This is a genomic window from Paenibacillus sp. FSL M7-0896, from assembly GCF_037975415.1.
GTDB classification, from domain to species: domain Bacteria; phylum Bacillota; class Bacilli; order Paenibacillales; family Paenibacillaceae; genus Paenibacillus_AQ; species Paenibacillus_AQ silagei.
The window spans coordinates 6,342,309-6,399,979 of sequence record NZ_CP150250.1 but is presented as its reverse complement, the minus strand read 5'-3'; the positions used below and the strand labels follow the sequence as shown (position 1 = coordinate 6,399,979).

The 57,671-nt window shown below is 55.9% G+C and carries 43 protein-coding genes (2 of these 43 cut by a window edge); 37 read left to right on the top strand and 6 right to left on the bottom strand.

Translation table 11 applies throughout. The features are described 5' to 3' along the window. From MKY12_RS27535 to MKY12_RS27525, 3 genes are all read left to right on the top strand, one after another. Positions 1-836 carry the 3' end of a sensor histidine kinase gene (locus tag MKY12_RS27535; protein ID WP_339311658.1) on the top strand. The gene continues 991 nt to the left of window position 1, outside the view, so 836 of the gene's 1,827 nt are visible here — the last part of the coding sequence; its start codon lies beyond the left edge, outside the window; it ends in the stop codon at positions 834-836. A gap of 49 nt (positions 837-885) precedes the next feature. Next, positions 886-2,466 (top strand): response regulator, encoded by a 1,581-nt coding sequence (locus MKY12_RS27530; protein WP_339311657.1) that lies wholly within the window; start codon positions 886-888, stop codon positions 2,464-2,466. 107 nt (positions 2,467-2,573) lie between these two features. Then, entirely contained in the window at positions 2,574-3,578 is a 1,005-nt protein-coding gene (locus MKY12_RS27525) for an HD-GYP domain-containing protein (protein ID WP_036730433.1), read from the top strand. Between the two features lie 7 nt (positions 3,579-3,585). Here the strand turns inward: MKY12_RS27525 and MKY12_RS27520 are convergent, their stop codons facing one another. Beyond that, entirely contained in the window at positions 3,586-4,773 is a 1,188-nt protein-coding gene (locus tag MKY12_RS27520; RefSeq protein ID WP_339251446.1) for an N-acetylmuramoyl-L-alanine amidase, read from the bottom strand. A gap of 239 nt (positions 4,774-5,012) precedes the next feature. On the opposite strand from MKY12_RS27520, the gene MKY12_RS27515 reads away from it, so the two are divergent. The 3 genes from MKY12_RS27515 to MKY12_RS27505 all read left to right on the top strand — a co-directional run bounded on the left by MKY12_RS27515 (position 5,013) and on the right by MKY12_RS27505 (position 6,795). Then, a complete protein-coding gene (locus MKY12_RS27515) occupies positions 5,013-6,014 on the top strand; it encodes a TIR domain-containing protein (protein ID WP_339251444.1) in 1,002 nt (333 codons plus the stop codon). A gap of 4 nt (positions 6,015-6,018) precedes the next feature. Then, complete coding sequence (locus tag MKY12_RS27510) at positions 6,019-6,246, top strand: hypothetical protein (RefSeq protein ID WP_036730425.1); 228 nt, start codon at positions 6,019-6,021, stop codon at positions 6,244-6,246. A gap of 396 nt (positions 6,247-6,642) precedes the next feature. Next, on the top strand, positions 6,643-6,795 hold the full coding sequence (locus MKY12_RS27505) for a hypothetical protein (RefSeq protein WP_339311656.1): 153 nt from the start codon (positions 6,643-6,645) through the stop codon (positions 6,793-6,795). 295 nt (positions 6,796-7,090) lie between these two features. On the opposite strand, the gene MKY12_RS27500 is transcribed toward MKY12_RS27505, so the two are convergent. Then, positions 7,091-8,239: an LLM class flavin-dependent oxidoreductase gene (locus tag MKY12_RS27500; RefSeq protein ID WP_339311654.1), complete on the bottom strand. Its 1,149-nt coding sequence runs from the start codon at positions 8,237-8,239 to the stop codon at positions 7,091-7,093. Between the two features lie 393 nt (positions 8,240-8,632). Here MKY12_RS27500 and MKY12_RS27495 point away from each other — a divergent pair, with 393 nt between their 5' ends. From MKY12_RS27495 to deoC, 15 genes are all read left to right on the top strand, one after another. Further along, a complete protein-coding gene (locus MKY12_RS27495; protein WP_076084669.1) occupies positions 8,633-9,409 on the top strand; it encodes an ABC transporter ATP-binding protein in 777 nt (258 codons plus the stop codon). A gap of 102 nt (positions 9,410-9,511) precedes the next feature. After that, the gene (locus MKY12_RS27490; RefSeq protein ID WP_339251441.1) at positions 9,512-10,333 is read left to right on the top strand and encodes an ABC transporter permease; all 822 of its coding nucleotides are present in this window, start codon (positions 9,512-9,514) and stop codon (positions 10,331-10,333) included. A gap of 15 nt (positions 10,334-10,348) precedes the next feature. Then, a complete protein-coding gene (locus MKY12_RS27485; RefSeq protein ID WP_339251439.1) occupies positions 10,349-11,236 on the top strand; it encodes an ABC transporter permease in 888 nt (295 codons plus the stop codon). 49 nt (positions 11,237-11,285) lie between these two features. Beyond that, a complete protein-coding gene (locus MKY12_RS27480; protein WP_339251437.1) occupies positions 11,286-12,893 on the top strand; it encodes an FAD-binding protein in 1,608 nt (535 codons plus the stop codon). Further along, the gene (locus MKY12_RS27475) at positions 12,890-13,222 is read left to right on the top strand and encodes a ferredoxin family protein (RefSeq protein WP_339251435.1); all 333 of its coding nucleotides are present in this window, start codon (positions 12,890-12,892) and stop codon (positions 13,220-13,222) included. Before MKY12_RS27480 ends, MKY12_RS27475 begins: the two co-directional genes overlap by 4 nt. 53 nt (positions 13,223-13,275) lie before the next feature. Further along, a complete protein-coding gene (locus tag MKY12_RS27470) occupies positions 13,276-14,343 on the top strand; it encodes an ABC transporter substrate-binding protein (RefSeq protein WP_339251433.1) in 1,068 nt (355 codons plus the stop codon). A gap of 31 nt (positions 14,344-14,374) precedes the next feature. Beyond that, the gene (locus MKY12_RS27465; protein WP_339251431.1) at positions 14,375-15,982 is read left to right on the top strand and encodes an FAD-binding protein; all 1,608 of its coding nucleotides are present in this window, start codon (positions 14,375-14,377) and stop codon (positions 15,980-15,982) included. Further along, positions 15,979-16,341: a ferredoxin family protein gene (locus tag MKY12_RS27460; protein WP_209876726.1), complete on the top strand. Its 363-nt coding sequence runs from the start codon at positions 15,979-15,981 to the stop codon at positions 16,339-16,341. Before MKY12_RS27465 ends, MKY12_RS27460 begins: the two co-directional genes overlap by 4 nt. 311 nt (positions 16,342-16,652) lie before the next feature. Further along, on the top strand, positions 16,653-17,327 hold the full coding sequence (locus MKY12_RS27455) for a Na-translocating system protein MpsC family protein (RefSeq protein WP_036730423.1): 675 nt from the start codon (positions 16,653-16,655) through the stop codon (positions 17,325-17,327). A gap of 150 nt (positions 17,328-17,477) precedes the next feature. Further along, a complete protein-coding gene (locus tag MKY12_RS27450) occupies positions 17,478-17,879 on the top strand; it encodes a response regulator (RefSeq protein ID WP_339311652.1) in 402 nt (133 codons plus the stop codon). A 211-nt stretch (positions 17,880-18,090) separates the two neighbouring features. Further along, on the top strand, positions 18,091-20,367 hold the full coding sequence (locus MKY12_RS27445; RefSeq protein WP_339314986.1) for a PAS domain S-box protein: 2,277 nt from the start codon (positions 18,091-18,093) through the stop codon (positions 20,365-20,367). Positions 20,368-20,856: 489 nt separating this feature from the next. Then, the gene (locus MKY12_RS27440) at positions 20,857-21,933 is read left to right on the top strand and encodes a bifunctional 3-deoxy-7-phosphoheptulonate synthase/chorismate mutase (protein ID WP_036730419.1); all 1,077 of its coding nucleotides are present in this window, start codon (positions 20,857-20,859) and stop codon (positions 21,931-21,933) included. A gap of 38 nt (positions 21,934-21,971) precedes the next feature. Continuing rightward, positions 21,972-23,429, top strand: a complete 1,458-nt coding sequence (locus MKY12_RS27435) for a SulP family inorganic anion transporter (RefSeq protein ID WP_339314984.1) — start codon at positions 21,972-21,974, stop codon at positions 23,427-23,429. A 281-nt stretch (positions 23,430-23,710) separates the two neighbouring features. Beyond that, positions 23,711-25,420 carry a methyl-accepting chemotaxis protein gene (locus MKY12_RS27430; RefSeq protein WP_339311650.1) on the top strand — a complete coding sequence of 570 codons (1,710 nt, stop codon included), beginning with the start codon at positions 23,711-23,713 and terminating at the stop codon, positions 25,418-25,420. A 149-nt stretch (positions 25,421-25,569) separates the two neighbouring features. Further along, positions 25,570-26,247, top strand: coding sequence for a deoxyribose-phosphate aldolase (gene deoC / locus MKY12_RS27425; protein WP_339311648.1), 678 nt, complete (start codon positions 25,570-25,572; stop codon positions 26,245-26,247). A 1,141-nt stretch (positions 26,248-27,388) separates the two neighbouring features. Here the strand turns inward: deoC and MKY12_RS27420 are convergent. Both MKY12_RS27420 and MKY12_RS27415 read right to left on the bottom strand, forming a co-directional pair. Then, on the bottom strand, positions 27,389-28,669 hold the full coding sequence (locus MKY12_RS27420) for a glycoside hydrolase family 125 protein (protein ID WP_339311647.1): 1,281 nt from the start codon (positions 28,667-28,669) through the stop codon (positions 27,389-27,391). Between the two features lie 27 nt (positions 28,670-28,696). Further along, the gene (locus tag MKY12_RS27415; RefSeq protein ID WP_339311646.1) at positions 28,697-31,453 is read right to left on the bottom strand and encodes an alpha-mannosidase; all 2,757 of its coding nucleotides are present in this window, start codon (positions 31,451-31,453) and stop codon (positions 28,697-28,699) included. A 358-nt stretch (positions 31,454-31,811) separates the two neighbouring features. Here MKY12_RS27415 and MKY12_RS27410 point away from each other — a divergent pair, with 358 nt between their 5' ends. The 6 genes from MKY12_RS27410 to MKY12_RS27385 all read left to right on the top strand — a co-directional run bounded on the left by MKY12_RS27410 (position 31,812) and on the right by MKY12_RS27385 (position 42,111). Beyond that, positions 31,812-32,726: an ABC transporter permease subunit gene (locus tag MKY12_RS27410; RefSeq protein ID WP_235192024.1), complete on the top strand. Its 915-nt coding sequence runs from the start codon at positions 31,812-31,814 to the stop codon at positions 32,724-32,726. 16 nt (positions 32,727-32,742) lie between these two features. Next, positions 32,743-33,654, top strand: a complete 912-nt coding sequence (locus tag MKY12_RS27405; RefSeq protein WP_036694906.1) for a carbohydrate ABC transporter permease — start codon at positions 32,743-32,745, stop codon at positions 33,652-33,654. Between the two features lie 37 nt (positions 33,655-33,691). Continuing rightward, a complete protein-coding gene (locus MKY12_RS27400; protein WP_339311645.1) occupies positions 33,692-35,308 on the top strand; it encodes an extracellular solute-binding protein in 1,617 nt (538 codons plus the stop codon). A 29-nt stretch (positions 35,309-35,337) separates the two neighbouring features. Further along, positions 35,338-37,641: a glycoside hydrolase family 3 N-terminal domain-containing protein gene (locus MKY12_RS27395; protein WP_339311644.1), complete on the top strand. Its 2,304-nt coding sequence runs from the start codon at positions 35,338-35,340 to the stop codon at positions 37,639-37,641. A gap of 3 nt (positions 37,642-37,644) precedes the next feature. Further along, the gene (locus MKY12_RS27390) at positions 37,645-40,812 is read left to right on the top strand and encodes an alpha-mannosidase (RefSeq protein ID WP_339311643.1); all 3,168 of its coding nucleotides are present in this window, start codon (positions 37,645-37,647) and stop codon (positions 40,810-40,812) included. Between the two features lie 282 nt (positions 40,813-41,094). Continuing rightward, positions 41,095-42,111, top strand: coding sequence for a glycosidase (locus MKY12_RS27385; protein ID WP_339311641.1), 1,017 nt, complete (start codon positions 41,095-41,097; stop codon positions 42,109-42,111). Positions 42,112-42,538: 427 nt separating this feature from the next. Here the strand turns inward: MKY12_RS27385 and MKY12_RS27380 are convergent, their stop codons facing one another. After that, a complete protein-coding gene (locus MKY12_RS27380; RefSeq protein WP_339311640.1) occupies positions 42,539-44,875 on the bottom strand; it encodes a helix-turn-helix domain-containing protein in 2,337 nt (778 codons plus the stop codon). A gap of 269 nt (positions 44,876-45,144) precedes the next feature. Here MKY12_RS27380 and MKY12_RS27375 point away from each other — a divergent pair, with 269 nt between their 5' ends. From MKY12_RS27375 to MKY12_RS27340, 8 genes are all read left to right on the top strand, one after another. Continuing rightward, a complete protein-coding gene (locus MKY12_RS27375; protein WP_339311639.1) occupies positions 45,145-46,245 on the top strand; it encodes an amidohydrolase/deacetylase family metallohydrolase in 1,101 nt (366 codons plus the stop codon). Further along, entirely contained in the window at positions 46,223-47,329 is a 1,107-nt protein-coding gene (locus MKY12_RS27370) for a DgaE family pyridoxal phosphate-dependent ammonia lyase (protein ID WP_339311638.1), read from the top strand. The genes MKY12_RS27375 and MKY12_RS27370 overlap by 23 nt, the downstream gene beginning before the upstream one ends. Continuing rightward, positions 47,329-48,084: a KDGP aldolase family protein gene (locus MKY12_RS27365; RefSeq protein WP_339311637.1), complete on the top strand. Its 756-nt coding sequence runs from the start codon at positions 47,329-47,331 to the stop codon at positions 48,082-48,084. The genes MKY12_RS27370 and MKY12_RS27365 overlap by 1 nt, the downstream gene beginning before the upstream one ends. Continuing rightward, entirely contained in the window at positions 48,077-49,090 is a 1,014-nt protein-coding gene (locus tag MKY12_RS27360) for a sugar kinase (RefSeq protein ID WP_339311635.1), read from the top strand. Before MKY12_RS27365 ends, MKY12_RS27360 begins: the two co-directional genes overlap by 8 nt. Beyond that, the gene (locus MKY12_RS27355; RefSeq protein WP_209876752.1) at positions 49,077-49,823 is read left to right on the top strand and encodes a GntR family transcriptional regulator; all 747 of its coding nucleotides are present in this window, start codon (positions 49,077-49,079) and stop codon (positions 49,821-49,823) included. The genes MKY12_RS27360 and MKY12_RS27355 overlap by 14 nt, the downstream gene beginning before the upstream one ends. A 302-nt stretch (positions 49,824-50,125) precedes the next feature. Further along, complete coding sequence (locus MKY12_RS27350; RefSeq protein WP_339311634.1) at positions 50,126-51,100, top strand: alpha/beta hydrolase; 975 nt, start codon at positions 50,126-50,128, stop codon at positions 51,098-51,100. Positions 51,101-51,245: 145 nt separating this feature from the next. Beyond that, positions 51,246-52,541 carry a homocysteine synthase gene (locus MKY12_RS27345; RefSeq protein WP_076084569.1) on the top strand — a complete coding sequence of 432 codons (1,296 nt, stop codon included), beginning with the start codon at positions 51,246-51,248 and terminating at the stop codon, positions 52,539-52,541. Between the two features lie 805 nt (positions 52,542-53,346). After that, positions 53,347-54,411: a hypothetical protein gene (locus tag MKY12_RS27340; protein ID WP_339311633.1), complete on the top strand. Its 1,065-nt coding sequence runs from the start codon at positions 53,347-53,349 to the stop codon at positions 54,409-54,411. An 891-nt stretch (positions 54,412-55,302) separates the two neighbouring features. Here MKY12_RS27340 and MKY12_RS27335 read toward each other — a convergent pair. Next, positions 55,303-56,103 (bottom strand): polysaccharide deacetylase family protein, encoded by an 801-nt coding sequence (locus tag MKY12_RS27335; protein ID WP_339311631.1) that lies wholly within the window; start codon positions 56,101-56,103, stop codon positions 55,303-55,305. Between the two features lie 329 nt (positions 56,104-56,432). On the opposite strand from MKY12_RS27335, the gene MKY12_RS27330 reads away from it, so the two are divergent. Both MKY12_RS27330 and MKY12_RS27325 read left to right on the top strand, forming a co-directional pair. Further along, positions 56,433-57,497 carry a glycoside hydrolase family 88 protein gene (locus MKY12_RS27330; protein WP_339311630.1) on the top strand — a complete coding sequence of 355 codons (1,065 nt, stop codon included), beginning with the start codon at positions 56,433-56,435 and terminating at the stop codon, positions 57,495-57,497. Beyond that, positions 57,490-57,671, top strand: the beginning of a protein-coding gene (locus tag MKY12_RS27325; protein ID WP_339311629.1) for an SGNH/GDSL hydrolase family protein. Its footprint extends 886 nt past the window's final position; the window shows 182 of its 1,068 coding nt (coding positions 1-182); it begins with the start codon at positions 57,490-57,492; the stop codon falls past the right edge of the window. Before MKY12_RS27330 ends, MKY12_RS27325 begins: the two co-directional genes overlap by 8 nt.

Below are 57,671 nucleotides of genomic sequence, written 5' to 3'. Positions count from 1 at the left end.
TGATCTCGATCGGCTTCACCCGTCCGATCAAGAAGCTGATTCACTTCACGCAGAAGGTGCAGACCGGCCAGCTGGATGCGCATATGGATGCCGAGCGGGAGGACGAGTTCGGGCTCCTCACCCGCAAGATCACAGGCATGACCCGCACGATCAATGAGCTGATCGTTAAGGAATACCGGCTGGAGCTGGCGAACAAGACGAATCAGCTGAAGGCGCTCCAGGCCCAGGTGAACCCGCATTTTCTCTACAATGCGCTGCAATCCATCGCCAGCCTGTCCTTGCGCTATAACGCGCCTAAGGTGTATGATCTCATCTATTCCCTGGGCAGTATGATGCGTTATTCGATGAATACCGAGCGGACCCGGGTGCCGCTGCGGGATGAGATTGAGCATGTGCAGAACTATATGATTCTGCAGACGGAGCGGTTCGGCGAAGAGAATCTGCAGCTTGCGGTCGAGGCGGGGCCGGAGACTCTGGAGCTGATCCTGCCGAAGATGATCCTGCAGCCGATTGTAGAGAATATCTTCAAGCATGCCTTCGCTGACGGGATAAGCGGAGGGCTGATCCAGATAGAGTGCAGGCTGGAGAGGGCGGCCAGGCTGGTGCTTGCCGTGAAGGATAACGGCCGGGGCATGAGCCCGGAGCGGCTGGAGGAGATTACGGCCTGCCTCAGAGGCAGCAGCCAGCCGGACCAGGAGGAGATCGGCCTGTACAATGTGCTGGCCCGCCTGCGGCTGCAGTTCGGCAGCGCAGCGGAGATGCAGCTTAAGAATAATGAAGACGGCCAGGGGCTTACTGTTACGCTGATTATTCCGCTGGAGGAGATCGACGGTTAATTCCGGCGGCTTTTGCGAATAGAGACTATTTCTTGAAGGAGCGGCTGAGATGAAGGTGCTGATTGTAGATGATGAGAAGCATGTGCGGGAGGCCATCCGGTATTTTGTTCCGTGGGACAGCTATAACATCTCTGGGATCTATGAGGCAACCAACGGGCAGGAGGCGACACGGATTGTGCAGGAGCATCAGCCGGCTGTCGTCTTCACGGATATGCGGATGCCGCTGATGGACGGGGCGGAGCTGCTGGAATGGCTGCACCGTCATTATCCGCATACGAAGACGATTGTCATCAGCGGGTATCAGGATTTCAATTATGTGAAGCCTGCTATCGTATACGGCGGTACGGATTATCTGCTGAAGCCGCTGAACAGCAAGCAGCTGATTGCCTCTGCGGAGCATGCCTTCAAGCTGTGGATGGAGGAGGAGGCAGAGCGGAAGCGGCGCCAGCGCCAGAACATGCAGCTGAACGCGCTGCGTCCGCTCTACTGGGACAAGATGCTGTCCGATCTGGTGAGCGGACAGGCCTCGTTCCATGAGCTGAAGCTGGCCCTCTGTGAAGAGCTGGGAATGCCGATTGGGGCGCAGGAGTGCAGGATCGCCGTCATCCCGCTGCAAGGCGCAGATTGTCATCTGCTGCGGAGATTCCATGGAGATGTAGCCTTGACGGCCTTCGTGCTGGCCAATGTCTGCAATGAAGTGATGGCAGAGGGCCAGAGCGGCTACGCCTTCCGCAACTGGCAGGGCGGAGGCGAGCTTGTAGTTCTGCTGTGGAGTGCTGTAGCGCAGGCGGAGGAGATACTTACCCGCATGAATGAAGCCATCCGCCAGGCGTTCGGTGTTCAGCTGGATATCGGGCTTAGTCCGCTGAACCCGTTGCCGGAGGGGCTGCGGCCAGCTTTGAAACAGGCAGGCCAGGCGCTTGCGGAGCGGAATCTATTGCAGCGGGACGGGCGTATTCATCTCTTCAGGAAGCGTGGGGAAGGGAGTAGACCTGTAAACGACTACGGCCTGGAGGAACGGCTGGACAAGCTTAGAGTCGCCGTCTTGTCCGGCGATCTGGAGCGGATGGAGCGGGTGGCGGAGGAGTGGGCCGGACATCTGGCCGGGCTGCCGCTGCTCACGGAGAGCAGTCTGCTGCATCAGCAGACGGAGATGCTGGACGTTCTGAAGCGCTGGCGGCCGGAGGCAGAGATTAGCCTGGAGTGCTGTTATGACGCTGAAGGGCTGTTCTCGGTGGAGAACTGGCAGTGCCGGCTGAAAACGCTGCTGCACCACTTGTCCAAGGGCAGCCCGCAGACGCCGGACAGCCGGCTCGTCCAGGAGATCAGGGAGTACCTGGACCGGAACTATGCGCAGGAGATGACGCTGCAGCATATTGCGGAACGCTTTTTCATCAGCAGGGAGAATGTATCTCGCAAGTTCAAGCAGATCACCGGGGAGAATCTGTCGGATTATCTGACCGGCCTCCGGGTGGAGAAGGCGAAGACACTGCTCCAGAATACGAATCTGCGGCTGTCGCAGATCGCGGAGCTGGTGGGCTATGAGGATGAGAAGTATTTCAGCCGTGTCTTCAAAAAAAATGCCGGCATCACGCCAAGAGAATACCGCAAGCAGGAGGAAGAAGCCTGAGTATGTAAGGTTCACGGACTGCCTGTCAGCATTTCCCGGCCTGCAACCGATAATAGCTATATGGGCAATAAATACATAGCTGCGGTTATTGGGGAGGGCTGGATAGTATGGACAATGATCTGGGAAGAACGATTAAGAATGACCTGATTAATGCCTACGGAGTGACTGTAATTCCGGCAGGAAGCAGGCTAAATGCCGAGCATCTGGAGCTTATCCGCAAACAAAAAATCGACAGGTTCGACATTCTTTTTGCAGATGAGGCTGACCAGGCGCCCCCCTATCAGAAGATGGTCAACAGTACAGTGGACCTGTCCAAGGAATTATTCGAATCTTACCGAATCTCCCGCAAAATCCCGCTGGCGGATATCCGCAAGGAGGTGCTTCCGGTCATCCAGGAGATCTCGCGCAACCCGGATATCTTCGCCTTGTTCCATTCGGTGCAGGGCAAGGATGATTATACATATGAGCATAACATCGGCGTTGCAGTGCTCTCTACCCTGATCGGCAGATGGCTGGAGATGAGTGAAGCGGAGCTGTCCGTGCTCTCCATGGCTGCAACCCTGCATGACATCGGCAAGCTGAAGATACCCTCAGAGCTGCTGAATAAGCCCGGCAAGCTGACGGACGAGGAATACACCCAGGTGAAGAAGCACACGGTCTACGGCTACGAGATCCTCAAAGAAACCACCGGAGCCAATTCACGCATTGCCCTGGTGGCGCTTCAGCATCATGAGCGAAATGACGGGAAGGGGTATCCGCTGGGGCTGAAGGACGAACAGATCGATCCGTACAGCAAAATTGTGGCCGTGGCGGATATTTTTCATGCGATGTCCAGCAAGCGCCCATATCATGAACCGACGCCGTTCCATATGATTGTGGATCAGATGAGAAGAGGCAGCTTCGGCGCGCTGGACCCGCATATTGTAACCGTTTTTCTGGAAAATATCGTCAAGCGGTCTGTTGGGCGTGAAGTGGTCCTAACCGATGGCCGGGTCGGCGAGATTGTCTACTTGAACCCGCATGACATCGAGACTCCGCTGATCCGCATCGGGGATGAATATATTGACCTCAGCAAAAGAACGGAGCTTAACATCCGGGAGATCAGTCTCTGATTCCAATCTACTTGTTGAAATAATCGGCCACTCCCTCAGCGACCGCCTGAGCCGCCTTCCGCTGATAAGACGCCTTGCGTACAATTGCTTCGTCGTACGGGTTCGACAGGAAGCCCAGCTCTACCAGGGTGGCCGGCAGCGGGTTCTCCCGCAGAATATGATAGTCGCCAAAGGAGAGGCCGTTGCTGCGAAGGCCGATGCCCTCACCCAGCCGGGTCTCCACTGCCCGGGCCAGCCGCAGGTCGTTCTGCTGCGAATAGAAGAAGGTCAGCGTGCCGGAGACATTCTTCGGTGATGAATTATAATGAATGCTGACAAAAGCGTCTGCGCCGAGCGACCGCCCGAGCTGCACCCGCTGGGAGAGCGCAGGCTTCTGGTCCCCGCGGGTCCGGGTCATCTCCACTCTGGCTCCCTTGGCGGTCAGATAATCCCGCAGATACAGGGAGGTCTGGAGCGTCAGATCCTTCTCCATCGTGTTATAGGTTGTCCCGAGCATGCCCGGATCGGTGCCGCCGTGGCCAGGGTCCACTATGATCAGCTTGCCCCGGATACTGCCGGATTTCCGTACCACACTCGGAGTCTGGCTATTTGAGCTGATAGTGCTTGCGCTGCGGACGGTTCCGCCTGACAGATACCCGGAGGATACCCAGCCGACGGTTCCTCCGGCGGTGCGGACCCGCGACCATTCTCCCTGCCGGAGCAGGAGTGTCACTTTGTTGCCGGATTGCAGGGAGCCGACTACCTCATAGCCGGTTCCCGGCCCGCTGCGGATGCGCAGGGAAGACGCGGTCACGACAGCCGTTCCGCTGGAGGCCGATGTGGTCTTAACCGCCGTCTTGGCCGATGCCTTGGAGGCGGTGGAGCTGGAAGAAGTGCTGGCGGAAGAAGTGCTGGTGGACGAGCTTCCGCTGGTACGCTTCAGATAATAACCGGCTACCCAGCCGGAGACAGAGCCGGCCCGGACCTTGAGCCAGCCATGCTGCTCTTCAGTGACGGTAACGGTGGCTCCGGCAGCCAGAGAGCCTGTGACGGCAGCGTTTGCAGCAGGCTCACTGCGTACATTCAGGGAGCTGGCGAACACTTTGGCCGTGTAAGCAGTTGCAGCATAAGCGGTAGAAGACGGCAGGACAGGTGCGAGTATGGATGAAGTCAGCAGACAGGCTGACAGGACTGCAGTATGTAATTTTTGTCGCATACAAATAAATCCTCATTTCCCGGAGAGATAACAATCTATTACCCGTTTCATCGGCAGAAGAATACCGAAAATTTAAAATTGAAGATAAATACCTACTCCAACTACCGCTAACAACGATGATTATTACAGTACTCTCATCTTCCTATGCGGCTGCCCAATATCGCCTGAAGCCCTATTCGTTGGCAGGAAATGTCTGTATAATTATTACATATTGGGGAAACAGACAAAGGAGTGCCGCCGTGATCAGACCTAGATTATTCATTGGTTCTTCCAGAGAATCTATCCGCTATGCCAGGGCTATCCACGAACAGCTGAAGCGGACCGCTGAGGTCCATCCGTGGTATGCCGCTGCTTTCCGGCCGAATGAGTACACCATGGAAGCGCTGGAGCGGAATCTGGATATCAGCGATTTTGCCGTCTTTGTGTTCTCGCCGGATGATGTAGCCCGGATTAGGGGTAAATATTATTATGTGACCCGGGACAACACCCAGTTCGAAATGGGCCTGTTCTGGGCACGGCTGCGGCGCGGCCGGGTCTTCTGCCTGCTGCCGGATCAGGTACCCGCGCGCAGTGATCTGATTCCGGGTGAGAATGTGGAAGAGTATCATCTGCTGTCGGATCTGTTGGGACTAACCCCGCTGGAATATGAGTGGCAGCACGAGAATGTTACAGCAGCGGTGGATGTGAGCTGTGGCAAGATCATCGACAGTATTCAGGCGCAGGGGATGTACCACGACCCGGCTGTAGAGCTGTTGCAGCTTCGGGCAGAGCTTAGGCGAAAAGAAAGTATCCTTCACTTCTTTTGGCAATATAATAATAATGTAACGCCACCCCAGGCAGCCGAGAAATATCAGGCACTGAGCGAAGCCGTCCGCAATTCATTCCTGCCCCCGGAGGATTGCCGGGTCATCGGAGCCGCCATGTGGCGGGCCGAAGCGGAAGCGGGCCTGAAGCAGGTCGGCGGCAATGTGGGGCGCGGGCAGATGTATCCGTTCGCCGCCTTCGAGGACGGAAGCGTGAAGCCGGGGGTGCTGGATGCTTTTCTGGCAAAAGAATGGACTTTTTTACAGCGTACGGAAGTTGCGGAGGTATATATCCTATGCTATCCTTTAGGGGAGAACCATGTGCTGTCCGTGCACTTCTCGGGAAATCAGAGATTATCGGGAGAGGATATTACAGCAGTCGTGGCCTATAACCGGGATTTGTTCCGCACCGTCAATCATTTAGTGGGAGGGGACTAACAGGATGAAGAATATGAAGAATGCCGTTAGTGTATCCAGTACTGTCCGCCGGTCTGCAAGCGGTGACGGCAACAGCGCGGGAGGCAAAGGCCGCTCCAGACGCAAATCCGGCCCCAAGCTTACGCCCTCAGCGTCAAGCGTCTATTTGGCACCATCCGTGGAGGGTGGAGACGACGAGTACAAGAAGCTGGTCAGCGGTAAAGTGGATAATAACAAGCCATCATTTGCCTGAATATTGGCTAAATCATACTATTGAACAGGTCCCCAGCAATCGCTGGGGGCTTTTTTTGCTGTTTGAGGAACGGCGGCCAACGACTTAGGGAATGCGAAGTTATGCGCTCTCCTGATGGGCTTGCTCACTCACATCCGTGGCATCCTCCGTCAGCCGGGTCTTGAAATTAAACTAATAAGGGATAATTAAGGGGACTCCGTCGGAAGTGGGCTGGATGGGGAAATGAAAGGGATAAATCCCATTGATGGCGCTGAAAGCGGGCTGGATGGAGAAATGAAAGGGATAAATCCCATTGATGATGCTGAAAAGTGGGCTGGACGGGGGAATTAACGGGATAAATCCCATTGGTGGTGCTGAAAAGTGGGCTGGACGGGGAAATGAAAGGGATAAATCCCATTGATGACGCTGAAAAGTGGGCTGGACGGGGGAATTAAAGGGATAAATCCCTTTGGTGGTGCTGAAAGTGGGGCGGACGAGGAAATTAGAGGGATAAATCCCATTGGTGGCGCCGAAAGTGGGCTGGATGAGGAGTGCAAGTTAGCTAAATGAGCGAATGAGGAGCACAAGTGCACCTGAATCGAGCAAAAGTTGGCTAAATGAGCGAATCAGGAGCACAAGTGCCCCTGAATCGAGCAAAAGTTGGCTAAATGAGCGAATCAGGAGCACAAGTGCCCCTGAATCGAGCAAAAGTTGGCTAAATGAGCGAATCAGGAGCACAAGTGCACCTGAATCGAGCAAAAGTTAGCTAAATGAGCGAATCAGGAGCACAAGTGCCCCTGAATCCAACAGATGTTAGTTAAATGAGCCAATCAGTTAGGCGGCGCCCCATCCAGCGCAATGGCCCCTATTGCGCGGAGGAAATTCCGCGCTGCTTCTTCGCAACCTCGCGGCGCACCACCGGGGCGACCTCGGTGGCGAGCAGCTCGATGGCGGCGGCTACCTTGGCGTAAGGCAGGCCGCCGATGTCGAGCTGGGTCATGAAGCGGTTATGGCCGAACAGCTCATGCTGATAGAGAATCTTCTCGATAATCTGCTGCGGGCTGCCCACGGCCAGGGTGTTGTCCGGCGAGGTGAACCGGCCGAACTCGCTGCGGGAGATCCGGTACTCCTGACCGGGGCGCGGGCTGATCGCATTACGGTAGCTGTAGTAATAAGGGTAATACTCATCCAGTGCCTGCTGAGAGGTCTTGGCGATGTAGCCATGGCTGGTGATGGCGATCTTCAGGTCCTCCGGCTGGTGGCCGGCGGCTGCACCGGCGCGGCGGTAGGTGCCGGCCAGATTCTGGAAGGGCTCCGGGCTGCCGCTCAGGATAGCGATAGCCATGCCTATGCCAAGGGCCCCAGCCTTCTCGGCACTTTCGGCTGAACCGCCGATGCCGACCGAGAGCGGGAGTCTCTGCTGCAGCGGACGTGGAGCGATCTCGGCGTTATGCAGCGGGGAGCGGAATTTGCCCTTCCAGTTCATGACTTCATGCTGGTTCAGTGTGAGCAGCAGGTCGAGATTCTCGCTGAACAGCTGCTTGTAATCTTCCAGCTCGTAGCCGAACAGCGGGAAGGATTCCAGGAAAGCGCCGCGTCCGGCAATGATCTCGGCCCGACCGCCAGACAAGAGGTCCAGGGTGGCGAAGTCCTCGAAGACACGGACCGGATCAATGGTACTTAGCACGGTCGTAGCGCTGGTAAGCTTGATCCGCTGTGTAACCTGGGTGATAGCTGCCAGGACAACGGGCACCGATGAGATTACGAAATCCAGCCGGTGATGCTCGCCTACGCCGAATACATCCAGTCCGGCTTCATCGGCCAGCTTCGCGGCTGCAATGACTTCCTGCAGGCGTTGAGCGGGGCTGATCCGCTGCCCTGTATGGCAGTCGGTAACAATATCGCCCAATGTATAAATGCCGAATTCAAACTCCGGCAGGCTTGCTTCTTTTTCTTGAGCATCCGCTTGTGTATTTGCTTGCGCATTAGCTTGTGTATTCCCTTGATTGTTCATGGTACAGACCCCTTATCATCCAGAATGGTGAGCAGCAGTTACTTGTAAGCTTGTCCGTTAGTGCAAGGATATAGCCCAGTATATCACAATTACTTACTAATTGTAAGTATATGAGTGGAAGTTTGCGAATAGCTATTAACATTGTCTGGTTCATCGTTACTGTTTCATAGTTTCAGAAGAATGTCAGCAGTAAATCAAATTAATCCGCCCGGATATTGTGTATTTTTATTGACAGATTACCTGATGGATGATATTTTAAATTTACAAATTCCAATCAACTTACTTTGGATTATATTTTACCGACTGTTCATACAGAGGTGCCTGCGTGATTGTTGCGCGAGGTCCCTCTGTTTTTTTGTTGCTAAGGGAATTCAGCCAGAAGGAGGAGCAGATATGGGAGAGGCATTGTTGTCTATCACAGAACTGAATAAGCACTTTGATACCGCTGGAGGCAAGGTGCAGGCGCTGGAGGATGTCGAGCTGGAGGTGCAGGAGGGGGAGTTCATCACGGTGATTGGACCCAGCGGCTGCGGCAAAAGCACCCTGCTGCGCATCATTGCCGGTCTGGATACCGGCTATACCGGCAGTGTTACCCTGGAGGGGGCAGCGATCAGCGGGCCGGGAATCGATAAGGGGTTTATTTTTCAGGAGCACCGCTTGTTTCCCTGGCTTACGGTAGAGAAGAATATTGCCTCGGATCTGCCGCTGGGCAGGCCGGATATCCGGCAGCGGGTAGATGAGCTGATTGAGCTGGTGAAGCTCGGCGGCTTCGAGAAGTCCTATCCCCGTGAGCTGTCGGGCGGGATGGCCCAGCGGGTAGCGATTGCCCGGGCGCTGCTGCGCAGTCCCAAGGTTCTGCTGCTGGATGAGCCCTTTGGCGCGTTGGATGCTTTTACGCGGGCGCATATGCAGTCGGTGCTGCTCGACATTTGGCAGCGGAACCGGACGACGATGATTTTTGTGACCCATGATATAGATGAAGCCGTGTTCCTGGGGAACCGGGTGGTGATTCTGGAGCCTCGTCCCGGCCGAATCCGTAAGATCGTTCCCATAGACCTGCCGTATCCGCGCTCCAAAACAACAACCTCCTTTCAAGAGCTGCGGCTCAAGGTATTGAATTACTTCGAGAAGGTGGAGGAGCTTGAGCTGAAGGACGGGGCCGGAATATAAAGTAACTCCAGATGCTTATTATGGAAAAGTGAGGTTAAGTGCTAATTCATATCCGACTTAATCCATACGAATATATTAATTAATTCAGAAGGAGAGACAGCCATGGCAGAGCGGACTGTAACTGTAGGGAATGCCGGAAAAACCGGACAGCCTGATGGACCTGGAAAAGTGGTCATTGCCGGTCTGGGGCTGCTGCTTCCGGCAGGGATACTGATCCTGTGGCAGATTCTGGGCTATTACGGAGTGATCTCGGAGATGCTGTTCCCGACACCTTATACGATTGCCCAGTCATTCATTACGCTGGCGTCTACCGGGGATTTATGGAGCAACCTGAGAATTAGTGTCGTGCGGGCATTGTCAGGATTTCTGCTTGGCGGAGGGCTTGGTCTGTTCTTCGGCATCCTGGTCGGATTATTCCGCCGGTCGGAGAAGCTGCTGGACCCCTCGCTGCAAATGATCCGGATGATTCCGAGCCTTGCCGTAGTACCGCTGTTCATTCTCTGGTTCGGCATCGGCGAAGAATCCAAGGTGCTGCTGATTGCCAAAGGGGCGTTTTTCCCGGTCTATATCAATACCTTTATCGGTATACGCGGGACGGATAACAAGCTGTTTGAGGTAGCCAGAGTGCTTGGCTTCAGCAGAGGGAAGCAGATTGTGCGGCTGGTGCTGCCTGCGGCGGTGCCGAATATAATGCTCGGGGTGCGCTTGTCGCTGGGACTCTCCTGGCTGGGACTGGTGGTGGCGGAGCTTATTGCTTCTACCTCGGGGATCGGCTACATGATGTCAGATGCCCGCCAGTTTGCCGATACGCCGGTTGTATTTGTCGGAATTATTGTATTTGCCGCTGTCGGACTGCTGAGTGACACGATTGTCCGCCTGATTGAACAGCATCTGCTCCGGTGGCGGGACAGTTATCAGGGATAGGAGGGGAAGAACAGCATGAGTGAAGGGATCGAAGCCATAATCAAGACAGCCAAGGGGGTAAGGGAAGCCCGTGATTATAGCGGAACTGCTTCAATTACTACGGCTAACAACAAGAGAAAGACAGATTCAGTATTCTGGAAAAAGCTTCTGTATGACTGGGTAGCCGGGGCAGCCATTCCCGTAGCGGTGCTGGCCGTGTGGCAGCTTGCCGGGAGCGCAGGCTGGATCTCGCCGGAGTTTCTTCCGGCACCGCTGACGATCCTCTCTGCATTTGCGGATCTGACCGTTAAGGGAGAACTCGTCCATCATGTGGGTGTCAGCATTGGACGGGCGGGCATCGGGTTCCTGATTGGAGGTATTCTCGGCTTGCTGCTGGGGACATTGACCGGCCTGTTCCGCAGCGCAGCCTATCTGCTGGACCCAAGTGTTCAGATTCTGCGGCTGGTTCCGCATCTGGCGATTGCCCCGCTAATTATTCTGTGGTTTGGCTTCGGCGAGATCTCGAAGGTGGTTATTATCATGAGCGGCTCCTTCTTCCCGCTCTATGTTAATACCTTCATGGGCATCCGGGGAGTGGATAACAAGTTGTTCGAAGTGGCCCGGGTGCTCGGCTTCAGTCCGCTGCAGAAGCTGCGGCGGCTGATCCTGCCGGCTGCGCTGCCCGGCATTCTCCTGGGACTGCGCCTGTCGATGGCTGTGGCCTGGATCGGTCTGGTGGTTGCTGAACTGATCGGATCACAGTCCGGGGTTGGATTTCTCATTAATGAAGCGAAGCAGAATTCCAATACGGCAGTGATTTTTGTCGGAATACTTATTTTCGCCGTGGTCGGCAAGCTAATCGATTCTCTATTCCGCGTCATCGAACGCAAATTCCTGTACTGGCGTGACAGCTATCAAGGTTGAAGACGGGCTAATGAAACGCTAACGCTAATGAAACCAAGGGGGCAACAACATGAGCCAACCGGCACTGAAGGAAGCATTGAAACTGACGGCAGATGTACTGGTAATCGGCGGAGGTCCGGCAGGAACATGGGCGGCACTTACAGCCGCAGCCAAGGGAGTGAAGGTGATTCTGGCCGATAAAGGATACTGCGGCTCCAGCGGCGCGACTGCCCCGTCGGGCACAGGAGTATGGTACGTGAAGCCGGAGGAGGAGCTGCGCGAGGCCGCGAAGGCCAGCCGTTATGCTATGGGCGGTAAGCTGGCAGAGCACCGCTGGATGGACCGGGTGCTGGACCGTACTTATGAGAATATGAACAGACTGGGTGTCAGCGGCTATCCGTTCCCGGTGGATGAGGAAGGCAATCCATACCGGCGGGGCCTGCAGGGACCTGAATATATGCGTCTGATGCGCAAGCTGGTGAAGAAGGCAGGTGTGAAGATTCTGGACCACAGTCCCGTGCTGGAGCTGCTCGCCGATGAGCACGGGGTAGCCGGAGCGGCCGGCGTGCAGACCCAGAACGGAGAAGCTTGGAGTGTGCATGCCGGGGCGGTGGTTATCGCTACCGGGGGCTGCGCTTTCCTCAGTAAGGCGCTGGGCTGCAACGTCCTGACGGGTGATGGTTACTTATTCGCTGCGGAAGCAGGAGCGAGCCTGTCCGGCATGGAGTTCTCCAATGCCTATGCGATCTGCCCGACCTTCTCCTCTGTAACGAAGACCGCATATTATAGCTATGCCAGCTTCTATTATGAGGACGGCAGCGTGGTGGAAGGAGCGGGCTCCAAGAAGGGCCGCTCGGTCATTGCCCGGAATCTGCTGGCGGGCCGCCAGGTGTTCGCGAAGCTTGACGGAGCCGATGAGGCTTTGCAGCCGCTGCTGCGGGTGGCGCAGACGAATTTCTTCCTGCCGTTCGACCGGCGGGGAATTAATCCCTTCAAGGATCTTTTCCCGGTAACCTTGCGGCTGGAGGGGACCGTCCGGGGGACCGGCGGCATCCGGATTACGGATGAGCAGTGCGGCACAGGCGTGCCCGGCTTGTACGCGGCGGGAGATGCCGCCACCCGCGAGCTGATCTGCGGCGGGTTCACCGGAGGCGGCAGCCATAATGCCGCCTGGGCCATGTCTTCCGGCTCCTTCGCCGGAGAAGGGGCTGCGGCTTATGCCGCAGGACTTGGCCGGCATGCCAGCCATCGGACACCTTCCGGCTTGTCCTCTTCCCCGCTGGTTCATGGGGAAGTCCGGGCAGGCGCAGCTGCCAGAACCGCAGAATATGTGGAGGCTGTGCAGGCAGAAGTCAAACCGTACGATATTAATCTGTTCCGTACAGAGCAGGGGCTGGCCTCTTCGCTGGAACGTCTGGACGGACTATGGAAGGAGCAGCGCAGCCGGGAAATCCAGCGCACGCCGGAAGGTGTAAAGGCGCGTGAAGCCGAAGCGATGACGGCGACGGCACGCTGGATGTACAGCTCCGCACTGACCCGCACCGAGACCCGGGGAATGCACAAACGGGAGGACTTCAAGGGAAGTGATGACAGCCAGCATCACCGTTTGATCAGCGGCGGACTGGATCAGGTATGGGTGAAGACAGAAGAGGTAGCGAAGGAGAGTGTATTGTTGTGATTGAAGTCATCAGCGCTGACCGGTGTATAGAATGCAACCAATGCGTATCCGTCTGCCCGACCAATGTATTCGACCGGGTAGAGAACGGAATTCCCGTGATCGCCCGGCAGAGCGACTGCCAGACCTGCTTCATGTGTGAGCTGTATTGTCCGGTGGATGCGCTGTATGTTGCTCCGGATTCCGAGGGAATTACCGGGATTACAGAGGCAGAGCTGGAGGAGCAAGGCCTGCTTGGAGGCTACCGCGAGAAGGTAGGCTGGGGCAAGGGCAGACAGCCGGTGGCTAGTCATGACTTCATGGTTAAGCTGGCGGCGCGGGCAGGATTCTGATTTCTGATATGCGATAACAACATCCAGTAGACGACTGAGGGGAGAATACAGCAATGAGCAGATTGTACAGAGAGATTACAGGTATATGGAGCAAAAGGGGACGCCTCACGCTGATTACAGGTGTGGTGATGATCATGCTGGTACTACAGGCTTGCGGCAATAATACAGGCTCGGGGAGCAACTCGGCAGCAGGCAGTGGAGGTACCAATACCGCTGAAGCGGCTGGCGGTAAGGCTGCAAGCAATGTTCCGGCCGTGTTGAATTTCGGCTACATCGGCTCCAATAAGCTGAATCTGCCGGGAGGCGCGGAAGGCTGGGGCCTTTACAAGGGCATTATTCAGGAAGAGCTGAAACCATACGGAATTACCGAAATCAAGCTGACAGGCTTCCCGAACGGGCCGGATCAGACGGAATCCTTAATCAGCGGAAGACTCGATTTCGGCAGCCTCGGGGATACCCCGGCGATTATCGCCTACGCCTCAGGAGCCAAGACCCGGCTGATCGCCCAGACTTCAGCGCATACAGTCGGTTATCTGATCGGCAAGAAGGACGGGCCGAAGACGGTGCAGGACCTGAAGGGCAAGACGATTGCCATCCAAAAAGGTTCGTTTATGCACCGTTATGTAGTCGGCTTGCTGAAGCAGGAGGGCGTAACTGATTATAAGCTGGTTCACATGCTGATTCCCGATGCAAGCGCAGCACTGGCCCGCGGCGATGTAGACGCGACCACCAATAACGGTGTGGCGGCGCTTAAGCAGATTGAGCAGGGGTACACCCATTTGGATGATGCCTCGCAGCATCCGGATCTGCTCGGTAGCAGCGCTACCGTAGTGTCAGAGGAGTACCTTGCGAAATTCCCGGATTTCCCCAAGGTCTGGAATGCGGCCCGGGAGAAGGCACTGGCCGACCTGAAGCAGCATGAAGATGAATATTATGCATTCCTGGCTGAGATCGGAGATACCACCCCGGAGCTCGCGAAGCAGGTCAATCCAATCAGTGATATCAAGGATACAGCCTTCACAGATGACGGCATTAAGCTGCTGGAGGGCACCAAGAACTTCCTCGTCGATGAGAAGCTGGCCAAGAAGGATTTCAATATTAGCGATTGGCAGCTCAAGTAATGTTCAGAGGACCGAAAGAGGAGGAAGCGGAATGCCGCAGCAACAGCAGGCTACAACAGATGTTCTAGTGCTGGGTGGAGGCCCGGCCGGAGCATGGGCGGCATGGAGTGCAGCTTCTCAGGGAGCGAAAGTGATCCTGGCCGATAAGGGATATCTCGGAACCAGCGGGGCTACCGCGCCGGGGGGAACGACGCTGCTGGTGATTCCGCCGGTAGCCGAGCTGCGGGAGCAGGCCGTGCAGGACAGACTTAAGGCCGGCGGCTATCTCTCGGAGAATGCCTGGATACACCGTGTGCTGGATCAGGTCGAGCAGAATCTGCAGCTGGTAGAGGAATGGGGGTATCCCTTCCCGAAGGATGAGGAGGGCAGGCCGCTGCGGACGCATCTGCATGGCCCGGAATACATGAGGATTATGCGCAGAGTGGTGCGCAAGGCGGGAGTGCGCATCTGGGATCAATCTCCGGCACTGGAGCTGCTCCATGATCAGCACGGCGTGGGTGGCGCCCGCGGAATCAACCGCCTGACCGGAGAGAGCTGGGAAGTGAAGGCGAATGCGGTGATTATGGCTACGGGCGGCTGTACCTTCCTCAGCAAAGGGCTGGGCTGTAATGTGCTTACCGGTGAAGGGCTGCTGATGTCAGCCGAAGCCGGTGCCGAGCTGTCGGGCATGGAATTCACCCGGCAATATGCTCCGAGCTTCGCGGATGGAACGGTCACCCGCGGGCGGATGCTGGCCTGGGCCACGCTGTATGATGTTGCGGGCAGGCCGCTGCACCGGGGTGACCGCACCTTCGGCAGCATTCCCGAGCTGATGCTGAAGGGCCCGGTCTATGCTTCTCTGGATTTGGCAGATACGAAGGAGAAGCAGGACTTCCTCCGCAACGCCCATCCGATCTTCTTCATGCCGCTGGAGCGGGCGGGGATTAATCCGTTCAAGGATAAATTTCCGCTTACGCTCCGCTATGAAGGCACGATGCGCGGCACGGGCGGCCTGCGCCTGACCGGCCCCGGGTGTGAAACCTCGGTGCCGGGGCTGTATGCGGCAGGCGACGCCGCCTCCCGCGAGAAAGTGACCGGCGCCATCTCCGGCGGCGGCGCCTACAATGCATCCTGGGCCATCTGCAGCGGCAGCTGGGCAGGACGAAGCGCGGCGCGGCTCGCTCTGCAGCAGCCGCATCCGGCGGAGCGCCGGATGCTCCGCGCGGCGGGCCGCTACGGCATGCCGGCTGGCGCCGGCACGGCAAGGACGCTGGACGCGAAGCCGCTGATCGCGGCGGTCCAGCAGGAGATCCTGCCGCTGCGGATCAATTACTTCCGCAGCGAGCCCGTGGTCGCTGCCGCCCTGCAGCGCCTGAACCGCCTGATGCCCGAGCTGGGCGGGCAGGTGCCTGCCACGGTTCAGGGCATCGTGCAGTCACGTGAAGCGGCCGCTATGCTGAATGTCGGCCGCTGGATTTACACTGCTGCGCTGGCCCGCAAGGAGAGCCGCGGCCTGCAGCGCCTGGCCGAGTATCCGGCGCTGGACCCGCGCCAGACCCACCGCCTGATTCTCTCCGGCGTTAATACGATCGGTATCCGCACGGAAAGTGTGCCTCATGCCCATGAGCTGCGGATTCCGGGAGAGGAGCGGGCCATATGATTGAGCTGGTTAGCCAGGACCGCTGCATCGGCTGCAGGCTGTGCGTGAAGGTCTGTCCGACGAATGTCTTCGCGATGGAGGGCAAGCTTGCCGTCATTGCCCGCCAGGAGGATTGCCAGACCTGCTTCATGTGCGAAGCTTATTGTCCTGTCGATGCATTGTATGTGGCACCGCAGGCAGATAAGTCTGCGAACCCGGATGAGCAGGAGCTGATTGAATCCGGCCGGCTGGGCAGCTGGCGGAAGGAGATCGGCTGGAATCCGGGGGCGGAGGACACGATGGCAGAACGGGACACGACACCGTTCTTCGAGGTCTTCACCGAAGCTTACCGCGGCAAGCAGCAAGAGATAGGCAAGTGAATTCACAGGTGTTCCGCAGCCATGCCGGCAGCGGAACACCTTTTTGTATATAATCGCTTCTGACTGACGGGTGCATGTTCTTGTACGTTTCGGCCGTGTCTAAGTAATATGACATAATTTGGGCAATACTAGGAGCACGCCGATACATATAGAAGCAGGCTAAGCTGCTGCAGAAAAATATAAATTATTTTAATATATACTAACTGGGCGGCTACCGATTATACTAAGTTGAACGAACCGTTTCTTCAGCAGGCGGAGCGTCTCCCCAAATCTACACACAGACACTAGAATATTATGCTGGAGGAAATTGAATGAGCACTACAGAACTTACTAGCCAACTTTCCAGTTTCACAGGAAGGCTACTGCGGGAACGCTTCGGGAAGGGACCTGAATCGATACATGCCTCTATCGGGGAGCAATGTATAGCACTGCATATCCGTAATTTCATCGGACCTGTGGAGAGGTTTTTATTGAATAAGGAAGAAGAACAGGCGTTTCGTTATACACGGGAGCTTCTGATGAAGTCCCTGCTTCCCGAGCTTGCAGCATACCTGAAGGAGAGCCTGGCTATTGAGGTCGGCGAGCTTTTTTATGATTGGGGCATTCATAATGCATCGGGTATGATCGTGGCACTCATCAAGAATGACGACGTACCGATTGATGATTATGCCGGGCGTGAAGAAGTCCATACCCAGATTAACGAGGTGACCAGGAAGGTCCAAAAGGAACCGGTCCATACAGACTCCTGGTGGCTGGGACCCCGCATTCTGATTATCAAGCGCGAAGGCATCATGATTCCTTTGGAGAAGGAATTGATTGGCCTCGGCTACGAGAATACACTGAAGACCACCAAGCGCAAGATGGAGAAACGATATTTGGAGGATACCACCACGATAGCCCCGATGCTCGGCAAAGAGCTGGCGGATATTTATGTGGATTGGGATTTCGACAAAGATACCAGCGTGATAGCCTATACTTTTCACTAAAGTCTAACCATATATGAGGTGGAAATGAGTCGGACATGCAAATGAGCCGAACATGAGCCGAAGAAGGGGGAATCGTCCCTTTCTTCGGTTTTTTTATTTTCTGCCCATTTGCCGTTAGGGGTGCTGAGACTTTTTAGGAGGATAAGCTGGATGGAGGAGTGCAAGTGGACGGTATTATATGTAGAAGATAATCAGCTCAATATGGCCTTAGTACACCATATCTTCAAAAGAAATCTGCCCTCCGTATTGCTGCTGAAGGCTGAAACGGCAGAGCTTGGACTGCAAATAGCGCGGGAAGCTCTGCCGGACCTGATTATCCTGGACATCGGGCTTCCCGGACTTAACGGGTATGAAGCTCTGGAAGTACTGCAGCAGGATCAGGCAACTTGTCATATTCCGGTGCTGGCGACGAGTGCGTTTGCGCAAAGCTCGGATATTGAGAAGGCCCGGAAGAAGGGCTTTGCCGAATATATCACCAAGCCCTTTCAGGTTAAAGCGTTCACCGAAACCGTGAAGAGGCTGCTCTACGGAGAAGACCTGCAGAAGATTTAGCTTGAAATAGCAACAGGGGATTCATTAAGGTGGGGAACTGGGGAGATCTCTGTCTGGCGGCGGGTTCACGGGCTGCTGTAATCCGCTGAATAAGGAATTGTCAGTATTCGACATAATGATTTGACTTTCGCCCGATTATGCAAGATATTTATATTGCAGATTTAATATAAAGGAATTGCATCTAATACTTCACAAACGGGCGGTGGATCTTATGCTAGGGCAGCATACGGAGACGTCTTCTCCATTTGAACAGGCATTTAAGACAGGAACTGCCGGAGTAGCCTTTCTCTCCATGGCTGAAGAATGGATGAAAGTGAATCCGGCGGTAACCCTCTTGCTCGGATATTCCGAAGAGCAGTTGCTGGGACGCAGCTTCCAAGCGTTCTGGGATGAAGATAGCCTGCACATACATAGCTACAGGATGGGGAGCCTCAGGACAGGAGCAGCCCCTTTTTTTGAAGCCGAAATTAAGCTGCGCCATGCGGATGGCTCTGCGGTTCCGGTGCTGCTGCATGTGGCGAGGGTGAGCGAGCCTTCGACGGGAGAGGGGCTGTATTATATCGTTCACTTGGCTGGAGGGCAGCTTGCGGCACCGGCTAAGGCACTTCCCGGACCGTCTGAGCGGCTGTACGAGCTGATTGCCGGCAACATCAGGGACATTGTGTACTATGCTGCGCCGGGTTCAGTCTGCCGCTATTGCTCCCCTTCAGTGGAAGAGGTGCTCGGGTACAGACCGGAGGAGCTGATCGGCCGGGATAACAGCAGACTGGTTCATTCTGAGGATCTGGCCTTAATCAGTGCGCAGCAGATGGCTGACTCGCCTGATGTCCAGCTGCGGATATTACATGCGAACGGCCAATATATCTGGATTGAATTCTCTCTGAGAACGGTGGAAGACGGCGGGGAGCGCGGGGTGCTGGCTGTCGGCCGCGATGTGACCCGGCGCAAGATTGTGGAGCAGAAGCTTCAGGAATCGGTCGAGCGTTATACCTCGCTGAAGAAATATAATCATGACGCGATCATATCGCTGGACCTGGAAGGCCATATTATTAACGGGAATGAACAGGCGGTAAGGCTGACGGGGTATACGATCCCCGAGATGGTGGGCATGAGTGTCAGCCGGATCATCGGCGAGCGGCAACTGCAGAATGTACTCGGTCCCCGCCGGCGGAGCGGCTCCGTGGGACAGGATATCAACCTGATCTGGCATAAGGACGGGCATTCTGTGGAGGTCCTGACTACCCTTGCGCCGATTATTATCAACCAGTCTACCGTAGGCTTTTATATTATCGTCAAGGATATTACCGAGCAGAAGAAGCTGCTGATTGCCAAGGAGACCGCAGAGAATACGAACCGCGCCAAAAGTGAGTTCCTGGCCATGATGAGCCACGAAATCCGTACTCCGATGAACGGGGTGATCGGGATGACCGACCTGCTGCTGGAGAGCAGTGAGCCGGGTTCGCAGCAGCGGGAGTTCCTGGAGATTATCCGCCAGAGCGGTGAATCCCTGCTGAATATCATCAACGACATTCTCGATCTCTCCAAGATTGAGGCAGGCAAAATCTCACTCCAAGACGAGCCGTTCATCCTCCAGCACTGTATGGATTCCGCACTGGAGCTGCTTCAGCTCAAGGCGGAGCGCAAAGGGCTGACCCTCAGCGTGGAGACGGAGCCGGATGTGCCGCAGCGGCTGATCGGGGACGGGGAGCGGCTGAAGCAGGTGCTGCTCAATCTGGCCGGCAATGCCGTGAAATTCACCTGTACCGGCGGGGTAAAGGTAGGCGTGAAGCGCATTGCCGATGGCCTGGCAGGCGTAACGCTCCAGTTCACCGTGGCGGATACGGGGAGCGGGATTCCCGAGGAGGCCCGCAGCCGCTTGTTCGAGCCGTTCTATCAGATGGAGCATTTCAGGGGCCGCCAGGGTGAAGGCACCGGTCTGGGGCTGGCGATCAGCAAGCAATTGGTCGAGCGGATGGGCGGAGAGATCTATCTGGATACAGCAGCCGGGCAGGGGGCGACCTTTGTGTTCACCGTGGTCCTCCGGACAGAAGCGCAGTCGCTTCCGGCTGACGGGCCGGATGCGAACCTGCCGGAGCCGCAATCAGAAGGCCGGTCCCTGCATATTCTGGTAGCCGAGGACAATGTGATCAACCAGATCGTCCTGCGCAAAATCCTGGAGAAGCGCGGCTTCGCCGTCGATGTGGCCGAGGATGGGCGGCAGGCGGTCGATATGACGGCCCGGCATGGCTATGATCTGATCTTCATGGATGTGCAGATGCCCGGGATGAACGGCCTGGAGGCCACAGCTGCCATTAGGGCAGAGCAGCCGGCAGACCAGCAGCCGGTCATTGTTGCAGTGACGGCCAACGCGCTCAAGGGCGACCGGGAGCTATGCCTTGAAGCAGGGATGGATGAGTATATCAGCAAGCCGCTGAGAAGCGACAGCATTGTGAAAGTAATCGGGAAATTTTTTGCGGAACAGGAATAAGCAGACCTCTCTTCACAAAATAATCACAATGCTGAGTTAAAGCTGCAATGCAGTGCTGTGATGTCTTGCATATGGAAGTCTTTTTGATTAAGATAGCAGAAACTGGTGCATAAGCAGCACCGATATACCTTGTAATGACAATGACGAAGAGAGTAAGCACTTCATAGCGTATTTTAACAGGGAAGGCGTGCCGGAGACTGAGAGCACCCCCATTAGACGCTTAGTGCCGAAGTTCACTTCCGAGTCGGTCCCTGAAGTACACTGCTGCAGCAGTTATGGGTAGGGTGGCCCGCTTCCTGCGTTAACGGATGTAAGACAGAATGAATCGACTGGCCGGTATCCTTCAGGTTATGCCGTCATGTGCTGATGCGTCAGCAGGATTCAGTTCTAAATAAGGGTGGTACCACGGCTCCTCGTCCCTTGCGGCGGGGGGTCTTTTTGCGTTCGTTCATAGCCTTAACTATTAATATCACAAAGGAGTGTCTTGGAATGAGTAATGTGGAATTGGATGATCTGAGAGCAAGATTGGATGAGATTAACGGTCAGCTGCTGGAGCTGATCTCGGAGCGTGCCGGAATCGTTCAGGAGATTGGGGTGCTCAAAGAGAAGCAAGGTGTGCCGAAGTTCGATCCTGAACGGGAGAAGGCGATGCTGGAGAAAATGGTCGCAGGCAATAAGGGGCCGTTCACGAATGGAACCATCCGTACGCTGTTCAAGCAGATTTTCTCAGCTTCGCTTGATCTGCAAAGTACGGAGCATAAGAAGACCTTGCTGGTAGCGCGTAAAGACCATGCGGAGGATACAGTTATTGAGCTGCCGGGCGGCGTTACAGTAGGCGGGTTATCCTCCCTGATGGTAGCTGGCCCGTGTTCGGTGGAGAGCGAGCTGCAGACCCGTACGGTGGCTGCGGCCCTGCAGAAGGCAGGCGTCAAGGTTATGCGCGGCGGCGCCTTCAAGCCCCGGACCTCCCCTTATGATTTCCAGGGACTGGGCATGGATGGCCTGCGGATTCTGCGTGAAGCGGCGAATGAATACGGGCTGCTGACGATCAGTGAGATTGTCGATCCCCGGCATATTGAAGAAGCGCTGGATTATGTGGATGTCATTCAGGTCGGCGCGCGGAACATGCACAACTTCGAGCTGCTTAAGGCGGTAGGGGAAGTGAACAAGCCGGTGCTGCTGAAGCGCGGACTATCCGCCACGCTGGATGAATTCGTTCATGCGGCAGAATATATTATGTCCCGCGGCAATATGGAGATTATGCTGATTGAACGCGGTATCCGCACCTATGAGCGGTCAACACGCAATACGCTGGATATCTCGGCGGTGCCGATTCTTAAGCAGGAATGCCATCTGCCGGTGCTGGTCGATGTCACCCATTCCACCGGACGCAAGGACATTCTGATCCCGTGTGCCAAAGCTGCGCTGGCTGCCGGAGCCGACGGTATTATGGTGGAGGTGCATCCTGATCCGGCTACAGCCTTGTCTGATGCGGCGCAGCAGCTTAATATTGAGGAGTTCAACACCTTCTTCAATGAGGTGAAGGCCTCGGGATTATACCGTTAAGTGAAACAGGGTGAATTCAGGTAACAGGAGGAACTGAAATTTTGAAGCAAATCGTCTCATACAACAACGGTTGGTTCTCCAACACACGGAGTGATATTTTATCGGGCATGACCGTGGCTATTGCCTTAATTCCTGAAGCGATTGCTTTCTCCATCCTTGCTGGCGTAAGCCCTATGGTTGGTCTGTACGCCTCCTTCTGTATCGCTATTGTAACAGCCTTCGCCGGCGGGCGGCCGGGGATGATCTCGGCGGCGACAGGAGCGATGGCCCTGCTGGTCGGCAGCCTGGTGCTGTCGCACGGCATTGAGTATCTGTTCGCGGCTACGGTGCTGGCTGGCATCCTGCAGATTGTGATGGGGCTGCTGAAGCTGGGCCGGTTCATCACCTTCCTGCCGCAGCCGGTCATGACCGGCTTTGTCAACGCGCTGGCGATTCTGATCTTTATGGCTCAGCTCGTGCATTTTGAGGGACAGGGCTGGATCATGTACGCACTCGTGGCTCTTACGCTGGTCATCATCTATACGGTTCCCCGGATCACCAAGGCGGTGCCATCGGCGCTGGTCGCCATTGTCGTAGTCTCGGTCCTCAGCATTGTGCTGGGTCTGGATGTAAGAACCGTGGGCGATATGGGGACTATTACTTCAGCGCTGCCTGTATTCCATCTGCCGAGCCTTCCCTTGACGCTGGATACACTGCTGATTATACTGCCGTATTCGCTCTCACTCGCGGTCGTCGGATTACTGGAATCGCTGATGACAGCCACGCTGATTGATGATATCACAGGCACCGGCAGCGACAAGAACCGGGAAGCGAAGGGGCAGGGGCTGGCCAACATCGTGACCGGCTTCTTCGGAGGCATGGCTGGCTGCGCGATGATCGGCCAGTCGATGGTCAATATGAAATCGGGCGGACGGACAAGCTTGTCCACTTTTGTCTCCGGGATCTTCCTATTGTTCCTGATTCTTGTGCTGGGTGATGTTGTTAAGCAGATTCCTATGGGCGCACTGGTCGGTGTAATGATTATGGTCTGCATCAGCACCTTTGAATGGAAGTCCCTGACCTCCTTGCGGAGAGTTCCGCTAAGCGATGCCCTGGTCATGGTGGTCACTGTGGTTACAGTAGTAGCTACCGATAACCTGTCGATCGGCGTGCTGTTCGGCGTGCTGCTGAGTGCTTTGTCTTTTGCCTGGAAAATCGCTTCCCTTCAGCTGAATGTTCATACTACGGCATCTGTAACGACTTATCGGGTATCGGGCCAGCTGTTCTTTGGAACCACGAGCCATTTCGTGAATGAATTCATGTATGACAGTGATCCGGCGCAGGTCATTATCGATTTCAGCCGTTCCCATGTGTGGGATCAGTCGGCGGTGGGGGCCATTGCCAAGACGATGGACAAATACGCGGCATTGGGTACTAAGGTCACTCTCACGGGTCTAAATGAAGAAAGTGCCCGGCTGGTGCAGCGGGTTGGATTGTCGTCTTCGGGCGGCCATTGACGGATCAAGGAAAGAAGGCTGTTTTTGGAGCGATTAGGCTTCAGAAGCAGTCTTTTTTGACAATATAATAATGTAAAGGATTCATCCTACAAATTTTAATCGTCTACGCCGTCTTTGGAAAAGGGTTTTTGAAAAGTTTGTCGAAATTTTCCGGTAGAGGGACATTTGTCATTGCTTCTTCGGATGGCCCTACTATAACTACGCAATTGTTATGCGCGAAAGGGAAGGCCTCCATGTTTTCTTTTATCCGAACCAGACTGATTGCCAGTATTCTCTGTGTTATGACTTTAGTGATTCTCTGCATTACAGCAGGCAATGCCGCCATTCAGTGGGTGAACACCGGATCAGCGGTCAAAGGGACGATCAGCAGCTACAACATGAGTATTGCCAGCCATTATGTGACACAGATTGATGCCGGGCGCTACAGTGAATTTCTGGCCGATCCGCAGGAGTCGGACCTGTATTGGTCGCTCCGCAATGAACTGGATCAGTTCCGGAAGTCGATTGGTGCCCGTTATGTATATTTTGTGCGGATTGATGATGCCCGCCAGCCGCAGCTGATGATTGACGGCAGGCCGGAGGGAGACCCGCTGGCTTCGGGGGTTAATGAGAGTACTGATATGCCAGCGGCCGCAGTTACGGCTGTGCTTGCCGGAGAGAATGCCAGCACGCCGCTGATCAGCAATCCCGAATACGGGGATTATATCTCAGCATTCGTTCCTATGAAGGACACCGGCGGGAAGCTGGTCGGGGCGCTGGGCATTGATACCGATGTTGCTGTACTGAGTACGCTGACCCGTGATGTCCTGATGGAGAGCCTGCCGCTCTATAGTATTATTCTAGCTCTGTCTCTGGGCGCACTCGCGGTGCTGGCCTGGTTCGTCTCCCGGTCCTTGCGTCCGCTGGTGACGATTACAGAGAGCGCGGGCACGATGGCTGAAGGGGATCTCGCCGGGGCGGCCCGTATCCTGCATGCCCGTCCGGTCAACTCCCGGGATGAGATTGGCAGGGCTTATCAGGCGATGCTCCAGATGTCAGGGGATCTGAATGCCAGAGTGAAAGGGATGGTATCCGGGGTGTCTACCGCATCTGACAGTCTCTACGGCTCCTCCGAGACCTTCGCCAGGAATGCCGATGATGTGCTGAAGATGAGTGAGACGGTGAGCGGCAGAATCAGCAATATCCATGCCGGGGCTAACTCGCAGACGGAAGGCGCTCAGAGCAGCGCAGTAGCCATGGATGAGATGGCGCTGGGCATCTCGCGCATTTCGGAGGCCTCGGCTGCGGTCTCGGAATTCGCAGTCAAGGCGCTGGACATTGCAGAGGCGTCACAGACGGCGATGAACCACACCAATCAGCAGATGAAATCGATCTCTGTATCCACCGGGGAGACGCTGGATATCGTGCTGCGGCTGCAAGGGTACACGGATGAGATTGAAGGTGCGCTGGCTGCGATCAGGCAGTCTGCGGATCAGACGAAGCTGCTGGCGTTGAATGCTTCCATTGAGGCGGCGCGTGCGGGGGAGCACGGCAGAGGCTTCACTGTCGTAGCCGGTGAAGTACGCAAGCTGGCGGAAGGCTCCGCAGCCTCGGCCGAGCGGGTGACCGAGCTGCTGCTGCACATTAGCCAGGCTTCGGCAAGCATCGGGGTTCAGATGACGGAAGCGTCCGCTGAAGTGAAGGAAGGGGTGCGGATGTCAGCCGAAGCGGAGGCTGCTCTGCTGGAGGCTTCCACTGCCTTCCGTGAGGTAGCCGGACAGATCATTGATGTGTCGGCGACCGCCGAGCAGCTCTCCGCCGGCTCGGAGGAGGTTGCGGCAGCGGTGGGCAGCATGGCCGATATTGCCGGAGAGGTCTCGGAGCAGACCCGGGAGATCCGTGAGCTGACTGATTTGCAATTGGCGCGAATCAAAGAAGTCTACGAGGCTTCGCTGAGCGTCAGCGCGAGTACAGGCGATCTGCGGGAGGCCATCCGGCAGGTGAATGTATAGGGCTAAGGGTTCGGTGCGCTTGATCTATACTGCCCGGAGCGGATACAGGATTAGCAGCGGTTATGCCCTCCAGCTTTCAAAAGCGTCCGACTATTGGTATGATACAAGGGATGTGAACATCTATTACCGATTATATGGAGGAATTGAACATGAGTGAAACTACAATATCCGGGATTATTGATCATACGCTGCTGAAGGCGGATGCCCGGAAAGACGATATTATCAAGCTTGCCGAAGAGGCCAAAGCCTACAAATTCGCCTCTGTGTGCGTAAATCCGGCCTGGGTGGCTACGGCGCATGCCGTGCTGAAGGATACCCCGGAAGTGAAGGTATGTACAGTAATCGGCTTCCCGCTGGGGGCATCGACGCCTGAGACGAAAGCTTTTGAGACGAAGGATGCCATTGCGAATGGTGCCGGTGAGGTGGATATGGTCATTAATATCGGCGCTTTGAAGGACGGCAATGACGAGCTGGTGAAGCGCGATATGGTTGCAGTAGTCGAAGCCGCGCGCGGCAAAGCGCTGACCAAGGTTATTATTGAAGCCTGCCTGCTGACTGAAGAGGAGAAGGTCCGTGCCTGCAAGCTTGCTGTAGAAGCGGGCGCAGACTTCGTGAAGACCTCAACCGGCTTCTCGACCGGCGGGGCAACGAAGGAAGATATCGCTCTGATGCGGGCGACCGTCGGCCCTGAGATCGGCGTGAAGGCCTCCGGCGGTGTCCGCAGCGCGGAAGACGCGCTCGTGATGATCGGCGCAGGCGCCAGCCGGATCGGCACCAGCGGCGGCGTAGCGATTGCCAAGGGCGAGCAGAGCCAGAGCGGCTACTAAGCTGAGGTAAGCTATACACATAGAAACGGCTGCGGCCTCCTTGAGTTCAAGGGAGCCGCAGCCGTTTTGTGTTTAGAGGAAGTAGGGTAGGTGGATTTACTCCAACTATTAAAGAACATATGAGTGCTGCCGTTCCACTATATAAATTAATTGTATTTAAGAGTACTTAACAAATTGATAAAAGTTATATAAAAAGGATATATAACCATCGCACCAATAGCAAGGAGTCCATGCACTGGAGGAAGCATTTCGGCAGGATTCACATTTGGCCATATTCTGGTAAAAACAAATACGAAAATGGCGAAGTATGGCAACCATAGAATTGCCGTGAAATAATTTAATTTAGATTCTTTAAAATGCTTGTTGGTATAAAAAACGAAGAAAGCCGTACCTAAAATAAAAAATATTATATTAAAAATTGAGACCAATCTATTTGTAAAAACGAAATCTAAACCAGTTGTCCTACTCAGTCTATTTACATTCCCCATTAATTGCAATTCAATGAATAATAATAAAGCATACATACAACTGATATTATTCAGCTTTAGCATAATTACTCCCCTCATTCCATTTCCATATATATTCTAGGTGGACAATTTTATGAATGATCTATGGTTGAGGGGCAAGGTAGTTGGCGTTATTGAGACAGTATGAAAAAAAACAAGGACACTGTGGGTTTTAGCCAGGTCCTTGTTTTTTTATTGTACGTGGGCCAAAGATATGCGTAAAACAGAATACAAGGGGTGCTGCTGGGATGAAGGATAGGCCTCATGCTCTCCAGCCAGGGAAATTTTAGAGAAATCCTGCAAAAAGTGCAGCATTACTGCCTAATAGAAGCGGTCTGTGCCGAAATCTTGCACGAAATACAACAAAGTCAACGCTAATTTGCTCTCTGTACTGGAATTTGTGCAAATAATGCAACAATCTACCACGATCAGCAGTAGTTATATAAGAATCCTGCAAAATATGCAACAATGCTCTCCACACAATAGGTCGGTGAGAGAGAAAAAACATACTGGCTGGATATACCATCAGAAAGCGGTGAGATACCAGCATTATTCACCGCAGGGTGATTTTATTCTGCAGATTGTTAGTAGTTAGCTCCTCTATGAGTAGACTGTTCAGTTCACCCCTTGCCCCCTTAAACCAATCCCTTATCCATCGCCTTACCGATCAGCGTAGCGAACAGGCTGTTGGACCAGGCGAACCATTCGCGCGAGAAGTCGGCCGGGTTATCCGGGTGGAAGCCCTCGTGCATGTAGCCGGTATCGGCATCGGTCCGGATCAGCATATCGATCAGCTGCTTGATCTCCTCATCATTATCCGCCGTCAGCGCCTGCATGGACAGCGCCATATGCCAGACATAACCGCCCGGTGTATGCGGACTGCCGATGCCTTTGGCGTGCTTGCCCTCGAAATAGAACGGGTTATCGAAGCTGAGCGCGAACCGGCGGGTGTTCTGATAGATCTCATCCTCTACGCCCACGTAACCAATGTAAGGAATAGAGATCAGCCCTGGGGTTCCGGCATCGTCCATCAGCGAGTAATTGCCGTAGCCGTCCGTCTCATAGGCGTAGATTCTGCCGTATTTCGGATGGGTCACGATGCCATAGGTACGGATGCCGAAGTCGATCTCCTTGCGCAGTTTCGCTGCTCTCGCCGCCAGCCGCTCGTCCTGGTAGACCTCGCTTGCCATCTCGCTGATATACCCCAGAATGACCACAGCGAACATATTCGAGGGAATATTGTAGCCGAATTCGCAGCTGTCATCGCTCGGACGGAAGCCCGACCAGCTCATCCCCGTGTAGTTGACCGGCATCCCGCGTCCGTTATTGTGCAGCGTCTCCGTATCCTGGAGCGTCTGGCGGATGAAATGGTAAGGGGATTTCTCCCCGTGGTGCTGCTCGGTCTCGATCGTGTTCACGATGGAGGTCAGCGCCTGGTAGCAGGCGGCATCGAAGATATCGGTCTGCTCCGCTTCCTTCCAGTACATATAAGCGAGCTGAACGACGAAGCAGAGGGAGTCCAGCTCATATTTGCGTTCCCACATCCACGGGTTCAGGTTGCAGTCGTCCGTGTCCCGGTAATGCTTGTCATTTGCCGTCTCGTTGAAGGCATTGGTGTACGGATCAATATTCACATAGAACATCTGGCGGGCAATCAGGCCGCGGAGAATCCGCTGCAATTCAGGGTCGTTTTTGGCAAAAGGAATATAATGCCGCACCTGCTCCGTCGAATCGCGCAGCCACATGGCCGGAATATCGCCGGTGAACACGAAGGTCGTGCCGTCATCCAGCAGCTTGGTTGTAGTCTCCAGAGTGTTCGGGAAGCAGTTGCGGAACAACTGCTGCAGTTTCGGGTGATGCGCTAGCCGTTCATCGGCCTCATTCAGATAGGCGGTAATGGAAGCTGGCAGATTCATGGTGTAACTCCTCCTGGCATAGTCAATTTAGGGTTGTACGGTTTGCAGGGCATAGGTGACGATTTGAGCTTTACCGACAGAGCGGCGGAGAGTACCTTCATCCAGGACTTCCCGCTGTTTGCGCCGTTCCAGAATATCACTGGCATGGACAGCCTTCACCGGAAAATGCGGCGTCAGCGCGAGCTCCTGCTCCGCGCCCGCCAGATTGTACCAGCGCAGGATGATGTCCTCATGGTCTGCGGACATTTTGAAGGCCGACAGCGCCAGGGTGCGGCCCTGCCACTCCAGCGGCTGATAGACCGCAGGGAGGGAGCCCTCCTGCCAGCCGGTCTGGACCGCGAACCAAGGCACCTGGTACTGATAGGCCCAGGCACAAGCCTCCGTCCATTCCGCATCCCCGGCAAAGGGACGGACCGCGAACTCTACGGTCTGCTCACCAAGGCACTGGGCTTCCGGTGTAGGGAACACGCCCCAGTCACCAAGCTCCGATACGCTGCGCAGCAGGGTGACAGCAATCGTATTGCTGCCGTCCCGCAGCACCTCGTATTCGTTCAGCCCTTGGTTGGCCACCAGCAGTCCGGCGCGGCCGTCTGACACGCTGACATAAGCCTGCTGGTGCTGGGCATTGCTCGGATTGATCCAGTCCGCTGCCGGCTCAATCTCGCGTTCAGCAGCTTCAAAGATAGAATCGGCCCGCAGGGTGGAAGCCGCCAGCCCGGTAGGGACAAGCACACGCAGCCGGTGGTCCTTAGCCTGATTATTGAACGTGGCAGAGATCTGAACGCCGGTCCCGCTGGTCTCCAGGCTGATCCGGGTCACGATCCGCAGTGGTACCTGCTCCGCAGAGCGTCCGGCCTTACGTTGCCGGAACGGCACCATTCTGCGCTTCTCATCTTCGAACGAAGCATCGGCGGAAGCGGGAATCGCCCATTCATGCACGATTTCATACGTGATGCGGTAAGGCTTATGCTCAGCCAGCGAGATCCGGGCGGCAAGGCCCTTGGTCGTCAGTGCAGCATCGCCCTCGGGCTGGCGGAACACGTATTCATTCCCGATATCGCCGCAGTTCTCATAGACGCCGAGTCCGGTGAAGCTGCGGCCCGTCCGCTTGTCAGCCACATCGTAAGAACCGTCCTCGCGGATCTGAACGGCCAGGAATTCATTCTCCATCCCACGTTCCAGCAGCTTAAGCGGACCTTCAGCAGCAGTCCCGGCGGACTCATCCGCCGACTCTACCCAGGCGTAGGTGCTGTAGCCTAGCGGCGGCACCTGTGCAGCCTCGAAGGTCAGCCGGACCATCCGAGCCATATAAGGCTTGCGGAACTGGTCGTCCGGCAGCTCATAGCCGAACCGGGTGCCCAGATCCTCCGCCCGGCAAGCCACAGTCTGCCCTTCAGCGTCGAGCAGCCGTCCGTTCGCAAGCTCAAGCGTAAGCTGATCCAGCGCTTCGGCAATCGCCGCCGGATTCGGCCCTTCCTTGAAATAACGTTTGGCGAAGATCACCTCCACGCTAACTGTTCCGCTGCGCTCCCAGCCGGTAGTATTGAACACCGTCACTGGCCGGGCCGATTCGCCCCAGGCCGCAACCTTCCCGGTTCCGATCTGTGCGGATACCGCCTTCAGACTCTCTTCAATAATAGCTTCGCCAACATGGCGGCTCTTCTCGAAGCGGCTGATCATCTCCCGGTGAACCTCATCCACACTGCAGCCGCAGATGCTGTCATGCGGGTGGTTCTGCATCAGAGTCTTCCAGGCGTAGGTCAGCAGGGCATGGGGGTAGGCCTGCCCGCTGACCAGATAAGCGAGTGCCGCCAGCGGCTCGGCGCCCTTCTCCAGCAGCGTCTGGCCCTGCTGGTTAAGCTGCTTCAGATAGACACGGGCGGAAGCGGTATTCACCAGCGTCCCCCAGCCGTCCGTATGCTGGCTGCGCAGCTCGCCGTGCACGGTAACCAGATCCTCGGGCAGCGAAGGGGCCAGCGCCTTCAAGTATTGCTCGAAGCTGGAATGGACGAAGTCCGTGTCCGGGTAGAGCTTCCGGGCTGTCTCCAGCGCATCCGCGAGATCACGCTGCACCGGCTGATGATCACAGCCGTTCATGAACAGCAGCTCCGGGGTGGAGGCATATTTGCCGGCATCCGCGATTTTTCGGTCCCAGAAGACCTTGGCATCCTCAGCATCTACAGGCACCTCATTGCCGTTGCTGTACCAGTTCGCAAACAGTAGTCCAAGCAGGGCTGAGCCATCCGGGGATTCCCAGTACATCTCCGAGTATGGCGACTCATAGCTGGTGCTGTTCAGCTCGCCGACCATGTTATCGAAGCCTGTCGGCTTCACGCCGCGGCCGAACACCGCAGTCTCGATGTCAGCCTGCTTGAGCAGCTGCGGGGCTTGTCCCATATTGCCGAAGGAATCGGGGAAGTACCCGAGCTTCGAGATCACGCCATATTTCGCGGCGTCCTGATGGCCGATCAGCAGATTGCGCACATTGGCCTCGGAGCTGGTCAGGAATTCATCCTGGAGCACATACCAGGGACCGATGACAATCCGGCCTTCGCGGATGAACCGCTCCAATTGCTCTCTTTTCTCAGGATGCACCTGCAAATAATCTTCAATAATAATGGTCTGTCCGTCCAGGTGGAAATACCGGTAGCGCTCGTCCTGCTCCAGCGTCTCCAGCAGCTCGTTCATCAGCTTCGCCAGCAGCACATGGTGACGCTCATAAGGCATATACCATTCCCGGTCCCAGTGGGTGTGTGAGATCAGGTGGGCAGTTGTACGGGTCATGACAGAAACCTCCTATATCTTCAGTAGGGTGTTGTAGTGTCGGCATTCGTAGCAAATGTTTGCATACCTGCCCGGGGATCACAATATGTAACTTTTGCAGGGGGGAGAAGGGTTCATAATTCACACATTTACGGCAGACAGCCAGCGGCGGCACATACAAGCTATTAAGCCCGTAAGCCCCGTAACAGCGCGGTTTTACACTCCGTTAACATGACAATGCACAACCTACATATTTACGGTGTCAGCTTAGTTTCACTACAATTTGGGATGTAAGCGTTAGCAGGCAAGGCCATTGCAAGAATGCGAAGCGGATACAGATTTATGTGTAATGAAAACTAACATAGAGAGGAGTGGGAGAATGAAGGGGAACAAGTCCCTTGGCAAACGAATCTGGCAGAATTGGGAGCTCTATCTGTTCATGCTTCCCGCGTTACTGTATTTCTTCATCTTTCATTATGGTCCGATGTACGGCATTCAGATTGCCTTCAAAAACTTCGTACCTTCTAAAGGAATTACGGGCAGCGACTGGGTAGGCTTCGACCATTTCGAACGGTTCTTCAATTCTTATTTCTTCTGGGATCTGCTGTGGAACACATTCAGCATCAGCTTCTATGAGCTTGCCATCGGGTTCCCGCTGCCGATCATTCTGGCCCTGGCCTTCAATGAGGTCCGCAACGGCCCGTTCAAGAAGTCGGTCCAGACGGTTACCTATGCGCCGCATTTCATTTCAGTGGTCGTCATGGCGGGGATGATTATTACCTTCCTGTCGCCCTCCAGCGGAATGATTGTCCGGGCGATTGAATTCCTGGGCTTCCAGCCCGCACAGTTCCTGACCGACCCGGCCTGGTTCAAGACGGTATACGTCTTCTCAGGCGTCTGGCAGAGCACCGGGTGGGGGACGATTATCTATCTCGCAGCGCTGTCCGGCGTAGATCCACAGCTGCATGAAGCGGCCATCGTGGATGGAGCGAGCCGGATCAAGCGGGTGCTGCATATCAATCTGCCGACGATTATACCCACGATTACGATCATGCTGATTCTGAACATGGGTAACATTCTGGGCCTGGGCTTCGAGAAAATCCTGCTGCTGCAGAATTCGCTCAACATGGAAGCCTCCGATGTCATATCCACCTATGTCTACCGCGCCGGTCTGGTGAACGCCCAATACAGCTTCTCGACAGCTGTCGGATTGTTCAACTCGGTAGTCAATGTAATACTGCTCGTTACCGTGAACCGGATTGCCAAACGCACCAGTGAGAACAGCCTCTGGTAGAAAGGAGTTGAAGTCTATGGTTACTGCGATGAAAGAATCCAGGGGAGATAAGCTGTTTCTGATCAGCACCTACATCTATCTGTGCCTTGCGCTGGTAGTGGTCCTCTATCCGCTGATCTACATCCTGAGCGCGTCCATCAGTTCGCCGCAGGATGTCAATTCGGGCGCCATGTGGCTGTTCCCGAAGAATGTGACGCTGGACGGCTACAAGCTGGTGTTCGAGAACCCGAAGATCTGGAACGGATATCTCAATACCATCATCTACACAGCGGTGGGCACGTTGCTTAATCTGGCGGTTACACTGCCTGCTGCGTATGCGCTCAGCCGGTCTGATTTTGTCGGACGCCAGCTGTTCATGGGCCTCATTCTGTTCACGATGTTCTTCAGCGGCGGGCTGGTGCCGACGTATCTGCTCGTCAAGAACCTTGGCCTCATTAACAGCATGGGGGCGTTGATCCTGCCGGTGGCCGCATCGGTGTGGAACATCGTGGTCGCCCGCACCTTTTTCCAGTCCACCATTCCAAAAGAACTACAGGAAGCGGCCCACATTGACGGCTGTACGAATCTGAAGCTGTTCATCCGCATCATCCTGCCGCTGTCTGCGCCGATTGTCGCCGTGATGGCCTTGTTCTACGGGGTTGGACACTGGAACAGTTACTTCCCGTCCCTGATCTACTTGAACGATGAAGCCAAATATCCGCTGCAGATGGTGCTGCGCCAGATCCTGGTCCTGCAGGAGATGTCGGCCGAAACTACAGGCGCTGCGATCAACGGCGAGGTAGCTATGGCCATGAATAATAAGGCAGAGACAGCCTCGCTGGTCAAATACGGAGTTATCGTTGTGTCGACACTGCCGATTGTAGCGGTCTACCCGTTCCTGCAGCGTTATTTTGTCCAAGGGGTCATGATTGGCTCTGTGAAAGGCTAAAGGTTAAAATGTAATGAACCTAAGGGAGGAATTATTAATGCAGATCACACGTAAACCATGGAAGATTCTGCTGTCATCGGCTGTGATTGTTGGACTGCTGGCAGGCTGCGGGAGCTCGGGGGCAAATGAAGGTAAAACGGACAAGGGTACCGGAGAGGCTACAGTGAACAAAGAGGGCTTCCCGATTGTGAGTGAGCCGATCACTCTGTCCATGATGGCCCCGGATGTGGGCATCCAGAACTGGGAGAACATGCCGGTGCTCCAGCAGATGAAGGAGAAGACCGGGATTACGATGGAATATAAAAATGCGCCGAAGGACAGCTTCGATACCAAAAAGAATCTGGTGTTCGCCAGCGGCGATTACCCTGATATCTTCTACGCGGCCGGTCTGACGACTGCCGAGCAGATGAATTACGGCGAACAGGGGATTCTGATCCCGCTGGAGGACCTGATCGAAGAGTATGCCCCGAACTTCAAGGCGCTGCTGGAAGAGAACCCGGATGTGCGCAAATCGATTACCGCCCCGGACGGTCATATCTACTCCCTGCCGGTGGTGGAAATGAGCCAGCACTGGTACCGCAACCCGATGTGGTATAACGGCGACTTCCTGAAGGCGCTGAACATCGATAAGCTGCCGGAAACGACCGAGGAGCTGTACACCTACCTGAAGCGCGTGAAGGAGGAAGATCCGAACGGCAACGGAACCGCCGATGAAATTCCGATCTCTTCAGTGACGACAACGGCCGCGAACCTCCGCGATATCCGCACCTGGCTGCTGGGCGCTTTTGGCATCTATGAAGAAGAAATCTATGTAGACGATGCGGACAAGGTCCACTATACACCGCTTGAAGAAGGCTATAAGGAGTACCTGACGTATATGAACCGCCTGTGGTCCGAGGAGCTGCTGGATCATGAGAGCTTCTCACAGACAGCGGAGCAGAAGAAGGCCAAGGCGCAGAATAACCGCGTGGCGCTCTTTTCCGACTGGCACGCTTATATGACGAAGGGTGGAGAGCCGTCCACGTCAGATCCGATGTTCGCCCCGGTGCGCAGTGAATCGGTGTCCGCTCCGGCGATTGCCAAGAACAGAGGAATTACGACAGGCGCATTCGCCATTACGAACAGCAATCCTGCACCGGAAGCCTCACTGCGCTGGGTAGATTACCTCTATTCCTATGAAGGCGCTCTGTTCTTCAACAAAGGGCCGGAGGGTACGCTCTGGGAGTACACTGACAAAGAGAACCGCGTGAAGCAATATCTGCCTGTACCGGACGGCAAGGAAATGGAGGATTTCCGGGCCACCCTGACGCCGAACTACGGTATTCCTGCCCCAACCTTGTCCATGGATGACATTAACAAGGGGCTGAAGACAGACTTCGACCTCTGGGTAGAGCAGGAGACGAAGCAGAAGCTGCTGGATAAAGGCGCGCGGATTCCATTCCCGGCCCTGTTCCTCACGGTGGAAGAGCAGACGGAAATCAGCAGTCTGAATTCGGACCTGAGCACCTATGTGAAGCAGATGGAAGCGAAATTCATTACCGGAGCCGAGCCGCTGACCGGCTGGGATAACTATGTGGCCACTGTCAAGAAGATGGGCGGAGAACGTGTAGCCGAGATTAACCAGGCTGCCTATGACCGCTGGAAAACCAACTAAATCAGGCCCGGCAGAAAGGTGCTGTAAAAATGATCTATAAGGATAAAACACAATCTGTGGCGGATCGGGTACAGGACCTGCTGCAGCGCATGACGATTGGAGAGAAGGCTGGACAATTAGTCCAGCCTTTCGGCTGGCAGTGCTATGAGAAGCACGCGGACGGAACCACAGGCATGACGGAAGCCTTCAAGCGCCAGGTTGCTGCCGGAGGCGTCGGCTCCCTGTATGGGACGCTGCGTGCCGACCCGTGGACCGGGGTCACGCTGGAGACCGGCCTGTCCCCGAAGGAGGGGGCGGAGGCTGTTAATGCAATTCAGGCTTACGCGATGAAGGAGAGCAGGCTCGGGATACCGATTCTGTTCGGGGAAGAATGCTCCCACGGGCATATGGCTATCGGCGCCACTGTATTTCCGGTGCCGCTTGCGCTGGGCAGCATGTGGAACCCGGAGCTGTACCGGGAGATGTGCCGGGTGGTGGCGCTCGAGACCCGCAGCCAAGGCGGAGCGGCGACCTACTCGCCGGTGCTTGATGTGGTGCGTGATCCGCGCTGGGGCCGGACGGAGGAGACCTTCGGCGAAGATCCGTTCCTGATCGCGGCGATGGGTGTAGAAGCCGTGAAGGGCTTGCAGGGGGAACGGCTGGACGCGGAGGATTCCGTGCTGGCCACCTTGAAGCACTTCGCCGCCTACGGCAGCTCGGAAGGCGGGCGGAACTCCGCGCCTGTGCATATGGGACTGCGCGAGCTGCATGAGGTCGATCTGCTGCCGTTCCGTAAGGCGGTAGAGGCCGGGGCGCTGTCCATTATGACAGCGTACAACGAGATTGACGGCGTACCTTGTACGACGAACCGTTATCTTTTGCAGGATGTGCTTCGGGAGCAATGGGGCTTTGACGGGTTCGTGATCACGGACTGCGGAGCGCTGGGCATGCTGACGAATGGTCATAACACCGCAGATAGCGGAGAAACGGCTGTAGCCCAGGCACTGCTGGCCGGCATCGATATGGAGATGTCGGGCGAGATGTTCGAGCAGCATATCGCGTCCGCGATCGAGCATGGACGGCTGCAGGAATCCGATCTGGACCGCGCGGCAGCACGGATTCTGGAGCTGAAGTTCAAGCTCGGGTTATTCGACCGTCCCTATGCCGATCCTGAGCAGGCAGAGCAAATCATCGGCAAGCCGGAGCACCGGGAGCTGGCGCGGCGTATCGCCGGTGAGAGCATCATCATGCTGAAGAATGAGAACGCAGCGCTGCCGCTAAGCAAGGAGATTCGCAAGCTTGCCGTAATCGGTCCCAATGCGGATGCGCCGTACAACCAGCTTGGCGACTACACCTCGCCACAGCCCGCAGGCGCGATTGTTACCGTGCTGGACGGCATCCGGCAGGCGCTGGGCGGCGAAGCGGACAAGGTCCAGTACGCACCCGGCTGCCGGATCAAGGGCGATTCCCGCGAAGGCTTCGCCCCTGCGCTGGCCTGTGCGGCTGAAGCCGATGCGGTGGTGCTGGCGATCGGCGGCTCTAGCGCCAGAGACTTCGGTGAGGGGACGATTGATCTGCTCACCGGCGCTTCTGTCGTGACGGAACATTCCTGGAGCGATATGGAAAGCGGGGAGGGCATCGACCGGTCCACATTGAATCTGATGGGTGTGCAGCTTGAGCTGGCGCAGGAGCTTCACAAGCTGGGCAAGCCGCTGATTGTGGTCTATATCAACGGCCGTCCGATTGCCGAGCCTTGGATTGTAGAGCACGCCGACGCCATTCTGGAGGCGTGGTATCCGGGCCAGGAGGGCGGACATGCAATTGCCGATATCCTGTTCGGCGAGGTGAATCCTTCGGGGCGGCTGACGATCAGCGTTCCGAAGCATGTCGGCCAGCTTCCTGTGTATTACTATAAGCGGCGGACGAGAGGCAAAAGGTATCTGGAGACAGACTTCCACGCCGAATATCCCTTCGGCTATGGTCTTAGCTTCACTGAATTTGGGTACAGCAACCTGAAGGTGGAACCTCCTGTAATCTCTGCGGATGAAGAAGCGCTTGTCTCCGTGGATGTGACTAATAGGGGTGACCGGGCGGGCAGTGAGGTGGTACAGCTCTATATCTCTGACTTGGTCTCCTCCATTACCCGGCCCGAGAAGCAGCTGAAGGGCTTCCGCAAAATCAGCCTTCAGCCGGGAGACACGCAGACGGTAACGTTCCGTGTAGGCCGGGAGGAGCTGGAATATGTATCAGCGGATCTGACGCGGATCGTCGAGCCGGGAGAATTCGCGGTGATGGCAGGCCCTCACTCCGCAGAGTATCTGAGCGCGCCGCTCCAGGTCAGAGAGGAGGGCTAAGTCATGAAGCGAATGGAGCGGTTCACCGGATGGCTGGCCAAGCGGCAGTGGGCTGAGAAAATAGAGCTTGCGGAATGGACGATGCGCAAATCCCGTTACCTCACTCCGGGCTGCTATGAGCATGAGGAGGAACTGCATCAGGAGTACAACATTTCCCGGCTGGATGGCGGGTATGGTACTACGTATTTCCTTCAGCGGGAGATTACGGTTCCGGGGGATTGGGGACCGGAAGAAGCAGCGCTGCTCTATCTGGGACGCGGGGAAGGCCTCCTGAAGCTGGGCGGAGCGCCGTATCATGGCTTGGACAGCAATCACTGGTTCATTCCGCTGCCGTCTTATGCTCCGGGTGAACGGCTGAATCTGGACATCGAGCTGTATGATCCGGTGCCTGAGCCGGAGGACCCGCTGAACCGGCAGGCAGTGATTAAGCCGCCTCTGACGGGCATTGAAATTAAGCTTGTGCGCGTCAATCGCCCGGTATACAGCCTGCTGCATACGGTGCGAATCGTGCACGAAGCAGCCCTCCTGCTGCCGGAGGGTGACATGCGCCGCATCCGCAGCTTTAAGGCGCTGGAGCGGGTGATGGACGCGCTCTATATGAAGGAGGAGCTGCTGCTGGACTCTGAGGCCGTGACTGCGGCGGAACAGCAGCTAAGGTCGGCTGCGGCTGCGGAACGGTCCGCAGGGCTGAACCCCGGGACGATGCATATGGTCGGCCAGTCGCATATTGATGTGGCCTGGCTGTGGCCGGTCCGGGAGACGGTGCGCAAGGTCAGCCGGACCTTCTCCACCGTCTGCACCCTAATGGACAAGTACCCGGACTTCCGGTACTCGCAGAGCCAGCCCCAGCTCTATGCCTTCGCCAAGGAGCATTATCCCGAGCTGTACGGGCGGATCAAGGAGCGGATCGCTGAAGGCCGGTGGGAGCTGGTCGGAGGCATGTGGGTAGAGCCGGATCTGAACATTCCCGGCGGGGAGTCGCTGGTCCGGCAGATGCTGTACGGCCAGGGCTTTTATATGAAGGAATTCGGCAAGCATTCTACGATTGAATGGCTGCCGGATACCTTCGGCTATTGCGCCTCCCTGCCGCAGCTGCTGAAGCAGGCGGGCATCGATTATTTCATGACCACCAAGCTGGGCTGGAATGATACCAATCCCTTCCCGCATACCTTATTCCATTGGGTCGGCATAGACGGAACGAAGATTGTGGCCTATCAGAACCATGGGGTGAACGAGCATACCCACCCGAAGGATGTGCAGGAGCACTGGGAGGCCTACGCCCAGAAGGAAGAGCATGATGAGCTGATGCTGCTCTACGGCCACGGAGACGGAGGCGGCGGAGTCACTCATGAGATGCTGGAATATGTGGCCCGTACTGATCTCGCGCCGGGCCAGCCGGTCAGCGGATTCTCTACGGCCGAAGCCTTCTTCTCGGAGATCGGTGCGTGTCAGCCGGAGCTTCCGGCGTGGCACGGCGACCTCTATCTGGAGCTGCACCGGGGCACCTTCACGACCCATGCCTTCAATAAGCGCAGCAACCGCAAGGCGGAGATATTGTACCGGCAGGCGGAGATTTGGAGTGTGCTGGCGCAGAAGGACGGTGCGCTGGAGCTGGAGCAACCGGATCAGCCGGATGTGCAGCGTCTGCTGCCCGCCGGGGAGCTGGCCGAGGGCTGGAAGCTACTGCTGCTCAACCAGTTCCATGATATCATTCCGGGGACTTCCATCCCGGAGGTGTATACAACCTCGCGTGAGGAATACGCTGAGATCTTCCGTCTGGGCGGGCAGGTGCTGGACACTGCTCTGCACACTCTGGCAGGCCGGGTGAATACTTCGGGCGAAGGCCGTCCTTATGTGGTCTTCAACAGCCTGGGCTGGGAGCGGACGGAGGTCATCCGGCTGGAGGGTGGTCCTGAGCTGGCTGCTATGCAGGCCTTCGATGAAGACGGCCTGCTGCCGAGTGAGTGTTGGAACACGGAGGCTGGAGGAGACAGCTACACGCTGGCTGTGCAGGTCCGTAAGGTCCCGGCCTTCGGCTGCCGGACGGTCTGGCTGCGGGAGGCTGGGGAACCAGCCGGAGTAAGGCTTGAGCGGCAGGTTGATTCAGCCGCGGGAGACGGCTTCCCGGAGCAATGGGAGACGGACCATTATATCCTGAAGTTCAATGAAGACGGCGAGATCAGCCGCTGGTATGACACAAGCGCGGGCCGCGAGCTGCTCCAGCCCGGCCAGACCGGCAACCAGCTTCAGTTCTATCATGACACCCCGCCGCTGTGGGATGCCTGGGATATAGACCCGCGTTATGAGCAGCAGCCTGCGGGCAAGGCGAAGCTGCTGGACCGCTGTGTGGTCAGCAGCGGACTCGTGCAGACCGTGCTGAAGTTCCGCTGGCAGCTCGGTGAATCACAGATTGAGCAGGAGATTGTATTGCCCCGGAACAGCCTGAGAGTGGATTTCCGCACCAGCGTAAGCTGGAGGGAGCAGCATAAGCTGCTGAAGGTCGCTTTTCCGGTGGACATTGTGGCCGCGAAGGCTTCGTATGAGATCCCGTTCGGCGCGCTGGAGCGGCCGACCCACCGCAACACCAGCTGGGAGCAGGCGCAATTCGAGGTCTGCGGACACCGCTGGGCTGATCTGTCCGAGGGCGGCTATGGCGTCAGCCTGCTGAACGACTGCAAATACGGCTATGACATCCATGACGGCGTGCTTCGGCTCTCGCTGCTGCGTTCCCCGCGCTGGCCGGACCGTAATGCCGACCAGGGGGAGCATGAATTCACGTATTCGCTCTATCCGCACAGCGGAGAATGGCGTCAGGCCGATGTGGTACGGGAAGCGGCGGAGCTGAATGAGCCGTTGCTGGCCATTAGCGAAGCTGCACATTCCGGCCGCTATCCAAGCACCCATGCCTGGCTTGCCTTCCAGAGCCAGCACGTCATGCTCGACACGATCAAGCCTGCCGAGGACGGCAGCGGCACGATTGTCCGGCTGTATGAGGCGGCAGGCAGCAGAGAGACAGCCACGCTGGACTGGCAGGACGAGGACGTCCTCGCCTGCAGGGTCAACCTGCTGGAGAGCAAGACCGGCTCTGTGGAGACATCCGGCGGTGTGATTCCGCTGTCCTTCCGGCCTTATGAGGTCCAGACGCTTAAGCTATATAAGAAGCACGAATGAAATTAACTGAAAGCAAAGAAGCGGAGGGGAAATTTGGAACTGAAGGAGCGGTAGCGTCCGCCTGAAAGCTTTCCGTAGGAAAGCTAGCATCGGAAGCATAAGCTGTCACCGGATTTCAACCGCGACCAGCGGCTTGAATCAAGAAATCTGTATACGGGCAGCGGCCGAAAGTCCAAATGTTCACCGCAGTGACGATCAAGCTTCAAGTTCAAATCCTAAGTATTTCTTGTATACCACAGTGCTTCCTATATACCACGAACATCATTCGCAGGAGGAATAGACATGCAAATTACAAGACATCCCAATAATCCGATTGTCGTCCCGGGCGGCTATGAGTGGCGCAAGGTGACCGTGTTCAATCCTGCGGTTATCATCGATAACGGCAAGTTCTATATGATTGAGCGTACAGCCGGGTCCCTGACTCCGTGCAAGAACTTTCTGGGTCTACTGGAGAGCGAGGACGGCGTGAACTTCACCCATGTGAAGGATGAGCCGATTGTCACCCCGGATATGCTAGGCTTCCCGTACGGTAGCGTGCAGGACCCGCGTATTGTGAAGATTGACGGAACCTTCTACCTCAACTACGCCCTGCGCCCTTGCGCCATGAGCTATTATCCTACCGGGCGCGGCGTCCCTGAGCGCTCCATTCCGACCTACCCGGACGGTTGGGGGGAAGAGGAGGGCCACTGGCTGACCCGCTCCTCGATTCTGAAGTCAACCAATCTGCTGGACTGGGAGTTCGTCGCGGACACCACGCCGCTGGACATTAACGACCGGGACAACATCCTGTTTCCTGAGAAAATAAACGGCAAATTCGTGCTGCTCCGCCGCCCCGAAGAATATGTGGGCGAGGCTTACGGAACGGAGAAAGCCGCCATGTGGATTACCTATTCCGAGGATCTCGTGAATTGGGAAGAGCCCAAGCTGCTCGCCACCGCCGGGAACCTGTCCTGGGAATCGCGGAAGATCGGCGGCTCTACGCCTCCAATCCGTACAGACAAGGGCTGGCTGGTGCTCTATCACGGCGTAGATGAAGAGATCGTCTACCGCGTGGGGGCGATGCTGCTGGATCTGGAGCAGCCGGAGAAGATCATTGCCCGGACCCATAACTTCATTATGGAGCCGGAGACGTATTACGAGAAATTCGGCTTCCAGATTCCAAATGTCATCTTCCCGACCGGCAATGTGGTCAAGGACGGTCTGCTCTATATCTACTACGGCGTAACGGACACAGCGATCGCGCTCGCCACGGTGCCGCTGGATGAATTGGTGGAGCATATTCTGAAGGAAGCGGAGTAGGCGGCAGCTTCAGAAATCGGAGTAGGCAATGAAGTGGAGCAACCAGTCCCAGTTCCCCTACGGGCGAGGGGTTCACTCCCAACTGCCAGGGAACTCCTTTATAAGGCATTGAGGACATAAATGTTGCACTTTTTGCAGCTTCGGTTCGTACGTAGCCAGGTGTACAGGCGGATTGTTGCATAGAATTCAACAATCTGCCTGCTAAGCGGCCTGAAAAAGGTGAAATCCTGCCCTTTTTGCAACAATCGCGGATTCGGGCCAAATCGATACGGGAAATGTTGCATTTGTTGCAGAATTATAGGGGTGCTCACCAGATTTCAGGGGTTCAGGCTATTAACTATTCACAGGATAAATAATTGCTTGGACATCGCAATTTCAGGTTCAGCCTATCCACGGTTCAGCCTATCCACAGGGCGGAAGCCCCGCCTCAAACCGGTCTTTTCGCAGCGGCCCCCTTCAAGGCATGTTCCTTGCGGTATTGCCCCGGCGTCAGACCGGTTTCTTTTTTGAACTTGCGGATGAAATTGGGCGCATCCAGGTAACCGACCTGCTCGATGATCTCCTTGAGCGGTGCGCTGGTGTTCTCCAGCAGACGGATGACCTCGTCCACACGCCGCTGCCAGATATATTGCGAGAAATTGCTGCCAGTCTTCTCCTTGAAGCTCCGGCTTAAATAAGAGGTCGAGATGGCGAACTTCAGCGCTACATGCTCCAGGCTGAGGGTGTAATCTGCGAATTGCTGGTCCACGTACGCCAGAATGTCATCCATCAGGGAAGACTCACTGGTCTCGGTGTTCCGCTCGACCTGCGCGCAAATGGCGGAAGCCAGCGAGAGCAGCCGGCTCTCCAGCTCCTCTAATGTCTCGAAGGAGGTCAGCTCCGGCATATTGGTGAACACCTCATCCATACCAAGCTCGGAGGCGGTGCGCAGAAAAGCGTTCAGCAGATCGAAGCAGATACACCGCAGCAGATGAACCTGCAGCAGCTCGTCCTTGATCGTGTCAATGGTGTCGGTAATCATCTGGGCCGCTACCGATTCGTTGCCCTGCTTCAGACTCTGTTCCAGCTTCAGCATGGTTTTACGCGGAATCCAGAAGCTCTCGGCAGCGGCAGGGTTCAGCTCCGCAAGCTGCTCGAAGTAGGTGACCTGGCCGCTGCGCCGGATCATCCGGTGCTCCAGCGCGGCGGCGGCTTCAATGAAAGACTGGTTCAGCCGGGCGAGATCACGGTAGGCCATACCGACACCGATACTCAGCGCAAGCTGCGAGTGTTCACGGATCACATCCTGAATCGCTTCAATCACCTGCTCCATCCGGCTCTGAACGGGCAGTTCTCCCTCCCCTGGAAGGGAGATGATCAGGGCGAACTGGTCCTTGACCGAGAATTCAATTCCGAAGATCTGCGCATCCGGGCCCGGCAGGCAGATATTGCTCAGCATCTCCTGCAGCAGATGGCGTTCCTGCCAGGACTTGCCGCCCGGAGCGGTATCATCCCAGGACAGGATGGCCGAGAAGTAGAGGCCCTGTCCCTGCGGATGCCGGAAGCCTGCGCTCAGGATCATCTGTTCAATCTCGGGATCATCCGGCTGGCCGTGCTTGAGCAGCAGCAGCATGCACTGGTTGCGGACAAAAGGCTCCTGGAGATCAATCCGGGCACTGTAGTCATGAAGCGTCTGCCGGATGGACTCCCATTCATCGCGCAGCTTCGGAGCCTCATTGCTGTTGCCTCTCGGCTTGGCGAACTCCATCAGATCGCGGATCGGGTGATACTGCCGCTTGGCCAGCAGCAGCGCGGCCGCTATGCCTGTAACGACTGTAATACAGAAGACAATCAAAATCAGTGTCTGGACATGGGCAACGCGGCTGAAGAACTGGAAGCTGGGCATCGTGGTGACGTAGGTCCAGCCATTCTCCTCCGACTGCACGGACACGACGGAGTACTGTTCCCCGTCCAGCTCCAGATTGTGTATCCCCGGCTCAAGGGCGGATAGGGTCTGAAGCTCGTTCTGGGGAAAGCTGACGCCATGGCTGTTCGCGGTCAGCACCTCGCCGGAGGGGCCGAAGATATAGCTGCTGCCTGAGAAATCGCTCAGAACCGAATCCATAACGCCGGTAAGATTAGATTCCTTCATCAGATAGACGACCGTCCCGTAAGGGAAAGGGTCATTCGGCTTCACCGGGACAAGCATGGCGAGCATCGGCTCCATCCGGGAATTGACAGTCACATTCTCGGCAGGACGGACGAGCGGCTGACGGGTCTCGTTCAAGTCGCGCCGCAGCTCCTCCGGGGTCCAGCGCTCGAACTGATAGAGGGTATCGAAGGTGACATGAAGATCAGCCAGGCCGCGATAAGAATAGATATTGGAATCACCGTGGAAGTAGAGGAACAGATCCTCCGCGATGCTGCTGCTGGCCTTGTAATTGGCCAGTGCCTGAATCGCCTCCAGACTGTAATAGGGATGCCGGACCATATAAGGAGTCAGATGCTTGTCATAGGCGATTCTTCCGGCGATCTCCTGAAGCTCGTTCATCCGGCCGTCGATGGTGCTTTTCACCTGATTGAGCTGATTGACATTTGACTGTTCAATTTCGACCCGCAGGCCCTTGACGGCGTTTTCATAGACGAAGATGGTAACACCTGTGAGCGGGATCAGGAACATGAGGATATAGGAAAAAGCATATTTCAGCAGCAGCCTTGACTTGAAATGATTCCAGGTCAGCCGGAACCGGTTCAGCAAGGATGGCTGGGGTGCGGAATTAGCCATACAGCAGTACCTCCAGTGTTAAGATATTCGGACTAGAAATCTAGGATGGAACCTCTTGACTCAGAAATTGCAGTTATCTTCTGGATTACACTTGTGCTACTATAAACATTATAACATTATAATCTTTAGAGTGAAGCAGCTTTATATTTTTATAAGAGGACGGCACGGCCGTTACTACTTGTTAAATATAAGGATCTATGGAGTTCATGTCATTAATCATTTTTTGTAATTCCCCTGTAAATCTGTAATTGAAGAAGGAGATGGGACGAGTGGGCACAGAGAACGTGCTGCGCAATTTGCGGCTGGTGGACGGCCGGACGGTAGATATCTCCATTCAGGATGGGATCATCACCGCGATTACCCCGCCGGGCCAGGCAGGAGGCAGGACCCTGCTGGACTGCTCCGGGTTATACGGCTCCAGCGGATGGATTGATCTGCATGTACATGCTGTGCCGGAGCTTGACCCCTACGGCGATGTGATCGACGAGATCGGGGTGAAGCAGGGAGTGACGACAGTGGTGGATGCCGGAAGCTGCGGGGCAGACCGGATCGGGGCTTTTTATAGTGCCAGTCTTCTGGCGGATACAAGGGTATTCGCGCTGCTCAATATCTCAAGAATCGGCCTTACGCGGACCGATGAGCTCTCCAAGCTGGACTGGATTGACCGAAACTGCGCACTTGCAGCAGTAGAGGCTTATCCTGAATTCATCGTCGGCCTGAAAGCCCGCATCAGCCAAAGCGTCGTCAAAGACAGCGGCATACAGCCGCTTAAGCTGGCGCGTACCTTATCGGATGAGATGAAGCTCCCGCTCATGGTGCATATCGGCTCCGCTCCGCCTGCCATCTGCGAAGTGCTGGAGCTGCTGCGGGCAGGCGATGTAATTACCCATTACCTGAACGGCAAAGCCAATAATCTGTTCCAGGCGGACGGCACTCCGCTGCCGGAGCTGCTGGCTGCTGTAGCCCGGGGCGTCCGGCTGGATGTAGGACACGGCACCGCAAGCTTCTCCTTCCGGGTGGCGGAGCAGGCGAAGGCGGCTGGTATCGGGCTGAATACGATCAGCACAGACATCTACCGGGGCAACCGGTTGAATGGTCCAGTGTACAGTATGGCGGATGTACTGACCAAATTCCTCTATCTCGGCTACAGCCTGGGAGAGGTGATCCGTGCAGTCACAAGCAGCGCCGCAGCGTGGCTCGGCAAGCCGGAGCTTGGGCAGATCCGGGTAGGCGGGCAGGCCAACCTGACTTTGTTCGCTCTGGAAGCCGGAGAGAAGCAGCTTATGGACTCGGAGGGCGATGTCCGGACCGCGAATCACTATATTGAAGCAAAAGGAGTCTTTATCAATGGATCACTCATTACAAGCTAAATATGGATTGAAGCGTGTGATTAATGCCAGTGGAAGAATGAGCATCCTTGGTGTATCTGCGCCAACAGATTCGGTGATGGAGGCAATGAAGCAGGGCGGGCAGCAGTACGTGGAGATTGCGGATCTGGTGGACAAATCGGGAGCGTACATCGCCCGTCTGCTCGGCTCGGAAGGGGCTGTTGTCGTGAATTCGGCCTCCAGCGGCATTGCGCTGTCGGTGGCAGCCATTGTGACCGCCGGAGATCCCCGCCTCAGTCTGCGGCTGCACCAGGAGCCGGTGCTGAAGAATGAGATCATTATGCTGAAGGGCCATAATGTGCAGTATGGAGCGCCGGTGGAGACGATGGTTTTCCTTGGCGGCGGCCGGGTGGTTGAAGCGGGATATGCCAACGAAGGCCGTGCAGAGCATATTGAACAGGCCATCGGTGAACGTACCGCAGCGATCCTCTATGTGAAATCCCACCACGCCGTCCAGAAGAATATGATCTCGGTGGAGGAAGCCTGGGAGGTGGCACAGCGCAGGGGAGTACCGATGATTGTCGATGCGGCTGCGGAGGAGGATCTGCGGAAGTATGTCCAGTATTCCGATCTGGCCATCTACAGCGGCTCGAAGGCTGTGGAAGGTCCAACTTCTGGCATTGTAGCGGGCGGGAAGAAATACACCCAGTGGCTGAAGGTGCAGCTGCACGGGATCGGCCGCAGCATGAAGGTCGGCAAAGAGACGACCTTCGGACTGCTCAAGGCTCTGGACGAGTACCAGGACAAGGCGGACAACAGCCAGCAGGAGAAGCAGGCACTGGAGGCGCTTCAGCCGCTGGCCGGTCTTCCCGGAGTGTCGGTCCGCACCGTGCAGGATGAAGCGGGCCGGGCGATTTACCGGGGACGCATCCAGATTGATGCTGCTGCTGCGGGCGTGGATGCAAGGGAGGTCAATGACCGCCTGCGGGAAGGCGAGATTGCAGTGTATACCCGGGACTATGGAGTGAAGCAAGGGTATTTCGATATCGATCCAAGGCCGCTGCAAGGCGATGATCTGCAGGTCATTGTCAGCAGAATTCATGAGATTATAGGGGGCAGATCATAATGAGCAAGATTCAGGAGCGATTCTATAAGAACAGAGCGGCACTGAATGTACTGGCCGGCAGTATCAGGAATGCCAAGGATATATACGAGGCTGCCGAAGGGCATGTTCTGGTAGGCGTACTCTCCAAAAATTACGCCAACGCCAGGGAAGCATCCGCCGCTATGACGGAATATGGACAGGTGATTCAGGACGCCGTATCCATCGGGCTTGGAGCCGGGGACAACCGCCAGGCGGCGGTAGTCGCAGAGATTGCTTCAAGCTATGCGGGCAGCCATATCAATCAGGTGTTTCCGGCTGTAGGAGCGACCCGGGCCAATCTGGGAGCAAAAGATAGCTGGATTAACAGCCTGGTCTCTCCCTGCGGACAGCCCGGTTATGTCAATATATCCACCGGCCCGGTCAGCTCGGGGAATGCTTCGCAGGCCATCGTTCCGGTGCACGCCGCGATCGCTCTGGTCCGGGACATGGGCGGCAATGCGCTCAAATATTATCCGATGAAGGGGCTGGAGCTGGAAGAAGAGTATCGTGCGGTAGCCAAGGCCTGCGGAGAAGCCGGATTTGCCCTGGAGCCTACGGGCGGCATCGATCTGGATAACTTCGCGCCCATTCTGGAGATTGCGCTTCAGGCGGGTGTACCGCAGGTTATCCCGCATGTCTATTCCTCGATCATTGATCCGCAGACCGGAAGCACGAATGTGCAGGATGTCCGCACACTGCTTGGTACGATGAAATCGCTGGTGGACCGGTATGCCTAGAATTGCTGCATTTGGCGAAGTGATGATGCGGCTGCAGGTTCCGGGGGTGGAGACACTGGCCCAGAGCAGCAGGCTGGAGTACTCTTTTTCGGGCAGCGGGGTAAATGTAACGGCAGCGCTGGCCAGATATGGCCATAACGGAGCATTAATCACGACCTTGCCGGAGACTCCGGTAGGGGAAGCCGCGATTGCTTATCTGCGCAAGCTTGGGGTAGATACGTCACTGATCCGCAGGGGCGGCAAGCACCTCGGGATGTACTTCCTGGAGAACGGGTTCGGTGCCCGCCCCGGAAGAGTCACGTATACCGACCGGCTGGGCAGCAGCTTCAATACCGCTGAGGCTGATCAGTATGATATGGCGGCGCTGGCTTCCCGGGTGGATGTGCTTCATCTATGCGGCATTACGCTGGCTATGAATGACAGGGTGCGCGGGCAAATGAAGCAGCTTGCGGCAGAGGTGAAGCGTGCGGGGGGCAGGGTGGTATTCGACTGTAACTACCGTCCGGCATTATGGGGCGAGGAGGGGTATGCTAAGGCCCGCCCGCATTACGAAGAGCTGCTTACGCTTGCCGATCTGGTGCTGATGAACGAGAAGGATGCGCTGTACATTCTTGGCACCGCAGCGGCAGATTATGATAGAATAACACAGTTGAAGCAAGCGGTTCCCGCTGTGGCGGAGCGCTTCGGAATCGCCGCAGCAGCGGGCACCCACCGTGAGATTAACGCAGACAATTCGCATTCCCTCACAGGATATCTGTACCGTCAAGGTACGTTCGCGTTCTCCCGTAAGCTCACCTTCCCTGTGTATGACCGGATCGGTGCCGGGGATGCTTTTGCCAGTGCCATTATTCATGGTGAATTGCAGGATTATCCGCAGCAGCAGACGGTGGATATGGCAGCGGCCGCAGCGATGCTGGCCCATACCATCCCGGGCGATACAGCGTTGTTCACCGAGAGCGAGGTGCTCCGCGCGCTGGATGGCCATACCTCAGATGTTGAAAGGTAGTGAACGTAAGGTGTCTCTGAAACGCAAGCAAGGCCCCTTATACCAGCAGATCCAGAAGATCCTCAAGGACCGGATTCTGCACGGGGTATACCCGCTCGGCAGCATTATCCCTTCCGAGCCGCAGCTGGAGAAAGAGTTCGGTGTCAGCAAAATGACGGTCCGCGGCGCGGTCCAGGAGCTGGCCCAGGAAGGCTATGTGCAGAAGAAAAGCGGTGTCGGAACCATTGTCATGCGCAATACCGCCTATCAGAAGCTCTCTAAGGGCAAACGGTTCACAGAGCTGCTGGTTGAAGCAGGTCATAAGCTGGAAAAGAAGCTGCTGAGCACAAGTCTGGTCACCAATGAGACTGGGACAGAGGAATACAGCCGCTACGGGCCGTATTGCCAGCGGATTGAACGTCTGTATATTCTGGATGGACAGCCTTATATCCATCTGGTGCACTTCTTGACGGCAGCAGCCCTGCCGGGCGGAGGGTCGGCAGAGCTGGGGGAGGACATCCAGTCCCTGTACGACTCGCTGGAGGAGAACGACATCGTGCTGGAGAACTTCAGGGACCGGTTTTTTGTCGAGTCAGCACCACCCGAGGTATGCCTGCTGCTGAAGCTTCCGCCGGGGACGCCTGTGCTGAAGCGCCTGCGCAACTCCTATGACGGGGAAGGCAGGCTGATCGAACACAGCATCGGCAGCTATAATACGGAGCTCCATCATTATCTGGTCAGCTACGACACCTGAGGCTCGTCACTCTCATTCTATGCTACGGTTGCACACAAGCTCGCTTGTAGGTAACTGTAGCATTTTTGCTTATATAGATTGAACTTGAAAATATACGGAAAGGGAAAGTGGCGGAGGGGAATTTTGGAACTGTAGGAGCGAGAGCGTCCGCCTGATAGTACATATTCGGTTCATATTCTGTTCATATTGTCGTCATAAAGAGTACATCTTCGTTCGGTAAGCTTGCATTAACGGCAATGAAGCAAGCTTACTACCAGTTAAGATAGGGGAAGATGAACATGAGACCATCGGCGAATAACATAATGGGAAATCAAACGGGGTTCAAGAAACTGCGCAAGATTCTGCTTAAAATATTGGGAGCCATCCTGCTCGCTATTGTGATTTTTGTGGGGATTGTGTATATCACGAATGTAATCAGCAGCAATGCGGAGGCCAAAAGGATAGAGCCTTACGGCCAGCATGTATCCGTAGACGGCAAGAATATGAATGTGTTCATTCAAGGCGACGGCCCGGACACGGTTGTGCTGCTTCCCGGCTTCGGAACAGCTTCACCGGCGCTTGATTTCAAGCTGCTCATTGACGAGCTGTCTCCACATTATAAGGTTGTAGTTGTTGAGCCTTTCGGCTATGGCTTAAGCGATGCGACGAAGAAAGAACGAACCTCAGAGAACATCGTAAGTGAAATCCATGAAGCACTGCAGCAGCTCAATATTGACCGTTACATCCTTATGGGCCATTCCATTTCAGGAATTTACAGTCTGGATTATGTGAACAAATATACTGATGAAGTCAGTGCATTTGTCGGACTGGATAACAGTGTACCCTCGCTGAGCGAGAAGAAAATAGAGTCTTCAGAGACAAGCATGGTTAAATGGTTCCGCAATCTGGGGTTCGCCCGGCTGCAATTGAAGCTGAGTGCTGACCCTTATGAGGGACTGGCATATGATGAACATACCAAAGAACAATTGAAACTGCTGATACAGAGAAATATGTATAACACCACTCTGTTAAATGAGGCAGAAAACATGTACTCCAGCTTTAGAGGGGCTGAACAGCGAGGGGTAACGTTCCCTCCTAATCTTCCTGTCCTTCTTTTTGTTCAAGCAGAGCATCCGGCAACCGATCAATGGATTCCTGAGCATGAGAAGCTGATCCAGAATTCCGTACATGCAGACATGGAGCTGCTGGATGCCAATCATTATTTGTACCGTTCCCATCCCAAAGAAATTGCGGAGAAATTCATGAGCTTCATGAAGGGGATAGCGCAGCAGCCATGAGGCTATGCCGGGGCTTACTAAACTTAATAAAACACAGTGAATTAATAAGAATTTTATCTTTTCAAATGACATGGTTTGTGAGAGAATAGGTACAATCTTATAGAGTTAACATTTGACATTACCTATTTTAGAGGAGGAAATACCCATGTCAGAAGAGCGCAAGCTGTCCTTTGAAACCCTCGCCATCCACGCAGGCCAGGAGATTGATCCCACTACTTTAGCCCGTGCCGTGCCGCTGTATCAGACTACATCCTACGGTTTCCGGGATGCGGAGCATGCTGCTAATCTGTTCGCGCTCAAGGAGTTCGGCAACATCTATACCCGGCTGATGAATCCGACCACCGATGTGTTTGAGCAGCGTCTTGCCGCGCTGGAGGGCGGGGCAGGGGCACTGGCGACCGCTTCCGGAGCAGCAGCGATTTCCTTCTCTATTTTGAATATTGCCGGGGCAGGGGATGAGATTGTCTCCTCCGCAAGCCTGTACGGCGGAACTTATAATTTGTTCTCCACGACGCTGCCCAAGCTGGGCATTAAGGTGAATTTTGTGGATTCCGATAACCCGGAGAACTTCCGGGCAGCGATTACGGACAAGACCAAGGCGCTCTACGCTGAGACGATTGGTAATCCGCAAGGGAACGTTCTGGATATCGAAAAGGTTGCAGCCATCGCCCACGAGCACGGGATTCCGCTGATTGTAGACAACACCTTCCCAAGTCCGTATCTGCTGCGTCCGATTGAATTCGGGGCGGATATCGTCGTGCACTCGGCGACCAAATTCATCGGCGGCCACGGTACCTCTATCGGCGGAGTCATCGTGGATGGCGGCAAGTTCGACTGGAAGGCCAGCGGCAAGTTCCCGGGCCTGACCGAGCCGGACCCGAGCTACCACGGGGTAGTTTACACTGAAGCGGTCGGTCCGATTGCTTATATCATCAAGGCGCGGGTTCAACTGCTTCGTGACCTAGGCGCGGCCATTTCACCGTTCAACTCGTGGATGCTTTTGCAGGGTCTCGAAACGCTGCACCTGCGTCTGGAGCGCCACAGCCAGAATGCACTCAAGGTTGCCCAGTATCTGGAGGCGCATGATTCGGTAGAGTGGGTCAGCTATGCTGGACTACAGAGTCACCCTTCGTATGAGCTGGCACAGAAATATCTGCCTAAGGGCCAGGGCGCGATTCTGACCTTCGGAATTAAGGGCGGGGCGGCCGCAGGGGTGAAGCTGATCGAGAACGTGAAGCTGTTCTCCCATCTGGCCAATGTCGGCGATTCCAAGTCGCTGATCATCCACCCGGCGAGCACCACTCACCAGCAGCTGTCGGACGAAGAACAGATTACCGCCGGTGTTACACCGGAGCTGCTGCGCTTGTCCATCGGTACTGAATCCATCGACGATATCCTCTATGATCTGGAGCAGGCGATCGCTGCCAGCCAGCAGGCTTAGGCGCTGTTCCTTGCAGCATAGGAAGAGGAATTACAGACCACTGTTTGATGCAGCGTATTTCTGCATTAGGCAGTGGTCTTGTTTTTTAGCAGGAGGTGGGTTTGGGAGTAATGGGAAGAGAGAGGAGTGTCAGCGGGGGAATAGTTTGTGAGTAAAACGGTTGGTGAGGTATGTGTTCGCGCTGAAGTTGCACGGCAATTGTACTTTCTGCAATGGATTAGGCCATTTTCGGCGTTAAAATCCGTTCTAATGTATTCCATACAACAGATTTCCGGCATACGGCCCCAAAACACCCCTCCCGCTAAAATCTGCTGTACAAACTGCAATAGATCGCTTTTTGCAACCGCTAAAGAGAAGATCTGCTGTAGTAAATACATTAGATCAGCTATGGACCATGCCGAACCCGAATCCCAACCCCGGTTCAAAGCCATTAGAGACTGACAACAAAATATGTGAAAGTTATTTCCTACCCACTTGAGCTCGCTCCACTTACTTCAGTTTACTCACTCACTTCAGCTCGCCCGATTTACTTCAGCTTACTCACCCACTCCAGCTCGCCCGACTTACTCCAGCTTACTCACCGACTTCAACTCGCCCGCCTACTCCAACTCGCGTACTTCCCTCAACTCGCCGCCCCACCGTGTCCACTACCCATTCGGGTAAGATGCAGCCGCATTCATTTGATACCGTTTGCATATTTCAGCATCATTGCCCGTAACTATAGAATGAAGCATGTGAGGTGTTGACAGCAGTCCTGAGAGGAACAGCACGGCAGTAATCCTAGTGAGAAAAGGTGGGTGCGAGGATGAAGGTTGAACGCCAGCAGAATGAGGGTCCAAAGTATGAGGAGCATCCGTTCCAGTCTGACCCCGGTGGCCGGGCGGCTGGTACAGAGATGAGCCAGTCCGCATCTGTAGCCTCCGCCGCAGCGGAATTTCTTGCTGAGGGGGACCGGCGCAAGAGTAACGTGAGTACGAGTCGCACGTATATCCGCCGTCCCGGGGAGCGCCAGGCCTTCCTGGTGCTGCGCGAGGGCAGGGGGGACGGGGCTGTCCGCCGTGAGCCGCCCGGCGTCTACCCTGCGGGGCCCTGCCTGATCCGGGGCGAGGAATGGCTGCACGAGCCGGAACTGTCGGCGCTCTACTCGCGCTGGATGTCGTGCGGGGATGAGGAGCCGGTGCAGGCTGAGCGTATCCTGCAGCGGATCTATCACCGGCTGCGGGCTGCTGCTGCCGACCTCCTGGAGTCGGCGGACGGCGTATGGGCCGCAGTCACTCTGCCTTACACGGCAGAGCTCGCCGCCCGCCCGGACCGGCTGGCCACGCTGCAGGATGCGCAGCTTGGCGCGCTGTTCGCCGCCGCCCTGCACAGCCAGCGGCTGGGCGGCGACAGCCGCATTGACCTGCTGGCGCCGTACCCCGCCAGCCTGGAGGAATTCGCGGCGCAGCGCGAATTCATTGAGGGCGTGGCCGAGCAGACTATCGGCCACGCTTATGCGGCAGCCTGCCGCATCGGGGCGCTGCTCGCGCCCGATGTGGGGCCGGCTGCCGCCGGGGAAATCGCGCGTATCGCCGATTTCCTGGTGCTGGACGGCGCGGCGGAGGAGGCCGCGCCCGGGGAGAACGCCGCCGAGGGCTTCGCGCAGGCGGCGGCTGGGGTGCTGGCCGCCGTGCGCCGGGTGCGGCCGGCGGCGGCAGTGCTCGCCGCGGGGGCACCGGCGGCGTACGCGCTGGCCGATCTGTATGAGATCGGCCTGAGCGGGGTCTTCTGCGGCGCGGCCCAGCGGACCGACGCGCTGCTGCGGGCGGCCTGCCTCACCTGGATAGCGAGGCAGGAGCATCCTGATGCTGCCGCCGGAGGTTGGCAGTAGGTGGAAGTATCTGGCGGTAGCTGGCGGTAGCTGGCAGTAGCGGCGGCCTGGCCTGCCTACACTGTCTGGTCTGCCGCGAGTAGCGGGATCGGCCAGGCAACGACTGATACAGCGCTCTATTCTCCACCATCTGCACAAACGTATGCCAACGAAATACCCGCAAAACACTCGAAAACCCACAACAAACCTCAACAACCAACAACAACCCGATTTCGCCAAGCCCTGGGGCTGCGCGGAATCGGGTTTTTAAACTAACTTATAGGTGTGTTTTATGTCGTATGATTTATCTCATGTGTTTTAAGTAATGTGTTTTAATTTCATATGATTAGGGAAGCACACTCCATTTTGCGGCGTAATGCGGCTATGCTTGGAGCTCCAAGTTTTCATTCGCAGCGATCATTCAGCGGTAGTTGTATTCTGTACATTTAAAACCTGCGAAAAGGAAGACTTTTCTCTTCTAAGTGTAGTTGGTACAACTAAATTAGCCCGAATGAGCAAGAATCCAGCTATAGCGTTATTATAATTGTACGAAATACAGTTAAACGAATATTCGGCGGTACAACAGACGATTTAGATGTACAGAGTGCAATTAAGTATGCCGCCTACACGTTACTCGGGCACGGCACGGTTAGAGTTATAGCTGTGGTGTGCTGAGGCTGAAGGGAGGACTCTTGTGGCAGCTCGGTGGGGGCTGATCGGGATTGGAACTAGTTGACTGCATTGTCACAGCCCCAGTTACAGCTATAATCTCAGTTTCAACGACAGACCCAAGTCTCAGCCCAGCCTCAAGTCTCAGCCTAGCCACCGTCCAAGTTTAGCCACAGTCTCCCCCGAATTTTCTCTCTATTCAGCTCTCTAGCCCTCATTCAGCTCCCGAGTCTCACTCCAATCCTACCCTAGCTTCACCGTCACCCCGCCCGGGATGCGGCGGGTTTCATCCCCCACAGAGACCCATACCTCCGTTGCCGAAGGGTTATATACCATCTCCTGCGAAGCAGAGAAGCGCAGTCCTTGAAGGGCGGACAGGTAGTCCACAATCTCGATATTGGTGGCATACCAGATGTTTTCGTGGCCGCCCATCACAGCGGCGAACTGCTCCAGCTCCTGCCAGTTGTCATCGTCATTGAACTCATAGCTGTGTCCCCAGACATAGAGAAGCTGCATATGCGAGAAGCGGGGCTTCTCCTCCAGGAACTTTTTGCCCAGGGCCAGCATCTCCTTGTGGTGGCAGGTAGGGTGCCAAGCCAACAGGTTGTCCGGCAGGCTGAAGCTGCGGTGCGAATTCACCGTGCGGGAATACTCAATGCCCATGGCAGGCAGCAGGCCGATCACCTGATCATCGTAATTGCCGAACGGATAGGACATGCCCCTTACCGGATAACCGGCCAGCGCTTCCAGCGCCTTGCGGTCGGTCAGAATCTCATCCGCGATCCCCTCGCGCGGAGTCATGGTAAGGAAAGGATGAGTACTGGTATGTGCTGAGATCTCATGCCCCTCATAGAGCGCAGCCACTTCGTCTTCAGTGATATAGCCTTCCTTGCCGAAGAACCCCGAATTCAAATGGAAGGATCCCTTCAGCCCATGCCGGTTAAGGATCTCCACAAGACGTCTGTCGTAGATTCTTCCATCATCCCAGCTCGTTGTTAGCGCTTTAGAAACTCCGCCCGGAAAAAGATCAAACTTAATTCTCATTACCTGTTACCCTCCCAGATTTCTTTATACAGAATTAGAACGTGAGCATGTACTCCTTCTACTCATGTACTCCTCCAACTGAGGAATACAGCTCTATTATGAACAATGCCAGAAGTGAAAGCGATTAGCAAGATTCTTGTTAATGGACGGCAATGCGGCGCTTGACTACACTGGGGTTGCGAACAGCTAAACAGCCGGGAACAGGCTCCAGGCTCTAGGCTCCAGGCTCTAGGCTCTAGGCTCCAGGTTTGAGGTTCCAGGTTTGAGGTTCCAGGTTTCAGGCTACAGGTTTCCGGTTCAGAACAGGACATTGCAGAAGGAGGAGCATTATGGAAGCAGTATCACGGACAGTACTCGAAGGCCATATCGCCCGCGTCATTGAGCGGATGAAGGATATGAGAGGCTCCATTCATGAAACCGCACCCATCGGCATCATCTCTATGGACAATTGGGAGTGGCCTCAGGGGGTTGGACTATTTGCCTTATACAGCTATTACCGGGAAACCGGGGAACAGGAGATTCTACACTACCTGACGGGCTGGTTCGACAGCAAGCTTGACGGAGGCATTCCGGCGAAAAATGTTAATACGATGTGTCCGATGCTTACCCTTAGCTATCTGGCAGAGGAGACCGGGCGCGCGGATTATATGCAGCTGTGCCGGGAATGGCTGGAGTATGCGCTGCATGAGATGCCGCGCACGGAGGAAGGCGGTCTTCAGCATGAAGTGACCGGCAGTCCGAATACCGGGCAGCTCTGGGACGACACGCTGTATATGACGGTGTTGTTTGTGGCCCGGATGGGGATCGTGCTGAAGGAGGAGGCGTGTATACAGGAGAGCATCCGCCAGTTTCTCGTCCACCTGAAGTATCTGACCGATCCCGTGACCGGCTTGTTCTTTCACGGCTGGACCTTCGAGGGCGGCCATCACTTTGCCCGGGCCCTGTGGGCACGCGGCAATTCCTGGTATACCGCCGGGCTCGTGGATTATCTGGAGATGGTGGAGCTGCCGTCAGGGGTGAGCAGCTTCCTGCTGTCCTCCCTTGCGCGGCAGGTACGCAAGCTGACAGAGCTGCAAGCCCCGGAAGGCGCATGGCATACCTTGCTGGACGACAGCAGCTCGTATCTGGAGACCTCGGCCACCGCCGCTTTTGCTTACGGGATGCTGAAGGCGGTGCGGCAAGGACTGCTGCCTGAGGATTGCCGCAAGCCTGCAATGGCGGCACTGCATTATGTGCTGGGCCAGATCGATGAAGAAGGGGTGGTGCAGGGCGTCTCCTACGGCACGGGGATGGGCGCTACGCTTGACGACTACCGGGAGATTCCGGTCTGCCCGATGCCCTACGGGCAATCCATGGCCCTGCTGCTGCTGGTGGAGGCGATGAAGCATGTATAATCCCGCCAGCACCCATTCTGCCAGCATCAATTCCGCCAGCATCAATTCCGCCACCAAGGGGCTGCCGGGGCTGGACCGGATTGCCTTCCATAACGTGGCCGAGCTGGAGCCGGCAGCGGGCTACGGCGTGCACCTCCGCCGCATTCCCCGCAGCGTCAGGGAGCATCTGAACGA

Excerpts from the sequence above, each read along its gene's own strand:
- MKY12_RS27430 (WP_339311650.1), top strand. The coding sequence starts at position 23,711 with ATGACTTTAGTGATTCTCTGCATTACAGCAGGCAATGCCGCCATTCAG.
- MKY12_RS27380 (WP_339311640.1), bottom strand. The coding sequence starts at position 44,875 with ATGGCTAATTCCGCACCCCAGCCATCCTTGCTGAACCGGTTCCGGCTG.
- MKY12_RS27470 (WP_339251433.1), top strand. The coding sequence starts at position 13,276 with ATGAGCAGATTGTACAGAGAGATTACAGGTATATGGAGCAAAAGGGGA.
- MKY12_RS27530 (WP_339311657.1), top strand. The coding sequence starts at position 886 with ATGAAGGTGCTGATTGTAGATGATGAGAAGCATGTGCGGGAGGCCATC.
- MKY12_RS27385 (WP_339311641.1), top strand. The coding sequence starts at position 41,095 with ATGCAAATTACAAGACATCCCAATAATCCGATTGTCGTCCCGGGCGGC.
- MKY12_RS27390 (WP_339311643.1), top strand. The coding sequence starts at position 37,645 with ATGAAGCGAATGGAGCGGTTCACCGGATGGCTGGCCAAGCGGCAGTGG.
- MKY12_RS27465 (WP_339251431.1), top strand. The coding sequence starts at position 14,375 with ATGCCGCAGCAACAGCAGGCTACAACAGATGTTCTAGTGCTGGGTGGA.
- MKY12_RS27345 (WP_076084569.1), top strand. The coding sequence starts at position 51,246 with ATGTCAGAAGAGCGCAAGCTGTCCTTTGAAACCCTCGCCATCCACGCA.
- deoC (WP_339311648.1), top strand. The coding sequence starts at position 25,570 with ATGAGTGAAACTACAATATCCGGGATTATTGATCATACGCTGCTGAAG.
- MKY12_RS27420 (WP_339311647.1), bottom strand. The coding sequence starts at position 28,669 with ATGAATCTGCCAGCTTCCATTACCGCCTATCTGAATGAGGCCGATGAA.
- MKY12_RS27440 (WP_036730419.1), top strand. The coding sequence starts at position 20,857 with ATGAGTAATGTGGAATTGGATGATCTGAGAGCAAGATTGGATGAGATT.
- MKY12_RS27485 (WP_339251439.1), top strand. The coding sequence starts at position 10,349 with ATGAGTGAAGGGATCGAAGCCATAATCAAGACAGCCAAGGGGGTAAGG.
- MKY12_RS27330 (WP_339311630.1), top strand. The coding sequence starts at position 56,433 with ATGGAAGCAGTATCACGGACAGTACTCGAAGGCCATATCGCCCGCGTC.
- MKY12_RS27370 (WP_339311638.1), top strand. The coding sequence starts at position 46,223 with ATGGATCACTCATTACAAGCTAAATATGGATTGAAGCGTGTGATTAAT.
- MKY12_RS27415 (WP_339311646.1), bottom strand. The coding sequence starts at position 31,453 with ATGACCCGTACAACTGCCCACCTGATCTCACACACCCACTGGGACCGG.
- MKY12_RS27360 (WP_339311635.1), top strand. The coding sequence starts at position 48,077 with ATGCCTAGAATTGCTGCATTTGGCGAAGTGATGATGCGGCTGCAGGTT.
- MKY12_RS27495 (WP_076084669.1), top strand. The coding sequence starts at position 8,633 with ATGGGAGAGGCATTGTTGTCTATCACAGAACTGAATAAGCACTTTGAT.
- MKY12_RS27510 (WP_036730425.1), top strand. The coding sequence starts at position 6,019 with ATGAAGAATATGAAGAATGCCGTTAGTGTATCCAGTACTGTCCGCCGG.
- MKY12_RS27460 (WP_209876726.1), top strand. The coding sequence starts at position 15,979 with ATGATTGAGCTGGTTAGCCAGGACCGCTGCATCGGCTGCAGGCTGTGC.
- MKY12_RS27520 (WP_339251446.1), bottom strand. The coding sequence starts at position 4,773 with ATGCGACAAAAATTACATACTGCAGTCCTGTCAGCCTGTCTGCTGACT.
- MKY12_RS27395 (WP_339311644.1), top strand. The coding sequence starts at position 35,338 with ATGATCTATAAGGATAAAACACAATCTGTGGCGGATCGGGTACAGGAC.
- MKY12_RS27400 (WP_339311645.1), top strand. The coding sequence starts at position 33,692 with ATGCAGATCACACGTAAACCATGGAAGATTCTGCTGTCATCGGCTGTG.
- MKY12_RS27410 (WP_235192024.1), top strand. The coding sequence starts at position 31,812 with ATGAAGGGGAACAAGTCCCTTGGCAAACGAATCTGGCAGAATTGGGAG.
- MKY12_RS27450 (WP_339311652.1), top strand. The coding sequence starts at position 17,478 with ATGGAGGAGTGCAAGTGGACGGTATTATATGTAGAAGATAATCAGCTC.
- MKY12_RS27480 (WP_339251437.1), top strand. The coding sequence starts at position 11,286 with ATGAGCCAACCGGCACTGAAGGAAGCATTGAAACTGACGGCAGATGTA.
- MKY12_RS27350 (WP_339311634.1), top strand. The coding sequence starts at position 50,126 with ATGGGAAATCAAACGGGGTTCAAGAAACTGCGCAAGATTCTGCTTAAA.
- MKY12_RS27365 (WP_339311637.1), top strand. The coding sequence starts at position 47,329 with ATGAGCAAGATTCAGGAGCGATTCTATAAGAACAGAGCGGCACTGAAT.
- MKY12_RS27455 (WP_036730423.1), top strand. The coding sequence starts at position 16,653 with ATGAGCACTACAGAACTTACTAGCCAACTTTCCAGTTTCACAGGAAGG.
- MKY12_RS27340 (WP_339311633.1), top strand. The coding sequence starts at position 53,347 with ATGAAGGTTGAACGCCAGCAGAATGAGGGTCCAAAGTATGAGGAGCAT.
- MKY12_RS27490 (WP_339251441.1), top strand. The coding sequence starts at position 9,512 with ATGGCAGAGCGGACTGTAACTGTAGGGAATGCCGGAAAAACCGGACAG.
- MKY12_RS27405 (WP_036694906.1), top strand. The coding sequence starts at position 32,743 with ATGGTTACTGCGATGAAAGAATCCAGGGGAGATAAGCTGTTTCTGATC.
- MKY12_RS27335 (WP_339311631.1), bottom strand. The coding sequence starts at position 56,103 with ATGAGAATTAAGTTTGATCTTTTTCCGGGCGGAGTTTCTAAAGCGCTA.
- MKY12_RS27500 (WP_339311654.1), bottom strand. The coding sequence starts at position 8,239 with ATGAACAATCAAGGGAATACACAAGCTAATGCGCAAGCAAATACACAA.
- MKY12_RS27355 (WP_209876752.1), top strand. The coding sequence starts at position 49,077 with ATGTTGAAAGGTAGTGAACGTAAGGTGTCTCTGAAACGCAAGCAAGGC.
- MKY12_RS27445 (WP_339314986.1), top strand. The coding sequence starts at position 18,091 with ATGCTAGGGCAGCATACGGAGACGTCTTCTCCATTTGAACAGGCATTT.
- MKY12_RS27525 (WP_036730433.1), top strand. The coding sequence starts at position 2,574 with ATGGACAATGATCTGGGAAGAACGATTAAGAATGACCTGATTAATGCC.